Source organism: Bradyrhizobium sp. AZCC 2262 (genome assembly GCF_036924535.1).
Taxonomy (GTDB): Bacteria; Pseudomonadota; Alphaproteobacteria; order Rhizobiales; family Xanthobacteraceae; genus Bradyrhizobium.
The window spans coordinates 7,257,905-7,315,046 of record NZ_JAZHRT010000001.1 but is presented as its reverse complement, the minus strand read 5'-3'; the positions used below and the strand labels follow the sequence as shown (position 1 = coordinate 7,315,046).

The following is a 57,142-nucleotide window of genomic DNA, read 5'->3' as shown; positions in this document are numbered from 1 at the left end:
CACGGCGTGCGCTCGAAAACCGGCTGGATCAACGCGGTCTACGCCGTCACCGCGCCGCTGCTGGCCTACATGGTCCGCGCGACGCCAAACCACATGACGACCAGCGAACGGCTCGGCCGCGCCATGATCAAGGTGGCGCGCGACGGCTATCCGAGGCCGATACTGGAGAGCGAGGATATCAACGCGATTTAGGTCTCCGTCATTCCGGGGCAGTCCGCAGGACTGAACCCGGAAGTTCGAGATTACCAGCTCGAGATTCCGGGTTCGCTCACTTCGTGAGCGCCCCGGAATGACGGTGGTTGGCTTTAGGTTCTACCCCATCAAATCGCCGCAAATGTCGCCGCTTCTGCCGTGGAGGCGCAGGCTCTACAAGCGCATCGCAAGGGGGGATGGCATGGACCGCATTCGTATCGTTGGCGGCAGCAAGCTCAATGGCACCATTGCCATTTCGGGCGCGAAGAATGCCGCGCTTCCCCTGATGATCGCAGCGCTGTTGACCGAGGAAACCCTTGTCCTCGACAACGTGCCGCGGCTCGCCGACGTCGCGCAGTTGCAGCGCATCCTCGGCAACCATGGCGTCGACATCATGTCCGCGGGCAAGCGGCCCGGCGACCGCGCCTATCAGGGCCAGACGCTGCATATCTCGGCAGCCAACATCATCGACACGACAGCGCCTTACGACCTGGTGTCGCGGATGCGCGCCAGCTTCTGGGTGATCGCGCCGCTCTTGGCACGGATGCACGAGGCAAAGGTCTCGCTGCCGGGCGGCTGCGCCATCGGCACGCGGCCGGTCGATCTCCTGATCATGGCACTGGAAAAACTCGGCGCCGATCTCACTATCGACGGCGGCTATGTGGTGGCCAAAGCGCCCGGCGGTTTGCGCGGTGCTGCAATCGATTTCCCCAAGGTGACGGTGAGCGGCACCCATGTCGCGCTGATGGCGGCAACGCTTGCGAAAGGCACGACCATCATCACCAACGCGGCCTGCGAACCTGAAATCGCAGATGTCGCCGATTGCCTGAACAAGATGGGCGCACGCATTGTGGGCGCCGGCACGCCGCGGATCGTGGTCGAGGGCGTCGAGAAGTTGCACGGCGCGCGGCATACCGTGTTGCCGGACCGGATCGAGGCCGGCACCTATGCGATGGCGGTCGCCATGACCGGCGGCGACGTGCAGCTTTCCGGCGCGCGGCCTGAGCTGCTGCAGTCGGCGCTCGACGTGCTGACCGAGGCCGGGGCCGTCATCACGGTCAACAATGACGGCATCCGGGTGGCGAGGAACGGCGCCGGGATCCGGCCGGTGACGGTATCGACCGCGCCGTTCCCGGGGTTCCCGACCGACCTGCAGGCGCAATTGATGGCGCTGATGGCCTGCGCTGGCGGTTCCTCGCAGATCACCGAGACGATCTTCGAGAACCGTTTCATGCATGTGCAGGAACTGGCGCGGTTCGGCGCGCGTATATCACTCGATGGTGAGACTGCGACCATCGACGGCACCGCCCGGCTGCGTGGCGCGCCGGTGATGGCGACGGACCTGCGCGCCTCGGTGTCGCTGGTCATCGCAGGGCTTGCCGCCGAGGGCGAAACCATGGTCAACCGGATCTATCACCTGGATCGCGGCTTCGAACGGCTGGAGGAGAAACTCTCGGCCTGCGGCGCGTCGATCCAGCGCATCAGCGACTAGAGGACCATCATCAAGGACCATTTGATGCCGGCTGACCCGCTCAAATTGATTGCGCTCGATGCCGACGATCTCGCCGTCATATCGGCCCATGTGCAGGACGCCCGCGTCCAGGCGTCGGATATCGTCTGGCGGCAGGACGAAAAGCGGCTGGTGGTCGGCATCGACCGGCTGGATTGGGAGCAGACGCTGTCGGGTGGAACCGAGCCGCGGCGTTCGATCGCGGCGCTGCGCTTCGACCGCGTTTTGGCCTGCAAGTCGCGCAACATCGATCTGGCACAACCCCGGGCGGTGCTGGAACTGGTCGGGATCGAATTCCATCCCGGCGAGGCCCCCGGCGGAAGCGCGCTTCTCCTGTTCAGCCATGGCGAGGCGCTGCGGCTGGACGTCGAATGCCTGGAATGCGAGCTGACCGACCTTGGGTCCGACGACCTCGGCACCAGCGACCTCGCCATCGCGCCGCTGGGGCCGGAGGGGTAGGGGTACGTCATTCCGGGGCGATGCGTAGCATCGAACCCGGAATCTCGAGATTCCGGGTTCGGGCTTCGCCCGCCCCGGAATGACGGTTTCAAAGGGTTGACGGCCCTTGGCCGCCGCGCCATTGAGCAGGGGCCTTCGCTGTCTCTCAGAAAGCCGCCATGCCCGTTCGCCTGGATACCAGCAGCGCCGATTTCGACCCACGCTTCAGGCAATTCCTCGCCGCCAAACGCGAGGTTTCGGCCGATGTCGAGCGCGCCACCCGCGCCATTGTCGATGATGTGGCCGCGCGCGGCGACGCCGCCCTGATCGAGGCGACCAGGAAATTCGACCGGCTCGAGATCGCGGCCTCCGGCCTGCGCGTGACCGCGGCCGAGATCGATGCCGCGGTCGGGGCTTGCGACACCGCAACCCTCGATGCCCTGAAATTCGCCCGTGACCGGATCGAGGCGTTTCACATCAGGCAATTGCCGAAGGACGAGCGCTTCACGGATGCGCTCGGCGTCGAACTCGGCTGGCGCTGGAGCGCGGTCGATGCGGTCGGCCTCTACGTGCCCGGCGGCACCGCGGCCTATCCGTCCTCGGTGCTGATGAACGCGGTGCCGGCCAGGGTCGCCGGCGTGCCGCGGGTCGTCATGGTGGTGCCGTCGCCCGACGGCAAGCTCAATCCGCTGGTGCTGGCCGCGGCCCACCTTGGCGGCGTGTCCGAAATCTATCGCGTCGGCGGCGCGCAGGCGGTGGCCGCGCTCGCCTATGGCACGGCGACGATCGCGCCGGTGGCAAAAATCGTCGGGCCGGGCAATGCCTATGTCGCCGCCGCCAAGCGGCAGGTGTTCGGCAAGGTCGGTATCGACATGATCGCCGGTCCCTCCGAAGTGCTCGTCATCGCCGACGACACCGGCAATGCCGGCTGGATCGCCGCCGATTTGTTGGCGCAGGCCGAGCATGATGCGAGCGCGCAGTCGATCCTGATCACCGACAGCGCCAGGCTTGCCGCTGAGGTCGAAAGCGCGGTGGAATCGCAACTGGCGACGCTGCCCCGCGCCGACATCGCCCGCGCCTCGTGGAACGATTTCGGCGCCATCATCCTGGTCAAACAGCTCGACGAGGCGGTGGAGCTTGCCAACGCGATCGCCGCCGAGCATCTGGAAATCATGACCGCGGATGCGGAAGGCTTGTCAGCAAAAGTCCGCAACGCCGGCGCGATCTTTCTCGGGCCCCATACGCCGGAGGCGATCGGCGATTACGTCGGCGGCTCCAACCACGTGCTGCCGACGGCGCGTTCGGCGCGGTTTTCGTCGGGGCTCGGCGTGCTAGACTTCATGAAGCGCACCTCGATTCTCAAATGCGGGCCGGACCAGTTGCGCGCGCTGGGGCCTGCCGCGATGACCCTGGGCAAGGCCGAGGGTCTGGACGCCCATTCACGTTCCGTCGGATTGCGCCTCAATTTGCCATGAACAAGCCGCCACCAGACGATGACCAGCACAACCGCATCGTCGCGGTGACGCTCGACGAGGAATCGATCGGGCGTTCCGGGCCCGATATCGAGCACGAGCGGGCGATTGCGATCTACGATCTGATCGAGCAGAATTTGTTTGCGCCGGAAGGGGCGGGCGAGGGCCCGTACACGCTGCACCTCGCGATCACAGGCAACCGCCTGATGTTCGACATCCGCCGCGAGGACGGCACGCCTGTCGTGGCGCATCTATTGTCGCTGACGCCGTTCCGGCGGATCGTGAAGGATTATTTCATGATCTGCGACAGCTACTACCAGGCGATCCGCACCGCCACGCCCGACAAGATCGAGGCGATCGACATGGGCCGCCGCGGTATCCACGACGAAGGCTCGCGCACGCTGCAGGAACGGCTGAAGGACAAGGTGCGGATCGATTTCGAAACCTCCCGCCGCCTGTTCACGCTGATCTGCGTGCTGCACTGGAAGGGGCAGGACGCATGACGCTGACCCGCAGGGCCGCGATAGCGCAAAGTGCGAGGCGGTTTGCCGAAAGGGTTTCGCCTCAAACAAGAGAAGCCTGATCGCATGGATGCGCCGCCGCGTGCGCGCACTCCGCAAGCCGTATTGTTCGCATGCGGCTTCAACAGCGTGCGTTCGCCGATGGCCGAAAGCCTGCTGCAGCAGATGTTCCCCCATGCGCTTTATGTGAAGTCGGCCGGCGTCAGGAAGGGTGAGCTTGATCCGTTCGCGGTCGCGGTGATGGCGGAGCTCGGCCAGGATATTTCGCGCCATAAGCCGATGACGTTCGAGGAGCTCGAGGATTGGGAGGGGCTCAATTTCGATCTCATCATCACGCTGTCACCCGAGGCGCATCACAAGGCGCTGAAGCTGACGCACACGCTTGCCGCCGATGTCGAATATTGGCCGACGCCTGATCCCACCGGCACGGAAGGCAGCCGCGAGCAGAAGCTGCAGGCCTATCGCGAAGTTTGTGACGGACTCATGATGCGCATCCGCCGGCGGTTTGCCAAGGCAGGCGTCGCGAACGAGTGACGCCCCGAGCCGTCGACATCCGACAGGTGCGGTACTACTCTGAGCGATGGCGGGAGCGTTGCGCGCGATTTCGTTGCGCATTTCATGTTGGAGCAGGTGATGAGCGAGATCTGGCAACTCCCGGCCACTGAGCTGGCGCAGCGCATTGCACGCCGGCAACTGAGTTCGGCGGAAGTGGTGGATGCCCATCTGGCGCGTATCGATGCGGTGAACCCGGTGCTGAATGCCGTGGTGCGCGTGCTGGCCGACGAGGCCCGCGCGGCTGCGGCCCTCGCCGACAAAAAGCTTGCCGACGGCGAGACCGTTGGCCCGCTGCATGGCGTGCCTTTCACCGTGAAAGAAAACATCGACATGGCCGGCCTGCCCACGACCTGGGGCGTGCCTGCGCTGGCCCAGGCGGTGGTGCCCGTTGATGCGCCGGTCGTCGAACGCATGCGTGCCGCCGGCGCCATCCCGATCGCCCGCACCAATCTGCCTGACATGGCGCTGCGCGTGCACACCGACAGTTCGCTGCACGGCCTGACGCGAAATCCCTGGCATCCGGGGCGTACCGCAGGCGGCTCGAGCGGCGGCGAGGCCGCGGCGCTGGCGAGCGGCATGAGCCCGATCGGCCTTGGCAACGACATCGGCGGCTCGCTGCGAAATCCCGCGAACGCCTGCGGCATCGCTTCCATCCGTCCATCCGCCGGCCGCGTGCCCGACGCGGGCTTTGTGCCGGCCGAAGACCGCTTGCTGGCGGTGCAGCTGATGAACGTGCAGGGGCCGATGGCCCGCCGCGTGGCGGATGTGCGCCTCGGCCTGCGTGTCCTGATGGGTGCGCATCCGCGCGACCCCTGGTCCATCGATGCTCCGTTCGAGGGGCCGGCGCGGGCGCGGCCGGTTCGCGTGGCCGTGCTGCCCGAGCCGCCCGGCGGCGGCACCGATCCAAAGGTGGCGGCTGTGGTGCGGCGTGCCGCACAGGCGCTGACTGACGCCGGCTATGTCGTGGAAGAAGCCTGCCCGCCGCGCTACGACGACGCGATTGGTTGCTGGCGCCGCCTGATCCTGGGTGATTTCGGCTCGGTGCTGAATTTGCTGTCTCCGATGATGGGCGCGGACGCGCTGGCCTTCCTGAACAATTTCAATGAGGGCATACCGCCTTTGGCCGACGCGGCGTCATGGTCGCAATTGATGGCCGAACGCGACGGCATCGCGCGCGCATGGTCGACCTTCTTGGCGGACCGGCCGTTGCTGCTGTCGCCGACCTGGACGCAATTGCCGTTCGAGCATGGTTTTGATTCGGCGACGCCGGCCGGCGCGGCCGCGACCGCGGAACTGATGCGCCCGGTGGTCCCGGCCAACCTGATGGGGCTGCCTTCGGCCTGCGTGCCGGCCGGGCGTGACGAGGCGACGGGGTTGCCGATCGGCGTACTGATTACCGGGCCGCGGTTGCGCGAGGATTTGTGCCTTGAAGCGGCCGAGGCCATCGAGGCCCGCCTGGGCGTCGCGACGCCGATTGACCCGGTGCGCTGAACGCCGCCGCGGCGAACGGGTAGCGGGGTGACCAACACTCGCTGTCGTCCCTGCGAACGCAGGGACCCATACGCCGCGGCCGTGCGACTTTAGGAAGTGCTAATCGCCGATTGTCATCCTCACGACAAAAGCCTGTGGTTATGGGTCCCTGCTTTCGCAGGGACGACGAAAGAATCGAAGTTCTCTCAATCACTTGTTCCCCGGTTGTGGAATGGAGTGCCTTCCGATAGGTTCCGCGCGCGCTTCCTTCGAATCCAAATCCCCGACACATCCCGCATGCTTGGCCGCCCCAAAATCGTTCTCGCTTCCGGTTCGCCGCGACGGCTCAGCCTGCTCAACCAGGCCGGCATCGAGCCCGACGCGCTGCGCCCGGCCGATGTCGATGAGACCCCGAAGCGGGGCGAACTGCCGCGCGCTTGCGCCAACCGTCTCGCCCGCGCCAAGGCCGACGCAGCGTTGAAATCCGTGCAGCTCGACGACGAGCTGCGCGGCTCCTTCATCCTCGCGGCCGATACGGTGGTCGCGGTCGGCCGCCGCATCCTGCCCAAGGCCAATCTTGTGGATGAAGCCGCGCAATGCCTGCGGCTGCTCTCGGGACGCAATCACCGCGTCTACACGGCCATTTGCCTCGTGACGCCGAAGGAGGCGTTCCGCCAGCGCCTGATCGAAACCCGCGTGCGCTTCAAGCGCTTAAGCGAGGACGACATCCAGGCCTATATCGGTTCCGGCGAATGGCGCGGCAAAGCCGGCGGCTACGCCGTGCAGGGCATCGCCGGATCGTTCGTGGTCAAGATGGTCGGCTCCTACACCAATGTCGTCGGCCTGCCGCTCTACGAATCAGTCACGCTGTTGGGCGGCGAGGGTTTTCCGATCCGCTTCGGCTGGCTCAATGCCAGCTAAGCCGCCCCAAGCCGCCGGCAGGCCCAAGGACGCCGGGGAATCGAAGGGTGGATCAAAACCCTGCCCGGAATGCGGCAAGCCCGCGAGCCCGGCCACGGCGCCGTTTTGCTCGCCGCGCTGCCGGGACGTTGACCTCAACCGCTGGCTATCCGGCAAGTACGTCATCCCCGGCAAGGAGACCGACCCCGAAGACGCCGAATAGGCGAGATTTCCCAGTAATTTGGCGAGGTGCGCGAAGCCGGGCTTGCCACGCCGAAGCCTCCGGCGAAGGCGGGTGGACACGGCCCCCTGACCTCTCTATAAACCGCCCGCTCGCACGGCCTTGCGCCCGAGTATGCCCAGGTAGCTCAGTTGGTAGAGCATGCGACTGAAAATCGCAGTGTCGGTGGTTCGATCCCGCCCCTGGGCACCAAATCTGCGATTTTGTGCGCTGGACTACGATTTTGTACGATTGCGTTTGCCGGATGGTTGGCGCGAGAAGCGCTCGTCGGATTTCTCTTTCATCACTTCAGATTTGCAATGCGCGATGGTAACTGGCCTAGAAAGGGTTTGGAGGAAATTGCACCGCCTCAGGCGGGGGTGCCTGCCACTATTCATCGCCGCGTTCGCTGGCGCGACGAACTAGACCGGCTAGCGCAAATGCTGAAGAGCAACCTCGAAAAGGTTGTTCAGCATGGCAAGCGCGCCGACCTGACCGGATAATCGACGAGAAGTTTCGAAGTCTACCCGATCGGATGATGCCCAGCTGTGCGTGGTGGCGAAGGCAACGACGCGATCGAGTCGATCGTCCGCGACATCCTTATTCCATTGCAGGGAGATTACGCGCTTTGCATCGAAATCGCGAACCGGGACTTTCTTCACGTTAGGCGCATCAAAAATCGCGGGCATCAGCGCGACGCCCATGCCGGCTCCCACCAATGCGAGAGCGCGATCGTCCTGATCCGTCCTGTAGACTATCCGCAAAAAAACCGTCGAGGCCGATCAAGTCGATCGATGTACATCACGCAGATGCCGAGCACGATGCGGGGGAAGCAACCGGCCGCTGTGGCTCTCGCAGTATCACGAGCACAGTTGGTCGTGTCAGTCCCTTACAGATACTTGGCGATCAGTCTCAATTCCTTGAGCGGAGCGCGAGCTGCCGATCCTGTCGCCTTCAATGGACGCTCGATGCATTCCGAGATGTGATCGTGGATGAGTGCCTTCTTGGCATTCTCGATTGCGCTCTCGACGGCTTGTAGTTGCTGAGCAATCTGCACGCATGGACGCCCTTGCTCCATCATTTCGATAATCGCTCGCAAGTGACCGTCCGCGCGCTTGAGACGGCGGACGATAGCTGGGTGATGGTCCTGGCCTGACATTTATGGATCTCCTATATCCTTGCACGGGATAATATAACATCACCTCAGCGCTAAATCATATCCCCCCGGGGGGATATGCCGTATCCCCATGGGGGGATCTCCGATTTCGCTTGACAGCGCACTGCGTCGAGCGTAGTGGCCAATCGTTGGTCGACGCGGAATCTGCGCGCCGGCTCTGAATACTGAAGTCAACTCTAGCGAAGGCCCATGGGCAGTAGCATCGTCGGCAGTGCCGATCCCGCACTAGGCGGGTTGGTGGTGCCAGGAAATTCGAAACGAAATCGATCCGATCGCGTGGGCGCGAGCCGCGTGGGCGTTGGTGGTCTGCTGAGCTGATCGCCGAACCTCACCGTCCTGCCGCACGATGCGGATGTGGAGGTGAGTGGTGTTCAAAAAGCTCGCGGCAGCATGTCCATTCCCGTTCCGGCGCGAGGCGCCAGCACGGGCTACAGCTTTCAACAACAGCCATTCCAATGACAACCGGCCGGGATTTCGCCGCCCGGCCGCCCGGCGCGCGCGTCCAAAGCCCGCGCTGGTCTGTCATTGGATCAAGGTAGGCGGTCGGCTCGAATGCCAGTGGACCGCTCCCAGCAACGACGCGCCGTGGAACGATGCGGAGCCGCGCCCGTCCGGACCGTTGGCGTCAGTAGGCTGGCAGGCGCAGCACGCGGCCTAACGAAGAGGACCATCATGGACGAAGGACCTAGATGGCCCGTTGCCTGCCGTTCCGGTGCGGCAACGGGAAGCCCCACGGGGCATGACATTGAAATTGCGAACGCCGGTGACCTGATCCACCCGAGACGGTGAGAGCTGCTGCTCTCCTGTTCGCCTCGGTGCCGGTCGTGCGGCACCGCAGGTGAACCAGGAGAACAACCATGACTATCGGCAGAGGAACCGGCGCGCGGCACGGCGCGGGCGCCCCCACGCTCGTTCCGGATTCGGAGCGGTCCGGCGCGTGCGCCGGGTTCAACGGAAGAGAACGGCGTTCCGGCCGATCCGTGGGCCCCAACGAAATCGATTGCCTTCATCACGCGCTCGGTAAGGTCACGGCGGAGAACCACCCGCGTACCGCGAAACTGCTCGCGTCCTCTACGCGCAAGGTCGCGCAGAAAGTCTTCGAGGAGGCGGGTGAGGTCGCGCTCGAGGCTGCAAGGCACAACGCCCGCGGCATCGTGCGGGAGAGCGCCGATCTTCTCTACAACCTCGTCGCTCTCTGGTATCGCACCGACATCCTTCCGGATGACGTCTGGGCGGAGATGCGCAGCCGCGCCCTGAAGCTGGGGATCGCGGAGAAACTTCCGAAGGATCGCGATCCCGACGCCTTTCCCGCCGCACCAAAAAGCACGGGAGGTGACGATGAGCGGAATGCGTAAAACCTATCGGCGCGACGATCGCAATTCTGCCGACGCCGTTGATGCGATCGCCCCGTCATCCGAAGCGTCGTCGGCATCATCCGAGAAAGCACCAGCCTGCTTCGCAACGTGGCAGCTCTCGGCCTCGCGCTCGTCTCCGTAGTGAAGAAGACCGAGCCTCGTCAACCGACCGCCTTGGCGCCCAACATTTTTTCATTTCCGACCACTCGACGCACGAAGCGAACGAAATAAGCAGGAGCAGGCAATGACTTCACTCGACCGTACCGATGTTGAGACCGCTGTTCTCGGGGCTCAAACGCCATCCGCCCAAACGGCGGTCTTGGACCAGGCCCATCTCGGAGACATCCACGGCGCCTTCGGAAGCATCGCGGAGGACGACTTTGCGCCGCGAACGCGTTTCTTGGCGCGACTGAAGACGCTCGCGGCGATCGTGGGGCCCGGTCTGATCGTCATGGTCGGCGACAACGACGCCGGCGCGTTCGGTACCTACACTCAAGCCGGTCAGAACTACGGCACCACGCTGCTCTGGACGCTAATGCTGTTGATCCCAGTTCTCTACGTGAACCAGGAGATGGTGGTGCGGCTCGGCGCGGTGAGCGGCGTCGGACACGCGCGGTTGATCTTCGAACGCTTCGGCAGGTTCTGGGGCGCGTTCAGTGTCATCGACCTGTTCCTGGTCAACGCTCTGACGCTGATCACCGAGTTCATCGGCGTCAGCCTGGCGTTGCGCTATCTGGGTCTGTCGCAGTTCTGGGGCGTCATCGCATCGGCCGCGATCATCATGGTTGCGGTAAGCACCGGCAACTTCCGGCGCTTCGAGCGGTTCGCGATCTTTCTCGTCTTCGGTAGCCTGCTGCTAGTGCCCGTCATCCTGATGGTGCATCCGCCGGTCGATCAGATCGCTACCGACTTCTTCGTGCCGAAGATGCCGCAGGACGCCAAGCTCAGCGAAGTGATGCTGTTGATCGTCGCGATCGTGGGCACCACGGTAGCGCCGTGGCAACTGTTCTTTCAGCAGAGCTACATCGTCGACAAGCGCATCAAGCCGCGGTTCATCCGCTATGAGCGCTGGGATCTTTGCATCGGCATTCTCCTCGTCATCGTCGGTGCGGTCGCAATGATGGGGTTCTGCGCCGAGATCTTCAGGGGGCAGCCTGAGTTCGGCAACTACACCGATGCGCTCGGCACCGCCATGGGACTCGAGAAATATGCGGGCAGGGTGCCGGCGACGCTCTTCGCACTCGCGCTCCTCGACGCCAGCATCATCGGGGCTGCCGCGGTGTCGCTCGCCACGGCCTATGCCATCGGCGACGTGTTTGCCTTCAAGCACTCCCTGCACCGTGATGTGTGGGACGCCAAGGGGTTCTACGGCGTCCTTTTCGGTTTGATCGTCCTGTCGGCGCTGCTGGTACTCACGCCGGGCACTCCGCTCGGGCTGCTCACGAACGCGGTGCAAACGCTTGCCGGCGTATTGCTGCCGAGCGCGACCGTGTTTCTCCTGTTGTTGTCGAACGACAAGGCCGTGCTTGGCCCATGGGTGAACTCGAGGAGACTCAATCTCTTCACAGGCGCCGTCGTCGCCGTGCTGGTGATGCTGTCGATCATCCTGACCTCGTCCGTCCTGTTTCCGGACATGGGATCGGAGTGGATCGTCGGAATTCTCGCCGGCGGCAGCGCACTTGCATTGGCGGTGACGGTAGGCATGAAGGCCTTCGAACCGCGGTGCGGTGGCAACGAAGCGGCCGACGCCCAGGTCGAAGTGCTCGACGCGGACCGGTGGCGGATGCCACCGCTCGAGACACTCCCGCCGGCGCGAATGAGCACCCTCAGCCGGATCTGGCTGATCGTGCTGCGCGGCTATCTCGTTGTGGCCGGAGGCCTCGTCCTCGTGCGCATCTTCCAACTGGCGACCGCGGGCGCATGACCATGACGATCCTGGGTCGATGCCGCCGCGCCGGCGCGATAGCTGCGTTCAGGTTAGCCAGCCTGGTGTTGCGCGGCGGCACGACTCTCTATCAGAGCCGCACAATACCGCGCCCCGTGCTTCGGGCGGTGCTGTCGGCCTCCCATGCGCTGGAACGGGCAGGTGTGCTGCTCGCTTTCGGGCGCCGAAGAGCGGGCAGGCAACTACCAACGAGCAAGTGTGACAACAATGATCGCATCGATTGATCAAACCGTCATCAACCTGGGCGTCGCAACCCTTCTTGGTGCAGCCATCGGATTCGAACGCCAGTGGCGGCAACGGCTGGCAGGTTTGCGCACAAACACGCTCGTTGCGATCGGCGCCGCCAGTTTTGTGGTGTTCGAGAGCCTGTTTCCCGATGACGGAGGCCCCACAAGAGTGGCGGCCCAGGTCGTCTCGGGGATCGGCTTCCTCGGTGCAGGCATCATCTTCCGCGAGGGGCTCCACGTGACTGGGCTCAACACCGCCGCCACCTTGTGGTGCTCGGCGGCGGTTGGACTTCTTGCCGGCAGCGGTCATCCGCTCCATGCGGTGGCGGCATCGGCCTTCGTCGTTCTCGTCAATCTCGGCCTGCGGCCGCTGGTCCGCTACATCAATAAGCGGCCGATCGCCCAAACCGAGACGGATCTGCAATACCGCGTCCGTGTCGTCTGCAAGAATACGGACGGGGCTCACGTACGGGCCCTGCTGCTTCACACCACAAGCAACGGCCACCTCACCTTGCGGCGACTGGATAGCACCGATCTTAACGACGGCGCACGCGTCGAGGTCATCGCCCAACTCACCGCGCCCGCGAAGAACGACGCGACGCTCGAACAGATCGTCGGCCGCCTGAGCCTCGAGCCGACCGTTTCGCCGGCCAGCTGGAGCGTCGGGCCGATACTGGAATAGCGACATCGAAAACCAATCGAACCACGAAGTGATCCCGAACATCAGGGGGTTAAAGTGAAGAAGACAACGCTTTTCATTATAAGCGCCGGAGTCGCCTGGAATTGGTCACCAGCCCTTGCGGCCGACCCGCCGCTGAAGGTGTGGGCTTCGAAGAAGGTCTACGACTGGACCGGCTTCTATGTCGGCGGCCATTTCGGCTACGGAGGCGGCAGCTTCGGCCCGGACACCAACCCGCTTCCCCTGCAGGGGGTCGCGTTTCCTCACAGTCCGATCGGGCTGATCGGCGGCTACCAGATCGGCTACAATCGCGAGCTACCGAACCACGTCGTCCTCGGTGTCGAAGCCGATTCGACGTTCCCAAGTTACCTCGACCAGTCGGCGATGGGGCGGCTGCCGCCCGCCGCCTTCAACACGACCCTCGACTATATCGGCACCGTCCGCGGCCGGATCGGATACGCCTTCGGACCATGGATGCCCTATGTCACCGGCGGCTTCGCCTGGGGTCACACCCACGCGGTCATCAACGATGGTAGCGGCGTCGGACACTATCAGCCCGGCTGGACCGCGGGCATCGGTCTCGAGTTTGCCGTGAGCGGCAACTGGAGCGCAAAACTCGAATACGAGTACGTCGATCTCTCGCGTCAACTTTACGACTTGAGCGGCTTTGGGCTGGGCAACGTCAATGTCGATTCTCGTATCAGTCTCGCCAAGATCGGACTGAACTACCATTTCGGCGATCTGACGCAGAAACCTGCGTCCAAACAGACCGCACTTCCAGATTCGGACGCGTGGAACGTCCATGCACAGATGACATTCCTGCCGCAGGGCTATCCCTCCATACGCGCGCCCTACACGGGACCCAACAGCCTGCCGGGCGGCGGACAACTGCAGGCGACCTGGACAACAACGGCCTTCCTCGGAGCGCAGCTCTGGGAAGGCGGCGAGTTCTACTTCAACCCGGAGCTCGCGCAGGGCTTTGGCATCAACGGCACGCTGGGCCTCGCCGGTTTTTCGAACGGCGAAGCGCAAAAGGCTGGCGCTCCCTTCCCGAAGATTCGCGCACAGCGCTACTACATCAAGCAGACCTGGGGTCTTGGCGGCGAGCAGGAGGAGGTTGCCGACGGGCCAAACCAGCTTTCGGGCAAGCGTGACATCGATCGCATTACTCTCATCGTCGGCCGCTTCGCCGTCGGCGACTTCTTCGACAACAATGCCTACGCTCATGATCCCCGCGCGGACTTCATGAACTGGGCAATGTGGGAGGCCGCAGCCTACGATTTTCCCGCCGACCTGCCTGGTTATACACGTGGGGCTGTGGTCGAGCTCAACCGGAAGGACTGGGCGGTGCGTGCCGGCCTGCTCGAAGTGCCGTCGCAGCCGAACAGCGACATCCTCCAGTTCAAGACCGGCGGCGTGGTGGCCGAGTTCGAGGAGCGTCACTCCATCTTCGGCCAGCCTGGCAAGCTCCGGCTCGGGGCCTTCGGAACGAAAGGTGTGACGGGCAACTATAATCAGGCGCTGGCAATCACGGCTCTAGACCCGACGCAGGACATCAATGCCGTGATGGCGAGTATTCGCCGCGTCAATCCGAAGCATGGCTTCTACGCCAACCTCGAGCAGCAGATCGTTCCGGACATCGGCCTGTTTGCACGTGCAAGCTGGAACGACGGACAGAACGAAATCCTGTCCTTCACCGACATCGATCGCAGCCTTTCCGGCGGACTTTCCATCAAGGGCAGCTTCTGGGGGCGACCGAATGACACCGTTGGCATCGGCGGTGCCATCAACGGGCTTTCCGCCGCCCATCGCAACTATCTCGCTGCCGGCGGCATGGGGCTGCTGATCGGCGACGGACAGCTCAATTATCGTCCCGAGCAGATCGTCGAGGCCTACTATGCGTGGAAGGTGAACACCTGGAGCACGCTGAGCTTCGACTACCAGTTCGTCGCCAATCCCTCATACAACGCGGATCGGGGACCGGTATCGATCTTCTCGGCACGCGCCCATGCCGAGTTCTAACGCTCCGGAGGCAGCTATGGATCGTCCGGATGCTTCGCTTCGCCGCCGCAGCGCCCGAGCGAAACTGGTGAGCGCGCTTGTGTTCTTGCTGTTCTTCGCCACCTGCGCTGTAGTCCAACTGGCCGCGCCGGATGGCCTGGCCGAGATCGGACCGAAAACAGCCTCAGATGTTCGTCATTGGCTGCTCCTTCTCGTGTTCGCTGCGCTGGGCATCATACTGCCGGCGTTGACCTGCATTCGACGCAAGCGGCTGGTTCGTAAGAAGGGCCGTTAGGCCGACTTGCACCGCTGCCCCGCCGCTTTGGCAGGCGTCGTGCGGCCGACGCCGTCTTCCGGCACGAGAGCGGGTGGCGACTCACAGGCCGTTTAGTCGATCGGCAAGCGCCCGGTGGGACCCGCGATGGTGGGGTTCGCGATGTAGGGAACCTCCGCCACCGTGCCAAGCACTCACGCCACCATACTAAGGACAAACAGCGGTTCCTCGTGTCGGTGGTTGCGTATGTTTCCCTCCCTGGGCACCAAACTACGCTTTTCCACGCTAGAGCACGATCTTGTACGATTGCGTTCGCTGGATGATCGGCGCGAGGGGCGCTCGCGGATTTCTCTCCCTGAGGCTCGCTAAGTTTCGCACGTTCAAATCCAGCCCCCGCAACCACCGATTCTTGCGATATCGGCGCGGGCGACCCGTAAGGGTCGCCTTTCGCGTGGGGCAGCTCCCGCGATTGTGGGTTTCGCGATGCATCGAAAGGATTCGCAATCGCTGGTTCGAAGCCTAACGCCACACTGTCCCGACACTGCTGGTTGCTGCCGATCGTAGGCTTGCCGAACATCGGGAAGATTTCCCAACGCACTGCGGGCAGGGCTCCTTGGACTGCGCTTGTCCGCTCTGATCCAATCCGGCCGAACAGCTTTCTCGCGGGCTGCGTGATGAGATCGCTCTTCAGCTAGCGAAGGAGCATGCATGTCGTGAACGGCGCCCGGATCCACGAGCTCCGCTCCAGCGATGAGGGTTGCAGCGATGAGCAAGAGCTTGCGCGCGAATGCTGCCAGAGCGGCAATCCTTGCTGCCGGACTTTTCGTCACGACCCCTTTGCTCGCAGGTGATCGTCAATATGGTCAAGGCGCAAGTGATACCGAGATCAAGATCGGCCAGACGATGCCCTATAGCGGTCCGCTTTCGGCATCCTCCGTGATCGGCAAGGTACAGGCAGCCTATTTCCGCATGATCAATGATCATGGCGGCGTCAATGGACGCAAGATCACGTTGATTTCCTACGACGATGCGGCGACGCCGTCCAAGACCGTCGAGCAGGTCCGCAAGCTCATAGAGAGCGACGAAGTGTTGTTCACATTCCAGACGCTCGGTAATGCCTCGAACATCGCGGTCCAGAAATATCTCAATGATCGCAAGATCCCGCAGCTTTTCGTGGCCGGGCGGTCGACGCGTTTCGAGGATCCGATCAACTTCCCCTGGACGATGGGATTTGCTCCCAATCTGCGCACGGAGGTTCGCGTTTACGCGCGCTTCATCCTGGGTAACTATCCGAATGCCCGAATCGGCCTGCTCTATCAGAACGATGAGAGCGGCAGGGATTATCTGACTGGGTTGAAGGAAGCGCTCGGCGCAAGGGCAGCCGAACTCATCGTCAGTGAAGCTTCGTACGATGTGTCGGACCCGACCGTCGATTCGCAGGTCGTGCGCCTCAAGGCGGCCGGTGTCGACGTCCTCGTCAACATGGCTGCCTCGAAATTCGCCGCCCAGGTCATCAGAAAGATGGCAGAGCTTGATTGGAAGCCCGTTCACCTCCTTGGCGTCGGTTCGTCCTCGATCGACGCGGTCCTGAGCCCCGCGGGCATCGAGAACGCCAAGGGCATCATCTCGGCGAGCTCGTTCAAGGAGGCCGCTGACCCGACCTGGCGTGATGACGAAGGCATGAAGCGATGGAGCGCCTTCATGAACGACTATAATCCGGGAGGCGACCGGAAAAGCATCTTCACGGTCTATGGCTATAGCGCCGCCGAGCTGCTGATGCAGGTCTTGAAGCAATGCGGCGACAATCTCTCGCGCGAGAATGTCATGGCGCAAGCGACGAGCCTGAAAAACGTGAAACTTGATCTGCTGCTCCCGGGGCTCTCCGTCAACACCGGCCCGACCGACTATCGTGTGGTCAAGGAGTTCCGAATGATGCGTTTCACAGGCGACCGGTGGGAGGCGTTCGGACCGATTGTCACCGATTGATCCGTGCGGCTGTTAGCGGCCGCCGTTCGCGCCATGCCAAGGACGAACAGCGGTTCGTCGCGTCGGTGGCTGCGTATGATTCCCTCCCTGGGCAGCATTTTACTCAAGTCAAATCAAGTCGCGTCTACGTGGGGGCGCAAGCACCGCGCTTAAAAGCGCGGTCAAGGACGTTGCTGATAGATTTCGCGTGCCACTGTCCCGCCGCGACGCCTCCCGGCATACAACTGTTTAACCATCCGTTAACCATAGCTATTCATGATGCTGCTCGTGTGTGTTCGCGACGAGCTTGAACTACATGGCGCAGCGTAATTCCAGAGCGTCAGTTGGAGGGGACGAGGACGCCCTGAGCTTTCCCTCCCCGCTGGCACCAGACAAGGGAGCAACAGCCCTCGATCTGGTATATCAAGCGGCCGATGTTTTCCGCGGTATGGAGAAGCACGCCCGCGAGACGGAAGCTCGTGCCCAGTCACTTTGCACGAGCGCCTTGGAAGGATTGCGGCTTGCCGAAATGCGGGCGGAGGCCGCCGAGCAGGCACAACGTGAACTCATCGTCACCGCCGAACTTAAGCTGCAACAAGCGTGTCGAGCGCTGGAACAAGCCCGGTCCTGTATTGAAGGTCAGAAGGACAAGTTGATGGCCGTCGAGCTTCGCGCCGAAGTTGCTGAAGCCGAAGCGCGACAAGCCAAGGAGGCGCTCGCGCTCGTCGAAGAGGCCATTCGCAAGCGTCTGCTTTGCGCAAACCCGGATGCCGATGTCAGGTTGACAGCGGTAGCCTGATCCATTGCGACTGCCATGGTTCACTGGGTGCTACAGTGGGCAGGCGCGGCACGAGCGAACACCCTGCCGTGAGCTTGACGGCAGCCGCCTCCTTTAGGCCAACCATTTGAAATCGAGCCGGCGCATGGGTCGAGGTTCAAGTAAGCGTGTGCCGCGCGCCAATTCAACACGACAGAGCCGAACGATAACTGTCTATTAACCAAGTTGGATTATCTGGAGAGTTGGGCATTCGGGGCGTGTGTGCTGGCTTGCGGGCCAGCCGGTAGTGTAGGCGTGGACCCATGGCCCTTGACCCGGAAGAGTTCGTCACCCTCACAGATCACGGCTCGATGAAACTGCGCGCGGCAGTTTCGCGCGCGATGACATTGCTACCCAAGGAACGCAAGCGGACAACAATCGTCCGCGAGGGTGAACCGGCGATCCTGAATTTCGACCAGATCAAGAACCTTGCGGCGCAGTGGGACGAACGGCTCGTGCCAATCGACTAGTTTCGCCGTGCCAGGTTCAATCGGGCCGTGCCCCAGCCGAAGCGGTAGTTGATCCGCTGGTAGAGCATGCGACTGAAAATCGCAGTGTCGGTGGTTCGATCCCGCCCCTGGGCACCATGACTTCTACCCACGAGGCGTCGGTGGTTCGATTCCCGAAGTCACGCTAGATGATCCAGTAAGGAACGGAATAGGGACCCCCAGCATTCTGAATCCTGGTTAGTGAGCGGGACCGAACTGCCGTCCTACCTGAATGGCGACGCTATCGATAACAACGCCGACTCCGCGTGCTAACCTCGAGTACAACGCCGAACGGGCCCCGACGCTGGCCGACGAGGCTTAGTCGGATGATCGGCGTACTGGCACTTCTGGAAAACGCGACCCGACGCCGGCAATCAGTTAACGTCAGCGAGCATCGTGCGAGTAGCCGCGCGGTTTCTTGGTCTGGTGCCGGCGTGCTTAATGCTGAGCGGCGCCTCACGCCGCAAGGCAGATCTCCTCGCCTGCGGCGGCTTGGACTTCCGCCACGATTTGCGCTTCCGACAGACCCGCGACGTGACGCAGGCCTTCTGCCAACGCTAGGGCCGTGCGGTAGGTCACCCTAACGATTTCGGTCCGGTCGGACGCTGGCAGGCCCGAAACGAAATCGACGATATCATCAACGTGACTCGCCTCGCTTCCGAGGGCGCTATGGGTTCTCAAGAAACGTGATGCGTCGATCCCAGGCGCCCACAGAGCTTCGATGGCGTCCACTTCGGGCCTTCCCTTGAAGGCCGCGGTGTACTCGAAGCAGTACGAGTATCCGATACACCCGATCGGATAGTCTGAGAGGGCGAGACTGTCGTGATAGTCGCAGAGTGGCTTCATGCCGCTTGGAATAAGGTTGGCGACGATGCGTTCGGCGGGCAAGCCTAGCGCGCGAAGGTCCTTGATGGCCAGACGCTCGTGTCCTGTTTCCTCACGCGCGTGGGTCTCGAGATACGAGGCAATTTCTGGCCTGTTCAAGGCCCTGAAGCGGTTGGCAGCTTTACGGAAGTGGCCCGGAGCACGGCGCGCGTTGTGATACGAGAAGATGAGGTCAAACACGTATTGCGGAAGCGATATATTGCGCTGCTTTAGCTCGCCTTCGATTGAGAGACCGAGTGCTATTGCACCATTGAGGAGTCCACCCGTGCTTCCAGGCGTTCCCTGACCGGTCATCGGGCGGGTGAACGGGATTGTGGCGTCTTGGTCCCTCACATCAACGAACCAGGAATCGCCCGTTTCGCGCGCAACGATCGCAATATCGTCGGAAAGTGCTACCCACTCTACTGTAATGTTGTCCATACTTCACCTCCGGACCGCCAGCTAGGTGCACGGTCAGTGGTCAATGAACGTACCCACGCCATGGGAAGCAATGGGTGTCTTCAAATCCCGTCACACGTCGACGCCATCGCTATTCGGGCTGTCTCCATCGAAGGTTTGCCAATGACCTTGGGTAATACGAAAAGGATTTGGCCTTCCTTCCGTTTGTACCCTCCTAAGTCCTTCGGCTCCAGAACGACCACATCGTCTAGGGAAATGCCCATTTCCTCCAACGCGGCTGTGGTACTGGCCTTGTTGGTCAGGTTCGCGCCCGACAGCAATCGACCTTCAAATCCTTTATCACTCCACGCTCGCACGATCACAGCAGCGAGAGCGTCGTTGGGATAATAAGAGGTACAATCATCCTTGGTTTTGCTCATCGTGGCCACCTGATGATGTGAAAGGGATAAAATTCCTCCGCCTCTTCAACGCTACATGTTGTCCTGCATTTGCAGATGCGTCAAGATGCCTCCGCAATTTCAGGGCGTCAGGTCAACCACCTGCTGAGCATGTGATCTCGCAGCCATTGCGATGGCGACCTCCCGCGGACGCAGGCTCCGCGGTCGATGCCGGCACTATGGGTGCGGCTTGTTCTCCTGATCTGTTGCCGATGGAAATCGGGTTGCAGGATACCGACGGCCGCAAGGCGCCCTCCGTTCCTTTGCTCCACTCGCGGAGACAGCAAATTGGCGGCTAGGCCATAACCGCATTTCAAAGCGAGCAAGTTCAATGTACAACTTGGTGTCCTCACACTTCTCGCAGAGGAGGCTGCCGGGTGAGTGACGTTTCGGCATGGCTGCATCGCCTCGGCCTTGGCAAGTACGCGAAAGCGTTCGAGGACAACGAAATCGAATTCGACTTTCTGCCCCATGTGACCGAGAACATGCTGGAGCAGATCGGCGTGCCGGTCGGTCCCAGGGCCAAGTTGCTTGCGGCCATTTCTGAGCTGGGTTCGTCACCGGCTGACCTGTCGCAATTCGAGCCCGGCGAGGGGACAAAAAGCAGATCGACGATCGGGCCACGACCGGCCGAACGTCGTCAGATCACTGTCATGTTCTGCGACCTCGTCGACTCGACCAAGTTTGCCAGCGGTCTCGACCCGGAAGATTTCAAGGCCGTCATGCATGCCTACCAGAGCGCGTGCGGGGCGGTTATCGAGCGCTATGGAGGCCATGTGTCCCAATATCATGGCGACGGCCTTGAGGTGTATTTCGGCTACCCGCTCGCACATGAGGACGATGCTGAACGGGCCGTACGCGCGGGCCTCGCGGTGATCGAGGCCGTGATGGCCATCGCGGGACCGCCACGATTGTCGGTGCGGGTCGGGATCAGCACCGGCATCGTGGTGATAAGCGAAACGGGCGCCGGCGATCCATCGATTCCCTCAAGCGCGATCGGGGATACGCCGCACATCGCGGCCCGTCTCCAGACAATCGCGGCGCCGAATTCAGTGATAATTGCTGAGGTCACCAGACGGCTTATTTCGGTGCGGATCGATCAGGAAGATCTGGGACCCCAGAACCTGAAGGGCATCGCGGACCCCATTCACGCATTTCGAGTGCGGCATGTCCATGAGGACTCAAGCCGCTTTCAAGCCGGCCGCGCCGCGGCACTGACGCCGCTGGTTGGGCGGCGTACCGAGCTGGCTTTGTTGCAACAACGCTGGCGTGACGCAAAGGGTGGAGAAGGTCAAGTTCTATATGTCTGCGGTGTGCCCGGGATTGGTAAATCGAGAATCGTTCACGAACTCGATCATTGGATCGGAAAGCAATCTCATTTCAGTCTGAATTTCCAGTGCTCGCCCCACCACATGCAGAGCGCTCTCTTCCCGGTTATCCAACAAATCAAGCGGCTCGGCAAGCTAGCTGACAATGACTCCGATCTGGTCAAGCTCGACAAGATCGAGAAATTGCTTGCGAAGGCCACTATGCAAGTCGACAAGGTCATACCGCTCGTCGCCGAGATGATCTCGATTCCAAGTGAATCACGATATGCTCCGCTTGAACTCACCGCGGTGCAGAAGAAGGCCCATACCTTGTTCGTGCTCGTCGATCTCCTGCTCGGTCTTTCGGATCGACGCCCGGTCCTTTGTCTGCTTGAGGATGCGCAATGGATCGATCCTTCGACGCAGGAACTTCTCGAAATGGTTGCGGGCCGAACCGAGAAGGCAAGAATTCTACTAATTGTGACTCATCGACCAGAGTATCAAGCGCGCTCGGGCGCTTATGGCAACGTGAGCGGGTTAACGTTATCGCGTCTCCCACGACGGGAGGTCGTCGAAATGACACAGCTGGCTTTGCGCAAACAGAGTGTCCCAACTGCGGTGATGAATAGGATTGTCGACGAGAGCGATTCAATACCTCTCTTCGTAGAAGAGCTTGCTCGTGGAGCCCTTGAGTCAAGCGGCATCGAAAAGCGCGGAGCGAGCAACCAACGCGCGGAGCCGTCGGCTTCTTGGTTGGTGCCGGACTCGCTGCGCGATTCGCTTGTGGCGCGCCTGGATCGAGCACCACAGGGGCGAAGTGTCGCGCAAATGGCCGCTGTCATTGGCCGTGAATTCTCTTACGACGTGTTGCTTCGCGTTTCAAATCTAAGCAGTTCAGAATTGGATTTAACCCTCGCACACCTTCAGCAAAGCGAGATTATTCAGCAAATCGACCATAGGCCGTCAGCCCGTTATGTATTCAAGCACGCGCTTGTGCGCGACGCGGCCTATGAATCGTTGCTGAGATCAACCCGTCGGGAGGTCCATGCAAGAGTCGGCGCAGTACTCGAGAAGGAGCGGCCGGAGATTGTTACGGATGAACCCGAGCTTCTCGCCTATCACTATAGCCTGGCGGGCAACGCTGAATTTGCAGTGATCTATTGGTCGCACGGAGGTCAACGTGCCAGAAGTCGGTCAGCCAACTTCGAAGCCATAGTCCAATTTCAAAAGGCCTTGGAGTTCTTGAATGTGTTGCCAGAGACGCCGGAGCGCCTTTCCAAGGAATTGGAGCTTCAGTTGTCGCTCGGCGTCTGCTTCATCGCGGCACATGGTTATTCGGCGGACGACACCCGCAGTTCATTTGAACGTGCTCGCACTTTGAGCGAGGAGCTCGGCGAGCCGCGTAAAGAGATACAGGCGATGTTTGGCCTGGCGCTGCATTATTGGATGAGAGCCCAACATGATCGGGCGATCGAGCTCGGCGAGACGCTGCTCGCTAAGGCCGAAGAGCTCAAAGACCCGATCGCGCTGACAGTGGCGCATCGTGTCCTTGGAAGCACGTTGTTTACCCTCGGTGACTTCGTTCGAGCGCGTGAACATCTTGAGCGGGCAGTTGCACTGAAGCAGGTGGTTACTGCGGACGCGCGATCCTTATTTTTATCTTATGCTGTGGACCCACGCATCGCTGCTCAATTGATACTTGCCTGGGATACGTGGAGCCTCGGTTATCCCGAACAGGCGCATCGTTACGTGATAGAAGCTCTTGGGCAAGCCCTGAAGCAAGCTGACGCCTATACTGTCGCGTTCGCTCACTATGTGACGTGCGCAGTACAATCGCTGCGTGGAGAATTTCAAGACTCGCTGGCGCACGCAGATCGAAGTTTGGCCCTGTCCAGGGAGCACCATATAGATCTTTATGCACTTTATTCGCAGTTCGGACGGGGGTATGCGCTCGCGAAGACAGGGCAAAAAGAGCGGGCAGTAGCCGAAATTCGGGAGGCCATCGAGGAGGCACGTCGAAGCAATCTTGGACACATGCGCGGGTTCCTGCGCGGATGGCTCGTAACGATACTAGTAGAGATTGAAGATCCGGAAACTGCGCTTTCGACTGTCGGTGACGCGCTGAAACAAGTCAATGACGTTACGGGGCGCGCGTGGGAGGCCGAGCTTCGACGGCTGCGCGGAGACATTTTGCTGGTGGTGAGTGATGACGCTGTGGATGAGGCGGAGCGTAGCTACAATGACGCAATCGCTATCGCGCAGAGCCAGTGCGCTCGGTCATTGGAACTCCGCGCGGCGATATCGCTAGCGCGGCTTCTTCGGAGCCAGGGCAGGAATGCCGAGGCACGCGAGCGTCTCGCCCTGATTTACGGCTGGTTCAGCGAGGGATTTGACACGTTGGACTTGAAGCAGGCCAAGGCGTTACTCGGCGAACTCGCGCAGTGAGGCTGGCCGCTTCGCTCATGCGGGCTACTAGCCAAACCGCAGCGCCCGTTCGACATTTTTGCGAAAGCCGGCGCGGTCGGTCCCTTGGCGGTCGAGCGTGTTCGAAAGTCCGATCAGGCCGCTGCCAGCCGACGAGGATCAAAACCAAACGGCCTGATTGCAATACAAGCCGCCCTTTCGCTCTCGGCGAACGCCAGCATTTGAGAGGCCAAATCACGCAGAATGCGTTGTGCCTCGCGCGCATTTTTCAAGTCTGTATCGTATTGCCGTATCTGCTCGGATGTGACGCAGGTCTCGCGAGGTTGTGGCGTCGCGACGTTCGCAATAAAAAGCATTTGATGGCGCACAGACCGTCGTAGATCGAAGAAATTTCGAATAGGCCGACCCATGAGTTCGAGCGCAAACCACCCAAATGCGCCGGTCGTGGCGACCGAGATCAAGATCACATACGACTGCATTCGCTGACCGCATCTGCTCTGTTGGCGACGATCTAAGCATACCGCAAATGGTTCCAGCCAAATAAGCATGCTTATCGCCAGATTTTTCCCGCCCCAATTTGCCTTTGGCCAGACGGCTCAACACTTCCTTTTCGCGCGGCGTTAGGATCAACATGAGCAAGCGTAGCCCGGATGAGCGAAGCGACATCCGGGTTTCGGTTGTGCCGATCCCCGCATATCGCTTTGCTAATGCGGGCTACTTGCTCAAAGGGAGCGCCGTACAAGTTGCACGATCGAGGTGACTTCACGCCGTCAGTCAGGATACGATTGCCGATACCGCCATCACGCGAGGTTTCGTCATGCTGCCCATGCCCGCAGACATCTTTACTGAGCCCGACAACGTATCCCCCGACGGCCTGGCTAATCTCGGACCCCTGCGTCATCTGGCGGGTGTCTGGCAGGTCGGACAAAGGCGTGGACGTCAACCCGAAAGCCGAGGGCCCGGAGCGTCGGATTTTCCGAGAGCATATCCGGATGGACCCGATCGATCCGCAGGCCAATGGTCCGCAACTGTTTTACGGGTTGCGTTATCACATCCACATCAACACATCAGAGGAAGACATCACCTTTCACGATCAGGTCGGCTACTGGCTTTGGGAGCCGGCCACCGGCTTGATCCTGCAAAGCGTGACAATTCCGCGAGGCCAGGTTTTGCTCGCATCGGGCCTCGCGAAGCCGGATGACAAACGCATCTCCGTCACGGCGAAGCGTGGCGATACGCGTTACGGAATCTGCTCGACGGAATTCCTGGACGAAGCTTTCCGCACGGAGAGTTATCGATGTGACATTACCTTTAACGACGACGGAAGCTGGACCTATGCCATTGAAACCGAGCTTCTGGTGAAGGGGAGAGACCGGCCCTTCAATCATCACGACACCAACACCTTGAAACTTGTTGCGGCGCCGGCACCGAATCCGTTAGCTGTCATCCTGAAAGATCGCGCAGAGAAGAAATAGGATTGCTGAGCACGGCAATTCCGCGAGCGTTTTTGCAAGCATGGCCGCATGAGCGGCTTGTCCGCCGTAGCTCAACGAGCGAAGGCGGAAGCGGCATCCGACATTTGGTTGGTGCCGATCCCTGCATATCGCGGAGCCTGTCAACACTGCGCTCGTCGCTGGGCGCGCGTTCGCGCGACCCGTCGACTCCTGCGGGCTACTTGCTGTCTTATCGTCGCCGACGTGGTTTGGGTTTCAGAGGGTCTGTTCCGGTAATTGCCCGATACCATGCGGCGTCTGATTGCGCGAGCGCTCTGTCAGCGGCGAGATCCGATTGCGCACGGTAGTACTGGCTCAGGGCGAGGTAGCAATCGGTGCGAGCCGGTCCGCGAGGTATCGCTTCGCAATTCGCCTGCGCGTCCGCAACGGCACAAGAGGCCACCAGCAAGACTGCGACGAGACTTGCGGTCCAAGGTGCCATACCGCCCTCCAGGCGCGCCCGCACGGGCATGCCATCGGGTTCAGTAATAACTATGCCGGCGCAAGTTCGCGTTGATCACACATTTGGTCACTTGCCGGTCGCAGCGCCAACATTTGTTCTGGCGTCCCCAGTCGCTTATCCCTGCCAGCCTGTCGGTACACCTGCCGAGGCAATTCGCGGCTCTGTCTTCACATCGCCAATGCTGTGCTTCGGACGATGAGTTGAGGAGCACTCCGGTGCCTATGAGCGCAATCGCGAAAAAAAGGTGCCGTGTCATGATCGGACCTCCTGAGAAAGGCGCGGGCCGTTCCAGATACTAACCTCTCGACAGGGCTAAATCCAGCAGGCGCAGCCCGGATGAGCGAAGGCCGTATGTCCGCTCGGCGGCCTCATTTCCGACCATCAAATGAGCGATCTTACATGGTGATCGCCGTTTTTAATCTATTTTCCGTTTATTGAAATTTCTTGCTCGGGCTGGGCAATGTCATGACATTGATCGATGCCATCGGTTATTTGGCCTCCGCTCTCGTTCTCCTGACCTTTTGCATGAGCACAATGTTGCGGCTCCGCGCCGTGGCGATATGCAGCAATTTGGCCTTTGTGGCTTACGGACTCGGTGAGGAGGTGTATCCGGTGCTGATCCTGCATCTCATTCTTCTCCCGTTGAATGTCTGGCTCCTGGTGCGAATGACGCTGCTGCTTCGCAAGGCGAATCTCGCGGCAGCGACAGACCTTTCTCCAGCCTGGTTGCAGCCCTTCATGCGGGCAAAGCGATTCAAGGCAGGAGAGATCATTTTTAGAAGGGGAGACTTCGCAGACTCGCTCTATATGATCGCGTCAGGACTCGTCAGGCTTCCCGAAATCGATCAGCGATTGTCCGATGGCGAATTGTTCGGCGAGGTTGGGCTTTTTTCCGTCGAGCGCCGCCGCACTCAGACCGCGGTTGCCGCAACAGACGTGGAGTTGCTCTGGATCAGCGGAGGACAGCTTAAAACGCTTTGCGAGCGCAATCCGGGATTGTCACTGTACTTTTTGAGATTGACGGCTACCCGAATGACGGCGAATGCATCCCGGACACCGCAAGTTTTGTTGGCTTCCAAGCCGTAGTGCGAGGTCATAGGCCGTCTGCGCGTTTGGATCGGTTTTGCCGCAGCAGTGCTGGATGCCGCCCGGACTGCTGCCGGCTGATTTGCCTGAAGCGCAACTGCGATTGCTGCTCGCGGGATGCGACCAATTGGCACGACGGGCAAATCAGCAAAACTCTGTCCAGCCCATATCGAAAAAATATTCCGCTTCACGCGCAGCCCAAATCAACCCCATAACTCCGCCCGTCTCATCCACCAAAGGGGCGTTGGCCACGTCACGAACGCGCGGTGAGATGCGGTGGACGCGAATGGCGCAGCGGACGTTGGCGCCTGACGCGGACGGCGAAGTCGTGTGGTTCTGGCGTCGCGGTGCTGGCGCTAAGTTCTTTGAGAAGCAAGCTTCTCAGGGGCGACGGTGGCAAAAGAGCCGTTCACCGGGGAGAGCACGAAGTAAGCCGTAACCCATCGCGCAGGGAAAGCCGGGATGCCTCCGCTGGACCTGTATGCTCGTGTGCGCGTTCTTATGCGCAAATTGCACACGAGACCGCGGGTGCAGCGTGCACCCGGCTTTCCCTGCGCCCTTTGCTTCGATAGAGGGCGGAAGCTTAAGCAAAGCTCGGGCGCTCGATGCCGCGAGAACGCGGACGCACACCCTCTCGCTGTTTGACAGTTGAATCCGAACAATGACCCATGACGAGGGGGACGCGTCGCACGAAAGAAACAGGTCTGGCTTTACCTAGCCGCTTTCCTTGCCGAGCACGAGATCGACCGTATGCGCGGCAATCGTCCGAAGCTGCGCCTCATCGCCGAAGGCGCGTTCCAGCACGGCCAGTCCGCGCGTCACGGTGACGATGTGTAGTGCCGCGGTCTCGGGGTCTCCGTTGAACTCGCCCCGCTTGACGCCCCCGGACAAGGCTTCCTGAACCAGACCGGTGATGCGCGCCACCAGATCCGCAAAAGCCTGGCGCGCGTGCTCGTCCAGCCCTTCGCCTTCGACCGGCGACAGCTCCATTAGTCCCCGCGTGGTCGGACATCCGCGGGGCGGCGAGCCGGAACGAAAATTCCTGATCGTCAGTTCGAAAAACGCGGTGAGGCGCTCCCGCAAGATCCCCGCGCCGAGCGTCTTTTGAAGCGCGCTCACATATTCGCCGGCATAGCGCTCGTAGGCGCAGAGAAACAGCGCTTCCTTGCTGCCAAAGGCATTGTAGAGGCTGCCGCGCTGGACGCCCGCGTCACGCGCGATGTCCGAGAGCTGTGTCCCCCGCACTCCCTTGCGCCAGAACTGATCGAACGCGATGCGCAGGACGTCGTCGTGGTCAAACTCGCGCGGCCTCACGTTTCCCTCCGCTTGCACACCACCGGCCCAATCCAGCCGCCTGACGCCGGTCAAAAAGTATTTGACATGGCGTCAAGAATCTAGGTATCGTTTTCGACATCGTGTCAAAAATTAGTGATAGCCCATTTCGTCCATGGGGTGAACCACCGTGTGGTCCGCCTCACTGGCTTTTCGAAAGGATCCGCGATGCCGCTTATTCACATTTCACTGCGCGCCGGAAAGCCGGAAGCCTATCGGCAGGCGATCTTCGACAGCCTGTATCGCGCGATGCGCGAAACGCTGGACGTGCCCGAAGACGACCAGTTCATGACCATCAGGGAGCATGACGCGGCGAACTTCCGCTACAGCGCGTCCTGTTATGGCGTCAGCCGGAGCGAAGATGTTGTGTACATCCAGATCACCGTGTTCGACACCCGCACCGCGCAACAGAAGAAGGCGCTGTTCAAGCGGACCGCGGAGCTGCTCGGCAAAAACCCCGGCATCCGGCCGGAGAACGTGTTCGTGAACGTTCTCGAATCCGCAAAAGAGAATTGGTCGGTCGGCCACGGCCTCGCGCAATTCGCTTGAGGCGACGTATGCTCGATGCGCGCTTGCCGGCAATCACGCCGCCAGCGCGTCCGGATTGACTTCGCCCTTGGCGATGTCGGTGAGAATGGCGTCGGCCTCTTTCTCTTCCAAAAGGCTGTCGTGCAACAGCATCTGGTCACCGCGCAGTTCGAGCTGGCCGGCAAGTGCTGCGGCTGAGCCGTAAGCGGCGATCTCGTAGTGCTCGAGTTTCTGGGCCGATGCGATCAGGCCCGCATCGCGAAGATCGTCGCCCTCCAGGATGCTGAGCATCTTGCGGGTTTCACGGATGAGGGCCTGCATGGCCTGATCGACATGCGCGGTCGGGTCCGCGCCATGGCTGCGAAGGATGGCCAAAAGGCGTTCCCTCTGCGCGACCGTCTCCGCGTGGTGGTCGACGAGGGCGTCCTTTAATGCGGCATGTGACGCGGCGGCCGCCATGGGCAGCAGCGCTTCCGCAAGCTGCTCCTCCACACTCACCAGTTCCTGCAGTTCGGCGAGATACATGTCCTTGAAATTGCTGATTTCCATGGCGAGATCCTTATATGGGGAGCGGCGTGGCATCCCGGGAGGAACCGGCTCGAGCCGGGCGGCCCCTCGCGTTCGCGGCCTCGCGATCTCTTTCAACGGGACCGCGGTGCATCTGGTTCCGGACCAACGGGCCAGCAAGCGCCAGGAGGTGTTCGATGACGGAATGGTATTTTGTCTGGGTCGAAGGTCTGCGCGGGCCCGTGCCGCAGAAATGGTCATCGGATGGCCTCTGGGGGCAGGTGGGCCGTCAGGATGTCATTGTCCGTTTCACGTTGAGCGATGCGGAGGCGCATCTGCCGCTCGACGAATTGGCAAGGCTGCATCCCATTCCTGACGGGAGATAGCCCTGACGGGAGATAGTCCGCTGCCACAGGAATTTCACACTTCGCTTTGTCTCAGGTTGGGCTTTGTTTGGAACATTGCGAATTTAATTTCGTTGCCGGGTTGAACGGGAGCAAAGAGGCACCAATGTCCCGACGTCAATCCGCTGATCTCGCGGATTGAAGCAGAACTTGCGAACCAGCGCGCGGTGCTGGTGGGGACGAGCGATCAGGATCCGACACCTTGACGCCCCTATCTTTCGCAAGAAGCGGCCGCGCGCGGCTCAAGCCGTTGCGCGGTCCTCAACCAACCCGAAGCCGGAAAACCAACCAAAGCCAGAAGGAGACGTGCATGAAATTGAACTCGGCACAGGTGGAACGCGCGTTGATGCAATTCGAAGCCCAGGCGCTTCCCGACGATCATCCTGTGGTCCCGCAACTGGCCAGCATGTTCGGCGATCACACATTCTTCATCGACAGCGGCGGGCTCAACGTCCTGGAGCCGACCGAGGCTGCCGAGCCGGAAACGTCCGTCGGCATGATCGTCAATCTTGCCTATTGGAGCGATGAGACGCTGACGAAACTGTCGCCGCACGAGCCCGAGCCCACCGGCGTCATCGTCAGCCTCGAATCCAGACACTGACGCTCGCGATTGCGGGAGCGACCATTTCGCGGCGGGTTCGGTCACGCGGCATGCGGCCGGACTCGCGGCGACGTGTCAGATCCGCTTGTGGAGTGACGTCGCCGATCAGGTCTCGAAATGAACTCCGATCCGCCTCTCTTTTCGCCAGACGACGCGACACGGCAGATGGCGGTGGTCAGCTTCGACCACCAGCGTGAAGCGTTCCGGAATGCCGACGGGGGAGCCCACCTCGAGCGCGGCGCCGGTTTCGGAGAGATTGCGGATCGTGCAGTCGATGGCAGCGCCGCCGCCAAACGAAATCCTGCCGGCCTTCAACAGCCGCCGCCGTGGTGCTGTTCTGTGCTCGTCCACTGCATGGACCTCCGCCTGAACAGGGGAGTCTTTGACGATCAAAGTTACTAAACCGTTACCCTATGTTGCAGTCCAGATGCAACGCCAAGTGGTAAGTCGCAGGGCCGTCCGCTCAGCGGGCCTGATCGGCGGTCCGCGCCCGCCGGCCCTCGATCGGATAGCCCGGGTCATTGAACCCCGGCGTCGAGGGGTGGCCGCTCACCACCAGCCGGTCGATCAGCGCCTCGTCCTCGGCCGTGAACCGGTAGTCGAGCGCCTTCAGATAATCGTCCCATTGTTCCTCGGTGCGGGGACCTGCGATCACCGCCGAGACGAACGACGAATTCAGCACCCATGAAACCGCGAACTGCCCGGCGGTGATGCCGCGGGCCTCGGCATGCTGCTTGATCTCTTGCGCAAGCTGCAGCGATTCCGGCCGCCACTCGGTCTGCATCATGCGCTTGTCGGCGCGGCCGGCGCGCGTCTCCTTGTCGGGCGCTGTGTCCGGCTTGTACTTCCCGGTCAGCACGCCGCGGGCCAAGGGGCTATAGGGCACGATGCCGAGGCCGTAATAGCCGCAGGCCGGGAAATGCTCGACCTCCGGCATGCGGTTCATGGCGTTGTAATAGGGCTGGCTGACGATCGGGCGATCGATGCCGTTGTTGTCGCAGATGTTGCAGATCTCGGCGACGCGCCAGGCGCGGTAGTTCGAAACGCCGAAATAGCGGATCTTGCCCTGGCGCATCAGGTCGCCCATGGCGCGCACGGTTTCTTCCAGCGGCGTCGCGTGGTCCTCCTTGTGCAAATAGTAGATGTCGATGTGATCAGTGCCGAGCCGTTTCAGACTTTCGTCCGCCGCCTGCAGCACCCAGCGACGCGACAGCCCGCCGCGGTTGGGATCGTCGCCGATCTGGTTGGCGAGCTTTGTGGCGAGGATCCAGTTATGCCTGTTGTTGGAGATGGCGCGGCCGACCACCTGCTCGGACAGGCCGCCATTATAGGCGTCCGCAGAGTCGATGAAGTTGATGCCGGCCTCGCGCGCCTTGGCGACGATGCGCGACGACGTCGCCTCGTCGGTGGGGCCACCGAACATCATGGTGCCCAGACAGATCGGCGAAATCTTCAGGCCGCTGCGGCCGAGGTTACGGTATTGCATCAGGTAGGTCTCCTCCAGATTCGCCGTCATTCCGGGGCGATGCGCAGCATCGAACCCGGAATCTCGAGATTCCGGGTCGGGTCCTTATGGACCATCCCGGAATGACAGCGTCTAACCCTCACTCTTCAATATCTTGAACACACCGCTCGCCATCGCGATACAGCGTTTGTCGACCGTCACCTCGGTGGTGATGAAAATCAGGCTGCGGGTCGAGCGCACCACGTGCGGCTTCGACACCAAAACCTCGCCGATCTTGCCGGCTTCGACAAAATGGGTATCGAGCTGCACGGTCGCCAGCGTCGGCTTGCCCGAGACGTAGCGGGCGGTCATGCCGCAGGTGCGGTCGGCGAAGGTCATGATCACGCCACCCTGCACCAGGCCGCGGCGGTTGTGGTGCTTGTCCTCGGTGGCAAGCGCGTATTCGTGCGTGCCGCCGACCACGCGCTGCCATAGCGGGCCGATCAGGTGCAGGAAACCGGACGTTTCGACGATTTTCCAGCCGTCGGATTTGAGTTTGTCCGGCGGCCTTGGCTGTCATGTCGAGCGTTCCGTTTCCTGCGGGTTGTCATGCTGTCCGGGTCATTTCATCGGATGGGCTTGTGTTGTAGTCAAGCGGGATGGTCCGGTCATTTGGCGATACCACAAGGCGGAATATCGCAGAACTCTGCGCGGCGTTCACGCGGCTGCCGTCCGAGGCGGGGGCCGGGCTGAAACGTGCTGCGGTGGCGATTGCGCTGACGGAAGCCGAGGCTGGCGGGGGGACGACGTTTCTGCTGACCCGCCGCGCCGCGACCTTGCGTTCGCACGCCGCGCAATGGGCGCTGCCGGGCGGGCGCTGCGACCATGGCGAGACGCAGGTGCAGGCCGCGTTGCGCGAACTTCACGAAGAACTCGGCGTCGGTCTCGGCGAGGAAGATGTGCTCGGCCTGCTCGACGATTACCCGACCCGATCAGGCTATCTCATCACGCCTGTCGTGGTCTGGTTGAGCAGCAGCGCCGATCTCGTGCCCAACCCCGCGGAGGTCGCCTCGGTGCATCGCATAGCCCTCGCCGACATCGAACGAAACGACGCCTTCAGCTTCACCACGATCCCCGAAAGCACGCGGCGCGTGATCCGCTTCCGCCATGCCGGTCAGCACATCCACGCGCCGACGGCGGCGCTGATCTATCAATTCGCCGAAGTGCTGGCGGGAAGAAACACCCGCGTCGCCGAACTGGAACAGCCGGTATTTGCGTGGAGGTAGGATCGCGCATCCATCTCACGATGTGAGACAGGATGGATTGCCATGACGACGTGAGCGCCTCATTCGGAAGTCAACTTGCGAATACGGCTCGTTTCAGCGACGATGGCTGCGCCAACAATAAGAACAGTTCCTGGGAGCGCGCTCATAATGTCCATGTGGATCAAGAGGTTCTGTGTCGTCGCCGCATTGCTCGGCCTGAGCGTCGCGGCCGATTCCGCGCGAGCGCAAACCTATCCGGCCCGCGCGATCACGCTGGTCATTCCATTCGCGCCCGGCGGCAGCACCTCGATCGTCGGCCGCGCCATTGCCGACAAGATGAGCGAACTGCTCGGCGAGAAGGTCGTGGTCGACAATCGCCCCGGCGCCGGCGGCACGGTCGGCACCAAGGCGGTCGCCAAAAGCGATCCCGATGGTTACACGCTGCTGTTGGGCTACACCGGCACGCTGGCGATCGGCCCCTCGCTCTACAAGAGCCCCGGCTACGATCCGCGCAAGGATTTTGCGCCGATCGGCATGATCGGCAATGCGCCGAATTCGCTGGTGGTGCATCCGTCATTCCCCGCAAAAAGCGTGGCCGAACTGATCGCCTATGCGAAGGCCAATCCCGACAAGGTCAATTTCGGCTCGGCCGGCGCCGGCACCGCCAGCCACATCACCGGCGAATATTTTGCTCGCGCCGCCGGCATCAAGCTGGTGCACATTCCCTACAAGGGCACTGGCCCGGCGCTGACCGATCTGCTCGGCGGCCACATCCCGATGGCGTTCGCGCCGATTCCAGCCTCGCATCCTAATGTCTCCGCCGGCAAGCTGCGCGCGCTCGCGGTCACCAGCATCACCCGTTCGGGCCCGACGTGCCGACCATGATCGAAGCAGGCATGCCCGGTTTCGACGCCTCGCTCTATTACGGCCTCGTCGCGCCCGCCGGCACGCCGCGGCCGATCATCGACAAGCTCAACAAGGCGCTGCGCGACGCGCTCGCCTCCGACGAGGTGAAGAAGCAGCTGGGCAATGACGGCACCGAAATCACGCCCGGCACGCCGGAAGACTATGCCGATTTCATCGACAAGGATGAGAAGAAGTGGTCGCAGCTCGTGAAGAGCAGCGGCGTCGAGCAGGAGTGACGCGCGAGCGGGGACTCTTCCCTTCTCCCCTTGTGGGAGAAGGTGGCGCGAAGCGCCGGATGAGGGGTTCTCTCCGCCGAAACAGACCCCTCATCCGTCTCGCTGCCGCTACGCGCCCATAGCCGATGCAAAGCAGCGGCGTCCTTTTCTAAGTACGGCGGCCGACGGCCGCCTATGCCACCTTCTCCCACAAGGGGAGAAGGGAAGAAAGAGTCGCATCCTTTCGGGGCTGACTTCGCGGGTGCGCTTGCTACAACGGGGCCATGCGCCTGCAATTGATTCGCATGGGTTCCGGATTTGTCACGCTCGCGCTGTTCGCGGGCGTGCCCGCAATGGCGATAGACGCGGACATACTCCCTCCCTCGATCGCCGATGCGACGGCACAGGCGGCCTCGCCGCAGGCGATCGCGGAATATCGCCGCAAGCTGAAAGAGTATCAGGAAGCGCGCGCCGCGTTTGAGGAGGAGGCGGGCGCCTATTGGTCTTCGATCTCCGAGAAGCGAAAGGGCCGCAACGCCAAGCGCCGGGAACGCCAGACCATTGCGCTCGACGATTACGTGCTGACGCAGCCGCCGGTCTATAACGGTCCGAAGCGCCCGGTGAATCCGGAGCCGGAGGAAGAGAAGCCGCCGCGCGAGCGCAAGCCGATTCCGGTCGTCGCCGATCTCCTGAAAGCTGCTGCGGACAATTTCCAGTTCGTGCCGCAGCGGCCGTCATCTGAAGTCGAGTTCAAGCGCGCCTATGCCCGCTATGCGCTGGCTGCCGGCCTGACGCGCGAGCAGGCGGTGCGGGTCTATTCGTTCGAGACCGGCGGCACCGGCAATCACGATATGCAGTCGGGCTTGAGCGCCTCGCGGCCGGGCTCCCGTGCGATCTCGACCGCGATCGGCTACAATCAGTTGCTCACCACCAACAGCGTAGAATTGCTGGCCGAACAGGGCCACGAATTCATCAAGGAGCTGACGGCAAGGGCCGCCACGTTGTCGGGTGCGCCGCGCAAGGCGATGGATCACAAGCTTGCGGTGCTGAAAAAGATGGTGGCGTTCACGCGCACCGTGCCGGACACGTGGTCCGAGCATGAGAAGCTCGCCAATACCCCGCAGGGCTGGGCCGTGCACGCCATGGTGCTCGATAGCGACGTCGGGCCGATGCTGCAGACCCACAAGCTGCTGACATCCGTGATCTTCGCGCGTGCCAAGGGCTACAATCGCCCGCTTTCGGGCGCCGAACTCGAAATGATGAACCTGACCGGCGACGGCACCGGCCTCGACATGGTGACCATGCCGCAGGCGATGCGCGAACAAGTGCCGACCTCGAATTTCTTCCAGCGCGGCGGCTATGAGCGCAATCCCGTCGCGATTCGCCACAACACGGTGGCGAAACTGCTTGGCGTCACCGACGAGCGGATGGATTTCAACAGCGCCAAGCCCGGTGCGAAGGAATTGGCGGCGGCGTTTTAGGTTGCTTCTTCTCTTCTCCCACAGGGGGAGAGGGGAAGAGTCCCCTCAATTCGACCCGAACATGAACCTGCCGTCGCCCTCCAGATAAGGGCCGGACCGCATGTAAAGCTGTCCATTCTCGCCGATGAAGAACAAGGTGCCCTTCGGCACCTTCTTGGCGCCTTTCAGCAGCGTGCCGGCATTGTTGGTGCCCATCTTGTAGGACAGCGTCTTGCCGTCCTTGCCGTAGGCATAGCCCATGTCCGGCTTCAGCTCCCAGGGTGTCGGCGCCGCGGCTTGCGCAAATGCGCACGTCGAAAACCCCGCAAGGACGGCCACCGTCAAAACCGTCTTCGTTGAAATGCTCGTCATCATCCATCCTCCCCGCAGCCATTCGGCCTCTTGCCCCACGTTTTGAACAAATCACGAACGGCATTGTGCCGTCAATTGGCACCTTCGACGCATCACGCCGCCCTTGAGACTTTGTGATTCCCCGCGTTCGACTTCGCGACTATGTTCGCCTTTCCGGCTACAAGCATACATTGCGAAAAACCTCATAGGGATGGTCAGGATGAACCACGTCATGAAGATCGGTCTTGGTGTTGCGCTGTCGTTCATGACACTGGCTCAAGCGGCACAGGCCGACGATTTCAAGCTCTCCAACAACCAGCGGATCGCCTGTAGCCGGGGATTGAGCGCGGGCAAGCTCAACACCTCGACCTGCAAATCCTATGCTTATGTGTTCAACACCAAGACATCGGAGTATTTCCGCTGCCAGGTCTCACTGGCGCTGACGCGGGACAACAAGGAAGTCATCAACGTGCAGGCCGACGGCGGCTGCACCAAGAAGCCCCGTATCTTCGATGCCGATTCGAGCTATTCGTTCGATGCCACCGAAACCGAGGCGCCGAACACCAATTCGTTCTTCGGTCCTGGCGGCTATGCGGTGTGGGCCAGCGACAACAATGCGCCGAAGGTGCGTGGTTGCATCATCATCTCGTCCGGCCTCGGCTCCGACATCTCGAAATGCATCGACATGAAGTTCGAGTAAGCCCCGCTCAGGGCATCTTGTCGGAACCGGCCGCGAGCTGAGGGCGCGCCCGGGCAAATTTCCGCACCGCCACCGGCTTGCCGAACAGGTAGCCCTGGACCAGATCGAACCCCATGTCGTGCGCGGCGAGAAAATCGGCGCGGGTCTCCACGCCCTGGGCGACGGCGCGGGCGCCGTTGTCCCGGGCCAGTTCGACGATGCGCCGGCATACCGTTTGCTTCAGCCGGTCGTCCGCGCAGCCGTTGATGTATTGCTGGTCGACCTTCAGCTCGACGAACGGGAAGCTCCGCAGTTCCAGGAGAGACGGCCATTCCGCGCCGACATTGTCGATGGCGATCGCGATATTGTGCAAGCGCAGGCGTCTTGCGGCGTCCACCGCCAGGTCCGGATGCTCGATCACTTCGCTGCTGTTGATTTCGATTAAAAGACCGCCGAAGGCGGGGTGGGTGGGCATGGCGCGGCACAGATCGCGCACCGCCGCGGCGTTGCCGAAGAACGATACCGGCAGGTTGATCGAAAGGTCGACCGGACCCTGGCTCTCCAGCAGATAGCGCCAGTCCTCGATGGCGCGACCGACCACGAATTCGGACAGCTTACGAAAATGCGGATCCTTGTCGTCGGGAATGAAATAGGCCGGCGGGACCACGCCCCAGGCGGGATGCCGCATCCGGACCAGTGCTTCCGCCCCACTGGGAACCAGCGTGCGGATGTTGACCTTCTGCTGATACCACAATTCGAGCCAGCCGGCCTTCAGGGCCTCGGCGACATCGACGGCGGGACTTGGCGCCGGCTCGACCGGCAGCAGCGCCGCGACGCTGGCGCGCAGGCTCGCCGCGCCGAACGGCGTCTGCAACGAGGGCAGCATGGCAATGCCGTATTCGTCGCCAATTTGCCTGACGGCCTTTACCATGATCGAGTCGGGTTGACCGATGACGAGGACCTTGCCGCCGAAATTCTTGCGGACAATGACCTCGAGAATTTCGCCGACATTGATGCCGTCGACACACACGCTGAGCACGATCAGGTCCGGCTGCTCCGCCTGCAATATGCCCGCCAAATCGCCGGCCTGACCGCATTCGCAGGTCACGAAGCCGAGATCCTCGAGAGCGTCGGAAAGGAACAATCGGAGGTGCTTTTTGCTGTCGACGACGCAGGCTCTGGGCGCCAGCTTCCGATGCCCGAAGTGCGTTGCGCGCGAATGCTCGCTAAAGATGACCTGCTCCATGCCGCCCTCCAACAGATACCCCGGCGCCATTGGTACATCCGCGTTGAGGTCGCAATTACGGAAATTTGCGGAGGGTCACAGGATTACTTCAGTAGGGTTAAAGCCGCCGACAAGAATAAAAGTTTTAGGAAATCGTCCTGGCTCAGCGGTCCGTTGCCGAAGATCGGATAAGCCCATCCATTTCATGGGCTTTCAGTGAGCTGATGCCTTGCCTGTGCAAAATCTGATCAGTCCCGCGCGTTAACACCTGTGTCGCTTGTCGGCGCCGCGATGTTCGCGGCTTGCGCACCGTCTTCCGCCTTTTCTTCGCGGGAGCAGCAATGACGCAACGCACAACTTTTTGTCAGCATATAAAATGACCGCGCGGTGTTCGGCAAACGCGGTCGAGTTCGACAGTTGCCTCGAAAAAAACGGCAGACGCTATCCTTTAGCCGCCAAGCCGTCCCTCATCCTGCGCACGCCGGAATGTCTCCGGCATCATGGTCGCAAATCCGATCAGCCCTGCACCAGCGACTGCCGCCAGAAAGAGGAATGCCGCACTGTAGCCGGCCTTGACGACGATAAGGCCTGCGGCCGTGGTGCTGAGCGCGCCGCCAAGGCCGGCGGCGGTCGCAATCGCGCCCTGGCTGATATTGAAATGTCCGGTGCCGCGCGTGAGATCGGCGACGACGAGCGGGAACAGCGCGCCGAAAATTCCGGCACCGACGCCGTCAAGCAACTGGACCGACAGCAGCCAGTAAGGATTGTCGGAGAGCGGATAGAGCATGCCGCGCAGCATCAACACAGCCAGCGCGACGGCGAAGATCGGCTTGCGTCCCCAAACATCCGCCTTGCGTCCGACCAACATCGCGACCGGCACCATCACCATTTGGGCGGCGATAATACAGACCGACATCAGTGTGGTGCCGAGGTCACGGTTGACGAGCGCCAGCTTCTGCCCGAGCAACGGCAGCATCGCCGCATTCGAAAAATGGAATGCGACCGTCGCAACCGAAAAAATCAGCAGCGGCCTGCAGGTCAGGAGCACCTGAAAGCCGGACGGCATGTCGTGCCGGCTGCCATCCTTTTCCGTCGTATCGTTGAGGCCGCGCGCGACATGATGGTCGATTGCGTCCGATGGGATCGACATCGTGGCGAAGATGCTCGCGACCGCCATCGCGGCGAGGAGCCAGAACACCACGATGGGGCCGAACGAATAGGCCGTGACGCCGGCAATGGCGGCAGCCACCGCATTGCCGGCATGGTTGAAGGCCTCGTTGCGGCCGGTGCGGCGGGCAAAGGCGCGCGGGCCGACGATGCCGAGCGTCACGGCCGCAACCGCAGGAGCAAAAATCGCGCCCGCGGCGGCTGCGACCGCCTGCGTTGCCGCGACCAGCTCGAAGCGGTGGATCAGCGGCAAGGCGACGCAGGAAAGGGTGACGAGGATGGCCGCCATCACCATCAATGCACGCTTGGCCGTTGAGCGGTCGATCAGCGCGCCGGCGGGCGTCTGGGCGATGATACCTGCAATGGCGGCCACCGACATCACCACGCCGATCGAGGCCTCGTCCCATTTCTGTTCTGTCAGGAGGTAGATCGCGAGATAGGGGCCGAGGCCATCCCGTACGTCGGCGAGAAAGAAATTCAGCGCATCCAGTGCCCGCTCGACGGTCTGTGTTCTGACGGTGGTGCCCAAAGCGTGCTCGCACGGTTTCAACCGTCAGCCAACGGCAGTTGGCTGCGCTGGGTTCCCATCGTGCAAAGAAATGACCGCGGGCCATCTGACCGCGGTCATTTGAAGCTTCGTAGTGGACGGAGCGGATACCTAGCCGCCGATACCTTTTTCCTTGAAATATTTCAGCGCGCCGGGATGGAACGGGATCGGCGACCGCTCCTGCACCTGGTTGTCGAGCGAAAAGCTCTCGGCTTCCTTGTGTACGGCGACGATGTCGGCCTTCTTCTCCACCAGCGTCTTGACGATGGTGTAGGCGTCCTCGTTGCTCATCTTGTCGCCGGTGACGATCAGGTTCCAGACTTCGGTGATGGAATTATCCTTGTCGTAGCCGGGATACGAGCCCGCCTTGATCTTGCTCGGCGAATAGAGCTTGCCGTATTTGGCGTTCATCTTCTCGGCCAGGTCGCCGTGGTCGATCAGCTTCATCTTCATGCCCGGCGTCGCGGCGAGATCGGTGACGGCGGCGGTCGGAATGCCGCCGACCCAGAAGAACGCGTCGATCTTGCGGTCCTTGATGGCATTGACGGATTCGGCAACGCCGAGCCGTTCGCGCTTCATGTCCTTGTCCTTGTCGAGGCCGGCGGCCTCGATGACGCGGAATGCCATCACTTCAGTGGCGCCGCCCGGAGATCCCGTCGAGACACGCTTGCCCTTCAGGTCAGCCATGGTCTCGATGCCCGTGCCCTCGACCGTCACGACATGCATGCGGTTTGGGTAGACCACAAGCAGCGCCTGCAGCGGCAGCTTGCCACTCTTGAACTTGTCCTGACCCTGCAACGCATCGAGCGCGGCATCGGCCATGGTGAAGCCCAGTTCGCTCTTGCCGGCGCCGATCAGTTTGAGGTTGTCGACCGACCCTCCGGTCACCTCGGCGGTAGCCTGCACGTTGGGAAGGCTCTTTGAGAGGACGTTGGCGACGGCGCCGCCCAGCGGGTAATAGACGCCGCCGGTGCCGCCGGTTCCGATCGACATTGTCTTCTGCTGGGCGTGGGCTGTGCCCGCGAATGCGAGCCCCAGAGTCATCGCCAATATGGCTGTGGTCTTTTTCATTTTTGTCTCCTTAATCCCTTCATTGACTATGTCGTGAGCGCCGGCCGCTCTGGCGACCGCGTTCTGGCCTGCCACAGCAATACGCCGAGACCGATGATCAGGCCCGGCACATAGGTGTAGCTGATATCGCGGCCGATGATCGATTCGACGATCGCCTCGATCAGGCTTGGAAACACCAGCAGCAACCCGGATAGCAGAAGCAGGCCGCGTTCCACCGGCGTATTTTGTCGCAGCGCCCAGTTCTGGGCGAATGCCGCCAGCGCCAACAGGCCGAAGGTCGTCTTGATCGTGATCTCGACAATATCGACCCACGAGCCGCCCTTCGGGATCGACAGCAGCAGCCCGACGCCCTGCGGGTCGAGCACGAACACGAACGGCACCAGGAACGCCGGCAGCGTGTATTTCCAGGATTGCAGGGTGGTCTTGTAGGGGTCGCCGCCCGTGATTGCCGCCGCCGCGAACGGAGACAGGGCCGTGGGCGGCGAAACCTCGGACAGGACGGCGTAGTAGAAGATGAACATGTGCGCGGCGTAATCGGGCACGCCGAGCTTGATCAGTGCAGGCGCCGCAATCACCGCGCAGATGATGTAGGAGGCCGTCACCGGCACCGCGAGGCCGATGATCCAGACGATCAGCGAGGTGTAGATCGCCGTCAGCAGCAGGCTGCCGCCGGCATAGCTGATGACGATCGACGAGAATTTCAGGCCGAGGCCCGTCAGTGTCACGATGCCGACGACGATGCCGGCGCAGGCGCAGGTGGTCGCGGCATTCAGCGCGCCGATCGAGCCGTCGGCCAGCGCCTTCACCAACTTTTTCGGCATCAGCGCGGTTTCCTTGCGCAGGAAGCTGAGCACGAAGGTGACGACGATGGCGTAGAACACCGACAGCGATGGCGAATAGCCGATGATCATGAACACGACGACGGCGAGCAGCGAGATGAAGTGGAAGCCGTATCGCTTCGTCATCTGGCCGAGCGACATTTCGGGTGTGAAAGTCACGTCCTTGGCGTGGAATTTCTTGGCGTCGAGTTCGACCATGAACAGCAGCGACATGTAATAGAGACAGGTCGGGATGGTCGCCATCCAGATCACGTCGAGATAGCTGATCTTGAGAAACTCGGCGATCAGGAACGCGGCGGCGCCCAGTACCGGGGGTGACAGAATCGCGCCCAGCCCGCCGGCGGCGAGCAAGCCGCCCGCGGCGTTTTTCTCGAAACCCGCCTTGGCCATCATCGGATACGCCACGGTGCCGATCATCACGGTGGTGGCGACGCCCGATCCAGAGGGGCCGCCGAGCAGGAACGACGACAGCACCACGGTGCGGCCGGCGCTGTTCGGCTTGCCGCCCATCAGGGCCAGCGAGAAATCGATGAAGAACTTGCCGGCGCCGGATTGCTGCAGAAACGCGCCATAGATGGTGAACAGGATGATCAGCGTCGCCGACACGTCGACCGCGACGCCAAAAATGCCTTCCAACGTAATGAAGAGATGGCCGACCAGACGATCCACGTCATAGCCGCGATGAGTCCAGGGCGCCGGCAAGTGCGGACCGAGCATCGCATAGGCGATGAACAGCAACGAGACGACAGGCATGATCGCCCCCGTCGTGCGCCGCGTCGCCTCCAGCAGCAGCACGATGAAGACGATGCCGACGATCACGTCCCAGCGGTCGGGCGTGGTGGCGCGGTCGGTAAAGTCGTCGCCGCCCCACAGCGCGTAGACGATGGTCGCGACCGCAACGATCCCGGGAACGATGTCCCACCAGCGCACGCGGTTGCGAAAGCGCGTCGCCAGCGGAAACAGCAGGAAACTGAGAACCAGCGTGAACGCGACGTGGGTGTAGCGCAGTTCCTGGGTCGGAACGATCGCGTAGGCCGCGTAGAGGTGAAACAGGCTCATGACCACGGCAATCGCGGTCGAAATTTTTCCCGCCCAGCCCATCAGGCGGTTGGCCGCGCCTTCTTCCGCCTCGACGAAGGATTCCGCCTTCTGCAATGCTTCGTCGGATACCGCAACGACCTCGTCATTGGGCGGCGTTGTGTTGTCTGCTGACATGCTTTCCCCGGAGACCCCGTTAACTCCCAGACCCGGTGTCCCCCGGGCCTTTCGCGGGCGCATTCAGTCCAATTTGGGTAACCGTGGCAAGGGCCTTGTGGGCGCATGTCGGGGCATCTTTTTTAGCTTATCGGACGGCTTGACCCGGAGCCGCCGCCCGTCCAATTTCCCCGCCAAAATAATTGGAGAATGGTTTTCATGAACTCCAGATTGATTGCAGCCGCCGTCGCCACGGCGGCAATATTTTTTGGTCCCGGCGCGCATGCGCAGTCATTCATCAACATCCTGACCGGCGGAACTTCCGGCGTGTACTATCCGCTCGGCGTCGCCATCGGGAAGATCTACAGCGACAAGATTGCGAACGTGAAGACCCAGGTGCAGGCCACCAAGGCCTCGGTCGAGAACCTGATCCTGCTGCAGCAGGGCCGCGGTGAACTCGCGTTTGCGCTCGGCGACTCGCTCAAGGCGGCATGGGAAGGCGACGAGGAGGCCGGCTTCAAGTCGAAGCTGGACAAGCTCCGCACCCTGGGGGCGATCTATCCGAATTACATCCAGATCGTCGCGACATCAGACAGTGGCATCAAGACGCTCGCCGACCTCAAGGGCAAGAGCCTCTCGGTCGGGGCGCCGAAGTCCGGCACGGAGCTGAACTCGCGCGCCATCCTGGCGGCCGCCGGCATGACCTACAAGAACATCGGCAAGGTCGAATATCTCCCGTTCGCCGAATCCGTCGACCTGATGAAGAACCGCCAGCTCAACGCGACGCTGCAGTCGGCCGGCCTCGGCGTCGCCTCGCTGAAGGATCTCTCGACGTCGACCGAAATCACCGTGGTGTCGGTGCCGAAGGCCGTCGTCGACAAGATCGGCCCGCCCTTCGTGCCGGCGACGATCCCCGCCAACACCTATATCGGCCAGGACAAGGACGTCCCGACGGCTGCGGTGGTCAACTATCTCGTCACGAGCTCGGCGGTCTCCGACGATCTGGCCTATCAGATGACCAGCCTGATCTTCGAATCGCTTCCCGAACTCGTCAATGCGCACGCGGCCGGCAGGGAGATCAAGCTCGAGACGGCCGCGACCGGCAGCCCGGTGCCGCTGCACCCCGGAGCGATCCGCTACTACAGGGAAAAAGGACTGATGAAGTAGAGGGCTCTCGCCGTCGTTGGCTCGCAACGACGGAGTGCTTGGCGGAGCCTCGTGCTTTCTCGCCTTTCCGAGTAGGGGCCGGGCCGGTATAACCGGCGCGGGCAGGGAATCACGGACATGCGGCAAGCCGAGGGGCCGGAAGAGCCCGTTAAGGTCGAGTTCGACAATTTCGAGCATGGTTTTCCGGCAGGCTTCGGCCCCGGCGGCTGGGGCTATCTCGCCTACGCGATCGGCATCGTCTTTGCTGCCTTCCAGCTCTACGTCGCCGCGTTCAATTATCTGCCGAGCCAGGTGGTGCGCGGCGTTCACGTCGGCTTCCTGCTGCTGATGACCTTCGGCCTGATCGGCAACTTCACCGCCAAAAGCGATTTCGGCCGGGCGCTCGGCTGGTTGATTGGCGGCGCGGGCTTTCTGTGCGGACTGTACCAGTGGATTTTCTACGCCGACCTGATCGCCCGCGACGGCGACCCGACGCGCGTCGATCTTGCGGTCGGCACGCTGCTGGCCGTGCTGATCTTCGAGGGCACCCGGCGGTTGATGGGACTGGCGCTGCCGCTGATGTGCGGCGCGTGTCTGCTCTATTGGTTCTTCGGCCAGTACTTGCCGCAGCCGTTCAACCATCGCGGCTATGATTTCGATCAGGTCATCACCCATTTGTCGTTCGGCACCGAGGGATTTTACGGCGTGCCGATCTATGTCTCGGCGACCTACATTTTCCTGTTCATCCTGTTCGGCTCGTTCCTCGAACGCGCCGGCATGATCCAGCTGTTTACCGACGTCTCGCTCGGCCTGTTCGGCCGCACCCGTGGCGGGCCTGCCAAGGTCGCGGTGTTTGCCTCAGGGCTAATGGGAACGATCTCCGGCTCCGGGGTCGCTAACGTCGTCACCGTCGGCCAGTTCACGATTCCCTTGATGATCAGGTTCGGCTACCGCCGCGCCTTCGCTGCCGGCGTCGAGGCCACGGCCTCGATGGGCGGACAGATCATGCCGCCGGTCATGGGCGCGGTCGCCTTCATCATGGCCGAGACGCTCGGCGTGCAATATTCCGAGATCGTCAAGGCCGCGGTGATCCCGGCCCTCCTCTATTTCGCCTCCGCATTCTGGATGGTGCATCTGGAAGCCGGCAAGCACGGCCTCGTCGGCATGAAGCGTTCGGAAATCCCGAACGCTTGGAAGGCGCTGGTAGAGCGCTGGTACCTGGTGTTGCCGCTGGTGGCGCTGGTCTACATGCTGTTCGAAGGCTTTACGCCGCTCTATGCCGGCAGCATGGGGCTTGCGTTGACGGTCGCGCTGATCCTCGGCGCCAGCGTCACGCTCGGGCTCTCCCGCACCGTCGTGCGCTACATCTTCTGGATCGGGCTTGCGCTGGTGGTGGCTGCGGTGTCGCGCAACGGCCTCGAGATCGTTCCGGTGTCGTGCGTCGTCGGCGGGCTGGTCCTGATTGCCGCGATCACGCGCGGCGGCCGGGCGACGCTCGCCGCTTGCCGCGATTCGCTGGCTGACAGCGCCAAATCGGCGCTCACTGTGGGCATGGCCTGCGCCATCGTCGGCACCATTATCGGCATGATGACACAGACCGGCGTCGGCACCATCTTCGGCGGCTGGATCATCGGGCTCGGCGCCAAGAGCCTGTTCCTGGCGCTGGTCATGACCATGCTGCTGTCGATCCTGCTCGGCACCGGCATCCCGACGATTCCGACCTACATCATCACCGCGGCGCTTGCCGCACCCGCGCTCGCCAAACTCGGCGTGCCGCTGATCGCGAGCCATATGTTCGCGTTCTACTACGGCATCATGGCCGACCTCTCGCCGCCGGTGGCGCTCGCCGCGCTCGCGGCCGCGCCGATTGCAAAGGAAAATCCCGACAGGATCGGCTGGGAGGCGATGCGGATCGCGCTCGCGGGCTACGTCATTCCGTTCATCTTCGTCTACTCGCCCGCGCTGATGCTGCAGGCCGGCGATCCCATGGCGGTCCAATTCGGTTTTTACGGCGCGGTGGCGCTGGCGATGCTCAAGGCGCTGATCGCGATCGGCCTGTTCGGCGTTGTCGCGATCGGTTTCCTGTTTACGCGGTTGACCTGGCTTGAGATCGCGGTCGCATTCGTTGCGGCGCTCTGCCTGCTCGGCGAGTTCGCCTTCAGCGACACCATCGGTTTCGCGCTCGCGGCGGCCGTCGTGGTCTGGCAATGGCGGCAGCGTTCGAGTAGCGCGGTGGCGGCGGCTTGAGCCTCTGCCTCGCCTCAGCCGGGGTCGTGAAGACGCTGTCGGTCGCGGCGTTTACGCTGGTGTGGACGCACTCGGTCGAGAAGATCGACTGGCAGGAAGACTGGCGCGTCACGCCGCGGGGGCTGGAACTTGTGCAAGCGCGCGTCAAGGGATCCGGCGCCGGCATGGAGCCGCCGCCGGAAGCGCGGCTTGTCAACGGCTGGTTTCAATGGCAACCGAAGCGCGCGGTGATGCCGGAAGTCGTGCTCGGCAATTCCGGGGCTGCCGGCGAGTGGCGGCTGTGCCATGATGGAAACTGCCGGACATTGTCGAAGATTTTTGGCCACCCGATCGGAGCCAATGTCACCGTCATGAGCGCCTGCAACCCGTAGCCCTGATGGAGCGAAGCGCAATCCGGGAAAACCGCCAACAAGAATCCCGGGTTGCGCTTCGCTTCACCCGGGCTACAAGAAAAATGAGAAACTCTAAGGGAGAAGAAGTCGATGGAACGGCTCAAGGGCAAGACGGCGATGGTGGTGGGCGCGGGCTCGATCGGTCCCGGCTGGGGCAATGGCAAGGCGACCGCCGTCACCTTTGCCCGCGAGGGCGCGCAGGTGTTCTGCGTCGATCGCAACGCCGCTGCCGCGCAGGAAACCGTCGATATCATCGCAAAGGAGGGCGGCAAGGCCGTTGCCTTCACCGCCGATGTTTCCCGCGAGGCGGAAGTCGAGGCGATGGTGGCGGCATGCCTGAAGGCCTATGGCCGTATCGACGTGCTCGACAACAATGTCGGCATCGCCGAGGTCGGCAGCGTCGTCGAGGTGAACGAAGCAAGCTGGGACCACGTCTTCGCGGTCAATCTCAAGAGCGCCTATTTCGCAATGAAGCACGTCATTCCGGTGATGGCCAAGCAGGGCGGCGGCTCGATTATCAACATCTCCTCGATCGCCTCGATCCGCCATGTCGGCATTTCCTATGTCAGCTACAATGCGAGCAAGGCGGCGATGAACCAGATGACGCGCACCACCGCGGTCGAATTCGCGTCAAAGCACGTGCGCGTGAACGCGATCCTGCCGGGGCTGATGAAGACGCCGATGGTCGAGCATTCGGCGGGTCTCGCGCAGAGCTACGCCAAGGGCGATGTCGAGGCGATGTGGCGGGCGCGCGACGCGCAGGTGCCGATGGGACACATGGGCGACGCCTGGGACGTCGCTAACGCCGCGCTGTTTTTGGCGTCGGATGAATCGAAATACGTCACCGGCATCGAACTCGTGGTCGACGGCGGCATCACCAGCAAGTCGGGCGCCTGACGCGCTGTCGCTCCATTATGCTTGCGCGCTGAGCTCGGCGCGGTCGAGCTCTTCTTCCACCTGGTGGAAGGCGTCGTCGCTGATCTCCTCGAACTGGCGCATCCTCAACAGCGCCTCTCGTGCCGCGCCGATGGCGCGGCGGCGCAGCGGATCGGCCGGCAGCTCGCTGCTCGCGATGCCGAGTTCGGGTTCGGTTTCGGCGCGCAGCAGCACGGCGCGGTATTCGAGCCGCAGGATCTCGGCCTCCTCGGACGGATCGGCCTCGATCGCCTCGAGCGCGGCGCGATAGGCGATGCAGCGGGCTTGAGCGGCCTCGCGCGCGACCGGATCGTCCTCCTCGAATTTCAGCGCAAGGATCACCGGCCGCAGCGTCAGGCCCTGGACCACGAGCGTCCCCAGCACCACGGCAAAGGCCGTCAGCAGGATGAGATCGCGGTACGGGAAGCTCTCGGGCAAGGCGAAGGCGGCCGCCAGCGTAACGATGCCGCGCATCCCGCACCAGGACACGATGATGCCGCGTTCCACCGTCGGTACGGCGGGAGAGACATGCGAAGGAAGCAGGCCGCGGGCGTTCAAGGCGCGCAGGAAGGCGCCATACGGCATCACCCAGGCGATGCGGGCGAAGACCACGACGGCGAGGATTGTGGCGGCAAAGCTGCAATATTTGAACCGCACCTCGTCGTCGAGCCCGGACCAGATCGGATTGAGCTGCATGCCGATCAGAATGAACGCCAGCACGTTGAGCACGAACACGACGGTTTCCCACACCGCATAGGAGGCCACGCGCAGCCGCGCCGGGGTACGCTCGGGCGCGGTGCGGGCGATCGTGATCGCGTAGGCGACGATGGTGAGAATGCCGGACAGCCCGATATGCTCGGCGACGATCCACACCATGAAGGTGCCGGCGAATTGCGTGATGATTGCGCTCGGCGCCTCGGTAATGCGGCGTGTGATCTGCGTCCAGACCCGCGCGAACAGGAAGCCGGCGATGAGACTTCCGAACAGCGCCAGCGCAACGGACGGCACGAACTCGTGCACCTTCATGTGCTCGGCGGCAACCAGGCCGACGCAGACGCGGTAGATCAGGAGTGCGCTGGCATCGTTGAGCAGGCTTTCGCCCTCGAGGATCTTCTGGATGCGGTAAGGCAGGTTGACCTGACGCAGGATCGCGGTGGCCGCCGCGGCGTCGGGCGGCGCCACGATGGCGCCGAGCGCGATCGCAACCGCCCATGGCATGTCCGGGCGCAACCAGTGCGCGACGACAGCGACGGCGGTGGCCGTGACCCCGACCGCGACCAGCACCAGTGTCGACACCGGCAGCCAGTTGTTGCGAAGGTCGCGCAGCGAGGTGTCGAAAGCGGCGTCCAGCAGCACCGGCGCCACGAACAGCGCCAGCGCTAGTTCAGGCTCCAGCGTCCACGAGGGGCTTCCTGGCGCGAAGGCCAGCAACATGCCGCCGATCGCAAGAAAAGTCGGATAGGGCACCTTGAGCCGCCGCGCCAGCGCGGACAGCAGCACCGCGCCAAGCAGCAGCCCGATAATCCATTCGAAAGCTAGCAAATCTGGGATTCCTGCCGGTCGAGATCGATGTCGCCATCAATCTAGCACCAAATCCGGCAAGTCTATTGCGCCATCGCCAATATGCCGCCGGCGAAGGAATGCCAGAGCGGCGTGGTGCTGATCGGCCAGTTCAGCAGCTTGATGGCGATCAGCGCAATGCCGCCATAGACATAAACCGGATGCAGCCGGCCTCGCGTGCGCCAGTCGTAGACGATGGCGGCGACCAGCAGGAGATAGGCGACGAAGGCGGGCGGGATGGTCACCGGCACCGGCGGTGGACCGAGAGGGCCGGGAGGCGCCAGGAAGGTCAGAAACCAGCGCGCGACCGCGGCGTCCAGCAGCGAGATGCCGGCCAGCAGCATCAGCCGCTTGTGCGTCTCGGGCTTGCGGATGGCGGCAATGGCCAGCGCGAACACGACAGCGAAGAACAGAATTCCGCTTAGCGGAACAATCGCGAATGCGATTCCATCATCGGTCAATCCCGCCGCGGCGGAGCGCTTCATCGCATTGACAGCCGCCAGGAAGCCGAAGATCGTCATCGCGGTCGCCAGCGACACGCCGATCATCCCGATGGCGCGGTGCCAAGCGACCTTGCCGGACGCGGCAAGCCAACTCTGGAATGCGAAGTAGAGCGACCAGGCGAAGAACAATAGTCCGTGAAAATGCACGACGGGCGAGGCAGAAAACGAGCGCTTGGCCATCGGCAGCCAATAAGTCGGTGCAAAGCCGAGAAAGGCGACGGCCGTGCACGCCAGCGCCATGTAAAAGTAGAAGTAACCTGATTGGGATTGCGCGATGGCGCGCGGCGGATTGAAGTCGGTCAGTGTGGTCATGGATATTGAGTCTGCGATACCCGTGAAAGGTTCAAGACAAATTTCGTGACCGAACCTATCCGTTCGCGTGCGGACGATGATGTTTTCGCGCGTGTCACGTTTCAGCCGGAATCTATCCCCGTACGAAAACGGATACTCGCACGCGCCCGTTGTCGAAAAAGCGGATGGCTTGCTAGGATCGGGCGGCAATCCAAGGCTTCCCCGATACAAGACTTCCCCGATACAAGGCTTCCCGGATCAATTGATGCGATTCCATCTCGACATCCGCAAGCTGGCCGCGGCGGCTTCCTTGCTATGGATCGCGTTTGCGCAGGACGCTTCGGCGACCGGTGCCGAGCCGGTCAAGGATTTGCGGGTCGATCCCGCGCTTTGCCTGGCCGCGGCGCTTGCGCGTGATGACGACAAGACGGTCGCGACCTGCGGCGCGTTGATCGACAACGCAAAGACCGAAAAGGCCGACCGCATCAAGGCGCTGATCGCGCGTGGCGCCGCCTATGAGCGCAAGGACATGATCGATCGCGCCGTCGCCGACTATGACGGTGTGCTGCGGCTCGATCCGGCGAACGCCGATATCCACAACGCGCGCGGCGAACTCTGGCGCAAGAAGGGCGACCTGCCGAAGGCGGTGGCCGATTTTGCCGCGGCGATCAAGCTGAACCCGGACCATGTTGCGGCCAGAGCCAACCACCGGGCGCTGGCGCTGGAGCTGGAGCGGTTGGGCGCGCTGAAGGCGATCGCCGGCAAGCCGAGTTTCAACTGCGCCACCGCCCGCCGCAAGGTGGAAAAGGCGATCTGCGCCAATCCCGAGCTCGCCGATCTCGATCGCGAGGTCCAGGGGTCGTATGTCAGGGCCGTCGCCGAGAAGATGACGCCACAGCAGGCGCGCAAGCTGCGGCGGGAGCAGGAGGAATATATCTCCCGTCGCAACGCGGAATACGGCCGGCCCGGCTACGATCTGAAAAGAGCGATGCGCGGCCGCCTGCAACAGATCAACGGAATCGACGGATACTAGCTTACAACATGAACAGTCCGAGGCCTTCGACAACTTCCCGCTTCGTTGTCTCGGTCCGGTTCCTCGCCTTTTCCGTACCGCGGCGAATTACGTCGAGCACATAGGCCGGATCTTTCGCCAGTTGCGTCCTTCGTTCTCGCGCAGGTCGAATCAGCGCCTGCAAGATGTCTTCGAGTCGGCGCTTGATCTTGCTGTCGCCTATTCCTCCCCGCCGATACTGCGCCTTCAGCTCTTCCAGCGTGATGCGGTCCCCGTCGAAAGCATCCAGATAAGTGAAGACGACATTGCCTTCCACTTGTCCGGGATCTTCGATCCGCAGATGATTCGGGTCAGTGAACATCGCCTTCACTGCCGCCGTGATCTCGTCCGGCGAGGCCGAAAGGGCGATGGCGTTGCCGCCGGATTTCGACATTTTCGCTTTTCCGTCCACGCCCGGCAGCCGCCCCACCTGCGGAATGACAGCCTGCGCTTCCGGCAGGATGGTCCGTCTGGCGGTGGTGTTGATACGGCGCACGATCTCGTTGGTCTGTTCGATCAGCGGCGCCTGATCCTCGCCCACCGGCACGACGGTAGCCTTGAACGCGGTAATGTCCGCCGCCTGCGCCGCAGGATAGCACAGGAAGCCTGCCGGGATGTCGCGTCCGAAGCTGCGACCGCGGATCTCGTCCTTGATCGTGGGGTTGCGCTCCAATCTGGCGACGGTCACGAAGTTCAAATAGAGCATCGACAACTCGGCCAGCGCGGGCAGGTGGGATTGCAGGCAGATCGTCGTCTTGGCCGGGTCGATCCCAACGGCAAGGTAGTCGAGCGCCACCTCCATCACACCAAACCGCACCTTGTCGGGGGCGTGAGCATTGTCGGTCAGCGCTTGCGTATCGGCCAGGAGCAGGAACTGCTCGTGGGTCTCCTGAAATCGCAGACGGTTGCGCAACGATCCGGCATAGTGGCCAATGTGTAGCGGGCCGGTGGTGCGGTCGCCTGTCAGAATAACGGGTCTGGTCATGAGGTGTCCTCGTGAGATGAGGGGAGCACCGCATGGGGGGATCATCAAAACAAAAGGCCGCCCTTGCGGCGGCCCCAGATGCAGTGAAACGTCCGGCCGCCCTGTTAGAAGGGCAGCCACCAAAGCGTGACAACGATCATCGCGCGTTTCATGGAGGTCTCCCTAGGCTATGCGCGGATACAGGTCAACACATAGCGCCGCGGGACGGACGACAAGGGGCTCGGACCCCGATTTATGGTGGTCCTGAGCCCTGGCCGTATTGGCCCGATTGGGGTAGATGCCCCCGAGCCTTCGAACCTTTGGAAGATCAGCGGCGACCTAGTGATCGGGCGCGGCATAACCGCGCGTACTTCATTTATTTTGAAGAGCCGACTATGCGATCATTTGTTTCGCGATTTGCCGCGAGCGCGGCCTTTACCATTGCAATCCTGACCTCCTTCGGCACCCCCGCTCAGCCGGCCGCCGAACCGCCGGTCATCTGCGCGGCGCTTTCGGCCGCCGAGCCCGCGAAGGTGATCGAGGTTTGCACCGCGCTGATCGACAATCCGGCGACGCACCGGAGGGCGACCGGCTCGACGCCAGGATTACCCGCGCCGCCGCGTTGCATAATAGCGGCCAGACCGGCAAGGCCTTGGCCGAAATCGATGCCGTCGTCGCCAAGGATCCTAACCGGGCCCGCGCCTTCCGCGCCCGCGGTGAAATCCTTCGCCAGACCGGCAAGATCGAGGCTGCGTTCGAGGCGCTGAATCAGGCCATCAGGCTCGAGCCCGACAATGCCAACGGATACGCCAACCGCGGCAACGCCTTCAACAACGCCAAAAAATACGACCGCGCCATCGAGGACTATAACGAGGCGCTGCGGCTCAAGCCCGATCTTGCGCAGGTCTTTTCGGATCGCGGCGCCGCCTGGTATTTCAAGGGCGAATATCAGAAGGCGATCGCCGACTACGATGAAGCCCTTCGTCTCGAGCCGCACCGTGCACGGACCTACAGCAACCGTTCCGCGGCCTACCGCAAGCTCGGCCGCTCGGAACGAGCGATCGAGGATGTGAGCGCGGCGATCCGGATCGATCCTACGCAGCCGGAATTCTTCGACAATCGCGGCCTCGACCTTGCCGGCAATGGCGACTACGCACGCGCGATCGCCGACTACGACGAAGCGATCATGATCCGCCCCGAGGCGAAATTCCTGACCAACCGTGGCGACGCCTATCAGGCGCTAAAGGATTACGACCGCGCGATTGCCGATTACGGTGCTGCGTTGAAACTCGATCCAAAATTCCAGCGCGCCTGGAACAACCGTGGCGCAGCCTGGGTCAAGAAGGGCGACCGCGGCCGCGCGCTGCAGGACTATGCGGAAGCGGTTCGTCTCAATCCCTCCGACAGCACCGCCGCCGCCAATCACAAGGACGTCGCGCAGGAAATCGAACGGCTGGGTTCGCCCACTTCCCAGAAGAACCTGCCGAGCTTCAATTGCGCCACCGCAAAACGCCAGGTCGAAAAGGCGATCTGCGCCGACCCCGGCCTTGCCCAGCTCGACCGCAACATCAACGACGTGTTTCTGCGGGTGATCGCGAGCGCGGAATCCGACAGCCATCGCGCGGCGCTGGCGCTGACCCGGCAGCAGCGCGACTTCATCGAGAAGCGCAACGCCTCGTTCGGCAAGCGCGGTTATGACCTCCGTCAGGCGATGGAGGACCGGCTGGAGAAGCTCAATACGATTGCCCGGCAGTAGGGTTTTAGCTGAATGGCGACTCTGTTCCGGCTTGATCTGGCGCAACTTCCCGTGACAATGCCCGGAATAAATGCTTGCCCAGCCGTCATGACCGGGCTTGTCCCGGCCATCCACGTCTTGTTTTCTCGAAGCAAAGCAAGCGCGTGGATGCCCGGCACAAGGCCGGGCATGACGAAAGGGGCGAACGGCCGGGGAGTGCGCCATGAACGTTCAGAACAACAGCCGCTACCACGAGGTCCATGCCCGCTCGCTCAGCGACCCCGAAGGCTTCTGGGCCGAGGCTGCGCGTGAGATCGACTGGATCGAGCCGGCCAAAAAGATATTCGATCCCTCGATGGGCGCGTATGGCCGCTGGTTCGTTGGCGCCGTGGTCAACACCTGCTACAACGCGCTTGACCGTCACGTCGCAGGCGGACGCGCCGACCAGGTGGCGCTGATCCACGATTCGCCGCTCACCAACACCATCTCGAAATTCACCTATGCCGAGATGCTCAAGGAAGTGCAGACGCTCGCCGCCGTGATGGCCGATTTCGGCGTCGCCAAGGGCGACCGCGTCATCCTCTATATGCCGCTGGTGCCGGAAGCGGTGTTTGCGATGCTGGCCTGCGCGCGGATCGGCGCGGTGCACTCAGTCGTGTTCGGGGGCTTTGCCGCGAAAGAGCTCGCGACGCGTATCGAGGACGCCAAGCCGAAACTGATTTTTTCGGCGAGCTGCGGGATCGAACCCGGCCGCATTGTGCAATACAAGCCGCTGCTCGACGAGGCGATTAAGCTTTCAAGCGTGAAGCCGCAGGCTTGCGTCATCCTGCAACGGCCGCAGCAGGTTTGCGAACTTGCGCCCGGCCGCGATCACGATTGGGCAACGCTCCGCGGCGCCGCGCTCAAAGCCGGCAAGGCCGCGCCCTGCACGCCGGTGCTCGCGACCGATCCGCTCTACATTCTCTACACGTCAGGCACCACGGGCATCCCCAAGGGCGTCGTGCGCGACAATGGGGGACACCTGGTCGCGCTGAAATGGTCGATGTTCAACCTCTACGGCGTCAAGCCCGGCGAAGTCTGGTGGTGCGGCTCCGACATCGGCTGGGTGGTCGGCCACAGCTACATCGTCTACGGCCCGCTGATTCATGGCGCCGCTTCCATCATGTATGAGGGCAAGCCGATCGGCACGCCGGACGCGGGCGCGTTCTGGCGGGTGATATCAGAGCACAAGGCCGTCGCTTTGTTCACCGCGCCGACCGCCTTCCGCGCCATCCGCAAGGAAGACCCCGACGGCGCATTCATCCGCAAATACGATCTGTCGAAATTCCGTACCCTGTTTCTGGGCCGGCGAGCGCGCCGATCCGCCGACGGTGGAATGGGCGGAAGCGCAGTTGAAGGTGCCTGTGATCGATCACTGGTGGCAGACCGAAACCGGCTGGTGCATTGCCGGCAATCCGGTGGGGCTGGGCATGCTGCCGGTCAAGCACGGCTCGCCGACGGTGCCGATGCCGGGCTATCAGGTCGACGTGGTCGACGAGGCATCGAGGCCGGTGCCCGCGGGCACCATGGGCTCGATCGTGATCAAGCTGCCGATGCCGCCAGCCTGCCTGCCGACCTTGTGGGAGCAGGACGCGCGTTTCAGGGAAGCCTACCTCACGGAGTTTCCCGGCTACTACAAGACATCGGACGCCGGCTACAAGGATGAGGACGGTTATGTCTGGGTGATGGGCCGCACCGACGACATCATCAATGTCGCCGGCCACCGGCTCTCCACCGGCGGCATGGAGGAAATTCTCGCCTCGCATGCCGACGTCGCCGAATGTGCGGTGCTCGGCATCAAGGACGCGATCAAGGGCGAAGTACCTTGCGGCTTCCTGGTGCTGAAGGCCGGCGTGACGCGCGCGCCTGCCGAGATCGAACAGGAGATCGTGGCGCTGGTGCGCGACAAGCTCGGGCCCGTCGCTGCCTTCAAGCTCGCGATCACGGTTGGGCGATTGCCGAAGACGCGCTCGGGAAAAATCCTGCGCGGCACCATCAAGAAGATCGCCGACGGCGAGAGCTGGACCATGCCGGCCACCATCGAGGACCCCAAGGTGCTCGAAGAAATCGGCGACGCGCTGAAGGGCAGGGTGTAGGGTTCGGGTCAAGCTCATCGCCTGACCCGGCCAGCCTGTCGCACGTGCAGCTAGCCCAGCAGTTCTTCGGTGACTTCGTCGGAGAACTGCTTTCGCACGCCGGCAATCAGTACCCGTTCGGGATCGTCAGGGATGGCTGTCGCGCCCGGCATGCCGTGATCGAGCAGGGCGCGTGCACAACCAACCCAGTCTCCGCCGTCGACCGGCTCGTTGAGGGATGCCCATGACAGCGAGCCGCAGGCGTTGTCACCATAGCCATGCTGCTCCGTCCATTTGGCGCCGTGCTCGAGCAGAAAACGCGTCAGGCCCGCATCGCCGCGGAACACTGCGAGATTGAGGGCGGACGCATCCCAGTCGCCGCCACGCACGGCGATCGGCCAGCCGAGGCTGACCATCAGCTTCACGGCGTCATCGGCGCCTGCTGCGGCCAGATCGGGCAGCAATCGTAGTTGCGCCGGCGACAGCGAAGCCGGCAGGTCGGGCCGTCGCGAACCGACCGCATGCGCCTCGATTTCGTCACCGCGTGCGCATGCGGCGACGAAGCGCTCCTCTTCGGAAATATCTGGTGCGTCAGTCTGCTCGCGCAGCCATTCCGCAACGTCTGATAGCCCGAACCGCAACGCCAGCCGGTACGGACTGACGCCATCCGGGGGCGTCGCCGACGGATCGGCGCCCGCGTCGAGAAGGGCCTTCGCATGACGGGGCCGTCGGCGGTAGATGGCCCATGAAAGTGGCGAGCCCCAATCCGACAGCGGCACATTTCGCGCGGGCTCATTCGGGTCGCCGCCACGCTGCAGCAGCAGCTTCAGCGCAGTGTCGTCATCGAGATCGATCGAGCGGTAGATCGCATTGCTTTCCGCAATGCGGGCGCCATGCTCCAGCAGCAGACGCGTGCACGCTGGATTCTCCAGTGAGTGATAAAGCGATTCGCCGTCATTGGGGTTCGCGCCGGCATCAAGCAATAACCTGGTCAGTGCCGGGTCGTGGTTGCTACCCGCGGCGCCGTAGAGCGTCGACAGCGAATAGCGCTGATCGGGCTCGCTCAGGGATCCCGGCGGCCAGCGGCTGTGGATGTGCTGGTTGACGTCGGCGCCCGCCGCGATCAGCAATTCCGCACAGCGATGCAGCCGCTCGCGAAATTCTTCCACGCGCAGCAGGCTCGAATGCGCGACGGCGAGAAGCGGCGGCAATCGCAGCGGCCCGCCCGCCAGGTTGACCCATGCTGGATCGGCTTGCGTCGCCTGCCGCACCGCGCGTTCGTCGCCGATCGCGCAGGCAAGATAAGGGTTATCAGCGACGAGGTCGGGATCATCGGCCAGAATCCGTAAAGCAACGCGCGGGTTCGCGCGGTTGACCGTGCCGCTGACGTCGCCGGAATAAAGCAATTGAGCCCAGTGCAGGATGCGCGCGCCGCGTTCCTTCTGCGCGACCGCCTGCACTTCAACGTAATGCTTCAGGTCGGGCCAGGAAGCAAAGCCGTGCTCGCGCGCGATGCATGATTGCGCGTCGTGCAGGCGAAGTTGCTGCGATGAAATGTCCTCGTCGGTGCGGCCGGCCGCAGCCGGCAGCGTGCGGCGAAACCGCGCCATCGCCGCCGCATCGCGGCTTCGATAGAGGCGGATCAATTCCTTGGCTTGTTTCTTCAGATGATCGAGATTCAATCGATCGAAAGACCGGTTCATCAGACACCTCCGTGCATGACATCGCCGACGGCCCGCAATACCGGCTGCACAAAGGCTCTAGATGTCGCTCGAAAGCTGCAAGTGGG

52 protein-coding genes, 2 tRNA genes and 2 pseudogenes (1 of these 56 only partly in view) are annotated in these 57,142 nt (G+C 62.3%); 37 read left to right on the top strand and 19 right to left on the bottom strand.

Annotated elements, in window-relative coordinates:
• From V1283_RS34355 to V1283_RS34310, 10 genes are all read left to right on the top strand, one after another.
• On the top strand, positions 1-192 hold the 3' end of the coding sequence (locus tag V1283_RS34355) for an epimerase (RefSeq protein ID WP_334391040.1). It extends 468 nt beyond the left edge of the window; 192 of the gene's 660 nt are visible here — the last part of the coding sequence; its start codon lies beyond the left edge, outside the window; it ends in the stop codon at positions 190-192.
• A 202-nt stretch (positions 193-394) separates the two neighbouring features.
• Positions 395-1,684: a UDP-N-acetylglucosamine 1-carboxyvinyltransferase gene (murA, locus tag V1283_RS34350; protein WP_334391039.1), complete on the top strand. Its 1,290-nt coding sequence runs from the start codon at positions 395-397 to the stop codon at positions 1,682-1,684.
• 24 nt (positions 1,685-1,708) lie between these two features.
• Positions 1,709-2,161 (top strand): DUF2948 family protein, encoded by a 453-nt coding sequence (locus V1283_RS34345; RefSeq protein ID WP_334391038.1) that lies wholly within the window; start codon positions 1,709-1,711, stop codon positions 2,159-2,161.
• Positions 2,162-2,319: 158 nt separating this feature from the next.
• Entirely contained in the window at positions 2,320-3,615 is a 1,296-nt protein-coding gene (hisD, locus tag V1283_RS34340) for a histidinol dehydrogenase (RefSeq protein WP_334391037.1), read from the top strand.
• Positions 3,612-4,115, top strand: coding sequence for a UPF0262 family protein (locus V1283_RS34335; RefSeq protein ID WP_334391036.1), 504 nt, complete (start codon positions 3,612-3,614; stop codon positions 4,113-4,115). Before hisD ends, V1283_RS34335 begins: the two co-directional genes overlap by 4 nt.
• 84 nt (positions 4,116-4,199) lie before the next feature.
• Positions 4,200-4,667 (top strand): arsenate-mycothiol transferase ArsC, encoded by a 468-nt coding sequence (locus tag V1283_RS34330; protein WP_334391035.1) that lies wholly within the window; start codon positions 4,200-4,202, stop codon positions 4,665-4,667.
• Between the two features lie 99 nt (positions 4,668-4,766).
• On the top strand, positions 4,767-6,179 hold the full coding sequence (locus tag V1283_RS34325) for an amidase (protein WP_334391034.1): 1,413 nt from the start codon (positions 4,767-4,769) through the stop codon (positions 6,177-6,179).
• Positions 6,180-6,455: 276 nt separating this feature from the next.
• On the top strand, positions 6,456-7,079 hold the full coding sequence (locus V1283_RS34320) for a Maf-like protein (RefSeq protein ID WP_108514414.1): 624 nt from the start codon (positions 6,456-6,458) through the stop codon (positions 7,077-7,079).
• On the top strand, positions 7,069-7,281 hold the full coding sequence (gene yacG / locus V1283_RS34315) for a DNA gyrase inhibitor YacG (protein ID WP_334391033.1): 213 nt from the start codon (positions 7,069-7,071) through the stop codon (positions 7,279-7,281). The genes V1283_RS34320 and yacG overlap by 11 nt, the downstream gene beginning before the upstream one ends.
• A gap of 134 nt (positions 7,282-7,415) precedes the next feature.
• Positions 7,416-7,491: transfer RNA gene (locus V1283_RS34310), tRNA-Phe, on the top strand.
• Between the two features lie 218 nt (positions 7,492-7,709).
• Here V1283_RS34310 and V1283_RS34305 read toward each other — a convergent pair.
• Both V1283_RS34305 and V1283_RS34300 read right to left on the bottom strand, forming a co-directional pair.
• Positions 7,710-7,982, bottom strand: a complete 273-nt coding sequence (locus tag V1283_RS34305) for a hypothetical protein (RefSeq protein ID WP_442895801.1) — start codon at positions 7,980-7,982, stop codon at positions 7,710-7,712.
• A 185-nt stretch (positions 7,983-8,167) separates the two neighbouring features.
• A complete protein-coding gene (locus V1283_RS34300) occupies positions 8,168-8,437 on the bottom strand; it encodes a metal-sensing transcriptional repressor (protein WP_334391031.1) in 270 nt (89 codons plus the stop codon).
• A gap of 875 nt (positions 8,438-9,312) precedes the next feature.
• On the opposite strand from V1283_RS34300, the gene hisE reads away from it, so the two are divergent.
• The 9 genes from hisE to V1283_RS34255 all read left to right on the top strand — a co-directional run bounded on the left by hisE (position 9,313) and on the right by V1283_RS34255 (position 18,305).
• On the top strand, positions 9,313-9,810 hold the full coding sequence (gene hisE / locus V1283_RS34295) for a phosphoribosyl-ATP diphosphatase (RefSeq protein WP_334391030.1): 498 nt from the start codon (positions 9,313-9,315) through the stop codon (positions 9,808-9,810).
• Between the two features lie 244 nt (positions 9,811-10,054).
• A complete protein-coding gene (locus V1283_RS34290; RefSeq protein ID WP_334391029.1) occupies positions 10,055-11,734 on the top strand; it encodes an Nramp family divalent metal transporter in 1,680 nt (559 codons plus the stop codon).
• 228 nt (positions 11,735-11,962) lie between these two features.
• Complete coding sequence (locus V1283_RS34285) at positions 11,963-12,664, top strand: MgtC/SapB family protein (RefSeq protein WP_334393277.1); 702 nt, start codon at positions 11,963-11,965, stop codon at positions 12,662-12,664.
• A 54-nt stretch (positions 12,665-12,718) separates the two neighbouring features.
• A complete protein-coding gene (locus tag V1283_RS34280) occupies positions 12,719-14,683 on the top strand; it encodes a carbohydrate porin (RefSeq protein ID WP_334391028.1) in 1,965 nt (654 codons plus the stop codon).
• A 16-nt stretch (positions 14,684-14,699) separates the two neighbouring features.
• On the top strand, positions 14,700-14,957 hold the full coding sequence (locus V1283_RS34275) for a hypothetical protein (RefSeq protein WP_334391027.1): 258 nt from the start codon (positions 14,700-14,702) through the stop codon (positions 14,955-14,957).
• A 744-nt stretch (positions 14,958-15,701) separates the two neighbouring features.
• Positions 15,702-16,922: an ABC transporter substrate-binding protein gene (locus V1283_RS34270; RefSeq protein ID WP_334391026.1), complete on the top strand. Its 1,221-nt coding sequence runs from the start codon at positions 15,702-15,704 to the stop codon at positions 16,920-16,922.
• 295 nt (positions 16,923-17,217) lie between these two features.
• On the top strand, positions 17,218-17,700 hold the full coding sequence (locus V1283_RS34265; RefSeq protein ID WP_334393275.1) for a hypothetical protein: 483 nt from the start codon (positions 17,218-17,220) through the stop codon (positions 17,698-17,700).
• Positions 17,701-17,981: 281 nt separating this feature from the next.
• The gene (locus V1283_RS34260) at positions 17,982-18,188 is read left to right on the top strand and encodes a hypothetical protein (protein ID WP_334391025.1); all 207 of its coding nucleotides are present in this window, start codon (positions 17,982-17,984) and stop codon (positions 18,186-18,188) included.
• A 47-nt stretch (positions 18,189-18,235) separates the two neighbouring features.
• A tRNA-Phe gene (locus V1283_RS34255) sits at positions 18,236-18,305 on the top strand.
• A gap of 357 nt (positions 18,306-18,662) precedes the next feature.
• Here the strand turns inward: V1283_RS34255 and V1283_RS34250 are convergent.
• Complete coding sequence (locus V1283_RS34250; RefSeq protein WP_334391024.1) at positions 18,663-19,511, bottom strand: hypothetical protein; 849 nt, start codon at positions 19,509-19,511, stop codon at positions 18,663-18,665.
• 80 nt (positions 19,512-19,591) lie between these two features.
• Positions 19,592-19,909, bottom strand: a complete 318-nt coding sequence (locus V1283_RS34245; RefSeq protein WP_334391023.1) for a hypothetical protein — start codon at positions 19,907-19,909, stop codon at positions 19,592-19,594.
• Between the two features lie 395 nt (positions 19,910-20,304).
• On the opposite strand from V1283_RS34245, the gene V1283_RS34240 reads away from it, so the two are divergent.
• On the top strand, positions 20,305-23,679 hold the full coding sequence (locus tag V1283_RS34240; protein ID WP_334391022.1) for an adenylate/guanylate cyclase domain-containing protein: 3,375 nt from the start codon (positions 20,305-20,307) through the stop codon (positions 23,677-23,679).
• A gap of 113 nt (positions 23,680-23,792) precedes the next feature.
• Here V1283_RS34240 and V1283_RS34235 read toward each other — a convergent pair whose 3' ends face one another.
• Entirely contained in the window at positions 23,793-24,206 is a 414-nt protein-coding gene (locus V1283_RS34235; RefSeq protein ID WP_334391021.1) for a hypothetical protein, read from the bottom strand.
• 269 nt (positions 24,207-24,475) lie between these two features.
• Here V1283_RS34235 and V1283_RS34230 point away from each other — a divergent pair.
• Both V1283_RS34230 and V1283_RS34225 read left to right on the top strand, forming a co-directional pair.
• Positions 24,476-25,133, top strand: a pseudogene (locus tag V1283_RS34230) (FABP family protein).
• A gap of 946 nt (positions 25,134-26,079) precedes the next feature.
• Positions 26,080-26,700: a Crp/Fnr family transcriptional regulator gene (locus V1283_RS34225; protein WP_334391020.1), complete on the top strand. Its 621-nt coding sequence runs from the start codon at positions 26,080-26,082 to the stop codon at positions 26,698-26,700.
• A 714-nt stretch (positions 26,701-27,414) separates the two neighbouring features.
• On the opposite strand, the gene V1283_RS34220 is transcribed toward V1283_RS34225, so the two are convergent.
• Positions 27,415-28,014 carry a TetR/AcrR family transcriptional regulator gene (locus V1283_RS34220; protein ID WP_334391019.1) on the bottom strand — a complete coding sequence of 200 codons (600 nt, stop codon included), beginning with the start codon at positions 28,012-28,014 and terminating at the stop codon, positions 27,415-27,417.
• 186 nt (positions 28,015-28,200) lie between these two features.
• Between V1283_RS34220 and V1283_RS34215 the strand changes: the two genes are divergently transcribed.
• Complete coding sequence (locus V1283_RS34215; RefSeq protein WP_334391018.1) at positions 28,201-28,581, top strand: tautomerase family protein; 381 nt, start codon at positions 28,201-28,203, stop codon at positions 28,579-28,581.
• 33 nt (positions 28,582-28,614) lie between these two features.
• Here the strand turns inward: V1283_RS34215 and V1283_RS34210 are convergent, their stop codons facing one another.
• The gene (locus V1283_RS34210; RefSeq protein WP_334391017.1) at positions 28,615-29,109 is read right to left on the bottom strand and encodes a YciE/YciF ferroxidase family protein; all 495 of its coding nucleotides are present in this window, start codon (positions 29,107-29,109) and stop codon (positions 28,615-28,617) included.
• A gap of 155 nt (positions 29,110-29,264) precedes the next feature.
• Between V1283_RS34210 and V1283_RS34205 the strand changes: the two genes are divergently transcribed.
• Positions 29,265-29,453, top strand: coding sequence for a hypothetical protein (locus tag V1283_RS34205; RefSeq protein WP_334391016.1), 189 nt, complete (start codon positions 29,265-29,267; stop codon positions 29,451-29,453).
• Between the two features lie 328 nt (positions 29,454-29,781).
• Positions 29,782-30,072 carry a hypothetical protein gene (locus tag V1283_RS34200; protein ID WP_334391015.1) on the top strand — a complete coding sequence of 97 codons (291 nt, stop codon included), beginning with the start codon at positions 29,782-29,784 and terminating at the stop codon, positions 30,070-30,072.
• Between the two features lie 105 nt (positions 30,073-30,177).
• Here V1283_RS34200 and V1283_RS34195 read toward each other — a convergent pair whose 3' ends face one another.
• The 3 genes from V1283_RS34195 to V1283_RS34185 all read right to left on the bottom strand — a co-directional run bounded on the left by V1283_RS34195 (position 30,178) and on the right by V1283_RS34185 (position 32,050).
• Positions 30,178-30,423: a PilZ domain-containing protein gene (locus V1283_RS34195; RefSeq protein ID WP_334391014.1), complete on the bottom strand. Its 246-nt coding sequence runs from the start codon at positions 30,421-30,423 to the stop codon at positions 30,178-30,180.
• A 112-nt stretch (positions 30,424-30,535) separates the two neighbouring features.
• Complete coding sequence (locus V1283_RS34190; protein ID WP_334391013.1) at positions 30,536-31,558, bottom strand: aldo/keto reductase; 1,023 nt, start codon at positions 31,556-31,558, stop codon at positions 30,536-30,538.
• Between the two features lie 111 nt (positions 31,559-31,669).
• Entirely contained in the window at positions 31,670-32,050 is a 381-nt protein-coding gene (locus V1283_RS34185; RefSeq protein WP_334393274.1) for a PaaI family thioesterase, read from the bottom strand.
• Between the two features lie 125 nt (positions 32,051-32,175).
• Between V1283_RS34185 and V1283_RS34180 the strand changes: the two genes are divergently transcribed.
• The 4 genes from V1283_RS34180 to V1283_RS34165 all read left to right on the top strand — a co-directional run bounded on the left by V1283_RS34180 (position 32,176) and on the right by V1283_RS34165 (position 35,383).
• The gene (locus V1283_RS34180) at positions 32,176-32,802 is read left to right on the top strand and encodes an NUDIX hydrolase (protein WP_334391012.1); all 627 of its coding nucleotides are present in this window, start codon (positions 32,176-32,178) and stop codon (positions 32,800-32,802) included.
• Positions 32,803-32,949: 147 nt separating this feature from the next.
• Positions 32,950-33,666, top strand: a complete 717-nt coding sequence (locus tag V1283_RS34175) for a Bug family tripartite tricarboxylate transporter substrate binding protein (RefSeq protein ID WP_334391011.1) — start codon at positions 32,950-32,952, stop codon at positions 33,664-33,666.
• Positions 33,663-33,923 (top strand): tripartite tricarboxylate transporter substrate-binding protein, encoded by a 261-nt coding sequence (locus tag V1283_RS34170; RefSeq protein ID WP_334391010.1) that lies wholly within the window; start codon positions 33,663-33,665, stop codon positions 33,921-33,923. Before V1283_RS34175 ends, V1283_RS34170 begins: the two co-directional genes overlap by 4 nt.
• A gap of 263 nt (positions 33,924-34,186) precedes the next feature.
• Entirely contained in the window at positions 34,187-35,383 is a 1,197-nt protein-coding gene (locus tag V1283_RS34165) for a hypothetical protein (protein WP_442895800.1), read from the top strand.
• A gap of 45 nt (positions 35,384-35,428) precedes the next feature.
• On the opposite strand, the gene V1283_RS34160 is transcribed toward V1283_RS34165, so the two are convergent.
• A complete protein-coding gene (locus V1283_RS34160; protein ID WP_334391007.1) occupies positions 35,429-35,734 on the bottom strand; it encodes a hypothetical protein in 306 nt (101 codons plus the stop codon).
• Between the two features lie 199 nt (positions 35,735-35,933).
• On the opposite strand from V1283_RS34160, the gene V1283_RS34155 reads away from it, so the two are divergent.
• Positions 35,934-36,413: a hypothetical protein gene (locus tag V1283_RS34155; RefSeq protein WP_334391006.1), complete on the top strand. Its 480-nt coding sequence runs from the start codon at positions 35,934-35,936 to the stop codon at positions 36,411-36,413.
• Positions 36,414-36,420: 7 nt separating this feature from the next.
• Here the strand turns inward: V1283_RS34155 and V1283_RS34150 are convergent, their stop codons facing one another.
• From V1283_RS34150 to V1283_RS34135, 4 genes are all read right to left on the bottom strand, one after another.
• On the bottom strand, positions 36,421-37,638 hold the full coding sequence (locus tag V1283_RS34150) for an EAL domain-containing response regulator (protein WP_334391005.1): 1,218 nt from the start codon (positions 37,636-37,638) through the stop codon (positions 36,421-36,423).
• Positions 37,639-38,065: 427 nt separating this feature from the next.
• Positions 38,066-39,313, bottom strand: coding sequence for an MFS transporter (locus V1283_RS34145; protein WP_334391004.1), 1,248 nt, complete (start codon positions 39,311-39,313; stop codon positions 38,066-38,068).
• A 129-nt stretch (positions 39,314-39,442) separates the two neighbouring features.
• Positions 39,443-40,402: a TAXI family TRAP transporter solute-binding subunit gene (locus V1283_RS34140; RefSeq protein WP_334391003.1), complete on the bottom strand. Its 960-nt coding sequence runs from the start codon at positions 40,400-40,402 to the stop codon at positions 39,443-39,445.
• Positions 40,403-40,428: 26 nt separating this feature from the next.
• The gene (locus V1283_RS34135) at positions 40,429-42,456 is read right to left on the bottom strand and encodes a TRAP transporter permease (RefSeq protein ID WP_334391002.1); all 2,028 of its coding nucleotides are present in this window, start codon (positions 42,454-42,456) and stop codon (positions 40,429-40,431) included.
• Between the two features lie 198 nt (positions 42,457-42,654).
• On the opposite strand from V1283_RS34135, the gene V1283_RS34130 reads away from it, so the two are divergent.
• The 4 genes from V1283_RS34130 (at position 42,655) to V1283_RS34115 (ending at position 47,117) form a co-directional block, all read left to right on the top strand.
• A complete protein-coding gene (locus V1283_RS34130; RefSeq protein WP_334391001.1) occupies positions 42,655-43,602 on the top strand; it encodes a TAXI family TRAP transporter solute-binding subunit in 948 nt (315 codons plus the stop codon).
• A 117-nt stretch (positions 43,603-43,719) separates the two neighbouring features.
• Entirely contained in the window at positions 43,720-45,828 is a 2,109-nt protein-coding gene (locus V1283_RS34125; RefSeq protein WP_334391000.1) for a TRAP transporter permease, read from the top strand.
• Entirely contained in the window at positions 45,825-46,199 is a 375-nt protein-coding gene (locus tag V1283_RS34120; protein ID WP_334390999.1) for a DUF1850 domain-containing protein, read from the top strand. Before V1283_RS34125 ends, V1283_RS34120 begins: the two co-directional genes overlap by 4 nt.
• A 111-nt stretch (positions 46,200-46,310) precedes the next feature.
• Positions 46,311-47,117: an SDR family NAD(P)-dependent oxidoreductase gene (locus tag V1283_RS34115; RefSeq protein WP_334390998.1), complete on the top strand. Its 807-nt coding sequence runs from the start codon at positions 46,311-46,313 to the stop codon at positions 47,115-47,117.
• 15 nt (positions 47,118-47,132) lie between these two features.
• Here V1283_RS34115 and V1283_RS34110 read toward each other — a convergent pair whose 3' ends face one another.
• Both V1283_RS34110 and V1283_RS34105 read right to left on the bottom strand, forming a co-directional pair.
• The gene (locus V1283_RS34110) at positions 47,133-48,677 is read right to left on the bottom strand and encodes a cation:proton antiporter (RefSeq protein ID WP_334390997.1); all 1,545 of its coding nucleotides are present in this window, start codon (positions 48,675-48,677) and stop codon (positions 47,133-47,135) included.
• Positions 48,678-48,739: 62 nt separating this feature from the next.
• Positions 48,740-49,510: a hypothetical protein gene (locus tag V1283_RS34105; protein ID WP_334390996.1), complete on the bottom strand. Its 771-nt coding sequence runs from the start codon at positions 49,508-49,510 to the stop codon at positions 48,740-48,742.
• Positions 49,511-49,754: 244 nt separating this feature from the next.
• Between V1283_RS34105 and V1283_RS34100 the strand changes: the two genes are divergently transcribed.
• Complete coding sequence (locus V1283_RS34100; RefSeq protein ID WP_334390995.1) at positions 49,755-50,522, top strand: tetratricopeptide repeat protein; 768 nt, start codon at positions 49,755-49,757, stop codon at positions 50,520-50,522.
• A 1-nt stretch (position 50,523) separates the two neighbouring features.
• On the opposite strand, the gene trpS is transcribed toward V1283_RS34100, so the two are convergent.
• Positions 50,524-51,525, bottom strand: coding sequence for a tryptophan--tRNA ligase (gene trpS, locus V1283_RS34095; protein WP_334393273.1), 1,002 nt, complete (start codon positions 51,523-51,525; stop codon positions 50,524-50,526).
• 523 nt (positions 51,526-52,048) lie between these two features.
• Here trpS and V1283_RS34090 point away from each other — a divergent pair.
• Both V1283_RS34090 and V1283_RS34085 read left to right on the top strand, forming a co-directional pair.
• Positions 52,049-53,260: a tetratricopeptide repeat protein gene (locus tag V1283_RS34090; protein ID WP_334390994.1), complete on the top strand. Its 1,212-nt coding sequence runs from the start codon at positions 52,049-52,051 to the stop codon at positions 53,258-53,260.
• Positions 53,261-53,462: 202 nt separating this feature from the next.
• Positions 53,463-55,374, top strand: a pseudogene (locus V1283_RS34085) (propionyl-CoA synthetase).
• A gap of 50 nt (positions 55,375-55,424) precedes the next feature.
• Here V1283_RS34085 and V1283_RS34080 read toward each other — a convergent pair.
• Positions 55,425-57,056, bottom strand: a complete 1,632-nt coding sequence (locus V1283_RS34080) for an ankyrin repeat domain-containing protein (protein WP_334390993.1) — start codon at positions 57,054-57,056, stop codon at positions 55,425-55,427.
• Between the last annotated feature and the right edge of the window lie 86 nt (positions 57,057-57,142).

Excerpts from the sequence above, each read along its gene's own strand:
- V1283_RS34210 (WP_334391017.1), bottom strand. The coding sequence starts at position 29,109 with ATGGAAATCAGCAATTTCAAGGACATGTATCTCGCCGAACTGCAGGAA.
- V1283_RS34265 (WP_334393275.1), top strand. The coding sequence starts at position 17,218 with ATGGCGCAGCGTAATTCCAGAGCGTCAGTTGGAGGGGACGAGGACGCC.
- V1283_RS34155 (WP_334391006.1), top strand. The coding sequence starts at position 35,934 with ATGAACCACGTCATGAAGATCGGTCTTGGTGTTGCGCTGTCGTTCATG.
- V1283_RS34270 (WP_334391026.1), top strand. The coding sequence starts at position 15,702 with ATGAGCAAGAGCTTGCGCGCGAATGCTGCCAGAGCGGCAATCCTTGCT.
- V1283_RS34200 (WP_334391015.1), top strand. The coding sequence starts at position 29,782 with ATGAAATTGAACTCGGCACAGGTGGAACGCGCGTTGATGCAATTCGAA.
- V1283_RS34130 (WP_334391001.1), top strand. The coding sequence starts at position 42,655 with ATGAACTCCAGATTGATTGCAGCCGCCGTCGCCACGGCGGCAATATTT.
- V1283_RS34205 (WP_334391016.1), top strand. The coding sequence starts at position 29,265 with ATGACGGAATGGTATTTTGTCTGGGTCGAAGGTCTGCGCGGGCCCGTG.
- V1283_RS34140 (WP_334391003.1), bottom strand. The coding sequence starts at position 40,402 with ATGAAAAAGACCACAGCCATATTGGCGATGACTCTGGGGCTCGCATTC.
- V1283_RS34225 (WP_334391020.1), top strand. The coding sequence starts at position 26,080 with ATGACATTGATCGATGCCATCGGTTATTTGGCCTCCGCTCTCGTTCTC.
- V1283_RS34080 (WP_334390993.1), bottom strand. The coding sequence starts at position 57,056 with ATGAACCGGTCTTTCGATCGATTGAATCTCGATCATCTGAAGAAACAA.
- V1283_RS34275 (WP_334391027.1), top strand. The coding sequence starts at position 14,700 with ATGGATCGTCCGGATGCTTCGCTTCGCCGCCGCAGCGCCCGAGCGAAA.
- V1283_RS34125 (WP_334391000.1), top strand. The coding sequence starts at position 43,720 with ATGCGGCAAGCCGAGGGGCCGGAAGAGCCCGTTAAGGTCGAGTTCGAC.
- V1283_RS34305 (WP_442895801.1), bottom strand. The coding sequence starts at position 7,982 with ATGGGCGTCGCGCTGATGCCCGCGATTTTTGATGCGCCTAACGTGAAG.
- V1283_RS34135 (WP_334391002.1), bottom strand. The coding sequence starts at position 42,456 with ATGTCAGCAGACAACACAACGCCGCCCAATGACGAGGTCGTTGCGGTA.
- V1283_RS34235 (WP_334391021.1), bottom strand. The coding sequence starts at position 24,206 with ATGCTTATTTGGCTGGAACCATTTGCGGTATGCTTAGATCGTCGCCAA.
- hisE (WP_334391030.1), top strand. The coding sequence starts at position 9,313 with ATGACTATCGGCAGAGGAACCGGCGCGCGGCACGGCGCGGGCGCCCCC.
- V1283_RS34335 (WP_334391036.1), top strand. The coding sequence starts at position 3,612 with ATGAACAAGCCGCCACCAGACGATGACCAGCACAACCGCATCGTCGCG.
- V1283_RS34160 (WP_334391007.1), bottom strand. The coding sequence starts at position 35,734 with ATGACGAGCATTTCAACGAAGACGGTTTTGACGGTGGCCGTCCTTGCG.
- V1283_RS34180 (WP_334391012.1), top strand. The coding sequence starts at position 32,176 with ATGGTCCGGTCATTTGGCGATACCACAAGGCGGAATATCGCAGAACTC.
- V1283_RS34320 (WP_108514414.1), top strand. The coding sequence starts at position 6,456 with ATGCTTGGCCGCCCCAAAATCGTTCTCGCTTCCGGTTCGCCGCGACGG.
- V1283_RS34325 (WP_334391034.1), top strand. The coding sequence starts at position 4,767 with ATGAGCGAGATCTGGCAACTCCCGGCCACTGAGCTGGCGCAGCGCATT.
- murA (WP_334391039.1), top strand. The coding sequence starts at position 395 with ATGGACCGCATTCGTATCGTTGGCGGCAGCAAGCTCAATGGCACCATT.
- V1283_RS34190 (WP_334391013.1), bottom strand. The coding sequence starts at position 31,558 with ATGCAATACCGTAACCTCGGCCGCAGCGGCCTGAAGATTTCGCCGATC.
- V1283_RS34290 (WP_334391029.1), top strand. The coding sequence starts at position 10,055 with ATGACTTCACTCGACCGTACCGATGTTGAGACCGCTGTTCTCGGGGCT.
- hisD (WP_334391037.1), top strand. The coding sequence starts at position 2,320 with ATGCCCGTTCGCCTGGATACCAGCAGCGCCGATTTCGACCCACGCTTC.
- V1283_RS34345 (WP_334391038.1), top strand. The coding sequence starts at position 1,709 with ATGCCGGCTGACCCGCTCAAATTGATTGCGCTCGATGCCGACGATCTC.
- V1283_RS34215 (WP_334391018.1), top strand. The coding sequence starts at position 28,201 with ATGCCGCTTATTCACATTTCACTGCGCGCCGGAAAGCCGGAAGCCTAT.
- V1283_RS34170 (WP_334391010.1), top strand. The coding sequence starts at position 33,663 with ATGATCGAAGCAGGCATGCCCGGTTTCGACGCCTCGCTCTATTACGGC.
- V1283_RS34100 (WP_334390995.1), top strand. The coding sequence starts at position 49,755 with ATGCGATTCCATCTCGACATCCGCAAGCTGGCCGCGGCGGCTTCCTTG.
- V1283_RS34115 (WP_334390998.1), top strand. The coding sequence starts at position 46,311 with ATGGAACGGCTCAAGGGCAAGACGGCGATGGTGGTGGGCGCGGGCTCG.
- V1283_RS34260 (WP_334391025.1), top strand. The coding sequence starts at position 17,982 with ATGGCCCTTGACCCGGAAGAGTTCGTCACCCTCACAGATCACGGCTCG.
- V1283_RS34165 (WP_442895800.1), top strand. The coding sequence starts at position 34,187 with ATGCGCCTGCAATTGATTCGCATGGGTTCCGGATTTGTCACGCTCGCG.
- V1283_RS34245 (WP_334391023.1), bottom strand. The coding sequence starts at position 19,909 with ATGAGCAAAACCAAGGATGATTGTACCTCTTATTATCCCAACGACGCT.
- V1283_RS34250 (WP_334391024.1), bottom strand. The coding sequence starts at position 19,511 with ATGGACAACATTACAGTAGAGTGGGTAGCACTTTCCGACGATATTGCG.
- V1283_RS34150 (WP_334391005.1), bottom strand. The coding sequence starts at position 37,638 with ATGGAGCAGGTCATCTTTAGCGAGCATTCGCGCGCAACGCACTTCGGG.
- V1283_RS34175 (WP_334391011.1), top strand. The coding sequence starts at position 32,950 with ATGTCCATGTGGATCAAGAGGTTCTGTGTCGTCGCCGCATTGCTCGGC.
- V1283_RS34300 (WP_334391031.1), bottom strand. The coding sequence starts at position 8,437 with ATGTCAGGCCAGGACCATCACCCAGCTATCGTCCGCCGTCTCAAGCGC.
- yacG (WP_334391033.1), top strand. The coding sequence starts at position 7,069 with ATGCCAGCTAAGCCGCCCCAAGCCGCCGGCAGGCCCAAGGACGCCGGG.
- V1283_RS34285 (WP_334393277.1), top strand. The coding sequence starts at position 11,963 with ATGATCGCATCGATTGATCAAACCGTCATCAACCTGGGCGTCGCAACC.
- V1283_RS34105 (WP_334390996.1), bottom strand. The coding sequence starts at position 49,510 with ATGACCACACTGACCGACTTCAATCCGCCGCGCGCCATCGCGCAATCC.
- V1283_RS34330 (WP_334391035.1), top strand. The coding sequence starts at position 4,200 with ATGGATGCGCCGCCGCGTGCGCGCACTCCGCAAGCCGTATTGTTCGCA.
- trpS (WP_334393273.1), bottom strand. The coding sequence starts at position 51,525 with ATGACCAGACCCGTTATTCTGACAGGCGACCGCACCACCGGCCCGCTA.